This window comes from Candidatus Kapaibacterium thiocyanatum, from assembly GCA_001899175.1.
Taxonomy (GTDB): domain Bacteria; phylum Bacteroidota; class Ignavibacteria; order Kapaibacteriales; family Kapaibacteriaceae; genus Kapaibacterium; species Kapaibacterium thiocyanatum.
This window is the reverse complement of record MKVH01000003.1, coordinates 250,990-308,660: the sequence shown is the minus strand read 5'-3', so window position 1 is coordinate 308,660 and position 57,671 is coordinate 250,990. Positions and strand designations below refer to the sequence as shown.

The window sequence follows — 57,671 nt, the reverse complement described above, 5'->3', positions numbered from 1 at the left end:
TTCAGCTCTTCGTGGTCGAACCGCGAATGCCGGATGTAGAGACGGTCCAGTTGTTCCCATAGCTCGCGGAAATCGGCATGGCCGGTGGCGAAACGGGGATTTGACGACCTGATGGCACGCTCCTCGTGTACCCACCAGTCCACTTCGGCCCGGAAGAACATGCGATATGCCGGATGTACCTGCTCGTTGGCAAGGATCGTTTCCAGCGAGACGTAGGGATGCGGCGTAGCAAGCAGTTGCTTCAACTGCTTGCGTACGCGGTCGAGTTCCTTTTCGAACATGAGGCTCGTAGGTGTTGCTGGGCTCGAAGATACGACGATTGCCGCAGTCTTACTTGCTGTACCCAGCCACTCCGTACGGCTTGCTCCGTTTCTTGCCGGATTCCCTGGCCCGGATCTCCTTCATCGCCCGATTGGCCGCGAGATCTTCCTGGACGGCGACGGGCTGGAGGTCGTAGAGATCGGGTTCCGACAGGCCGATGACGGGAACATGACGAACGGTCACGACATCAGGTTGGGACGTATAGAATACCACCCCACCCGTGATCAGGAGCAGACCGATGATACCGGCGATGATGCCGACGATCGATGTCGTTCCCGATACAGGACTGGTGACCGAACCGCCCTTGCCGTGGACTTCCCTGAGCACGTTCTGCTCGAAGGAAGAAGACGCTTCAACGGCGGAAAGAGACGACAATGCCGCGCGCAGGAAAACCTGCTGCTCGAAGTCGTCGGGTGCCGAAATGGAAGGAAGCTTGTTCACGGTGCTTCGTCGAAATTTTGGGGGAAGAGTTCCTTGTAGAGATCCTTGAGCATCGCCTGCAGTTGCACACGCCCACGGTTAATGCGGGACTTCACCGTACCGAGTTCTGTTCCGGTGATGACCGATATCTCTTCATACGTCAATTGCTGAATGTCTCTCAGGACGACCATTTCACGATAGGATGGCGAGACGCTCATGAGAGCCTTCTGCACTTCCTGGGCGATCCGCGTACGGTCGATACGCTCGTCGGGCATATACGACATGTCGGGAACGTCCCAGGTCTGGTCCTCATCGTGTTTCGAGAACGCATCCTTCAGGCTCATGCCGTTACGACGCCTGTACCGCTTGAGTTCGGACTTGGCGAGATTCCCTGCAATGGTATACAGCCAGGTCGAGAACTTGACTTCACCCATGAAGGTGTTGCCGAAGCGATAGAGCCGTACGAAGGTCTCCTGAGCGATGTCGACCGCGTCGTCGTAGTTACCTACGAAACGGAATGTGAAGTTGGTGATGGGATCCTTGTAGCGCCGCATGAGTGCGACGAATGCGGATTCGTCTCCAGCGATGAACAGCTGCAGCAATTCTTCGTCCGAAAGCGATGTTCTGTTACCCTGCATTGTTGCTGCCGAAGTTTGACGTTCGAGATTCACTTTGGTTCCCATGATAATAACCTTCCTGACGATGTCAGATCAGTTCAATATGGACAGGGCCTGGGCGATACGTTCGATGGGCACGAGCGCCTCGCCGAGATTCTGGTCGAGCGTGTCCGCAGCGGCCCGGGGAAGATATACCGTACGGAGACCGAGACGCAATGCCTCCTGCACACGCTGGTCCGCATATGATACATGCCGCACTTCGCCCGTCAGTCCGAGCTCACCCATGAATACGGTTCCCGATGGCAGGGATACGTCGGTGGCCGAACTGGCCAGCGCCACGGCCACTCCCAGATCGATGGCTGGATCCTGGATGGCGATGCCTCCGGCGATGTTGACGAAAACGTCGTTCTGCCGCAGAACGATACCACCCCGTTTCTCGAGGATGGCGAGAATCATCTGCAGCCTGCGCGCGTCGTATCCCGTACTCACGCGCTGAGGCATGCTGTAGCCCGTAGGAGATACCAGAGCCTGCACTTCGACGAGTAGCGGACGCGTTCCCTCCATGACGGCCACGATGGCCGTTCCGGGCTCTCCTGCCCGGCGTTGCGAGAGCAGTACTTCCGATGGATTCGGTACCTCCCGCAGTCCGACGCCCGACATGTCGAAGACACCGATCTCGTTCGTCGATCCGTACCGGTTCTTGAGGGCACGAAGTACCCTGTACGAATACATCCCGTCTCCCTCGAACTGCAGTACGGTGTCGACCATGTGTTCCAGCACCTTCGGTCCGGCGATCATTCCGTCCTTCGTCACGTGGCCGATCAGGATGATCGGAATACCGGCCTTCTTCGCCACCTTCGTAAGGAGCGCAGTGCACTCGCGCACCTGCGCTACGCTTCCTGCCGTGGACTCCAGCATATCCGTCATCATCGTCTGTACCGAGTCCACGATCACGACGGCCGGACGCACCGATTCAATCAACGCAGCGACGACTTCAATATTGGTTTCGGCGGCGACCCTGATGTCGGCACCGGCGACGCCGAGGCGCTCCGCACGATGCTTGATCTGGTGCAGGGACTCTTCACCGGAAATGTAGAGCGCCGTTCCGGGAACGGTCGCCGAGAGCTGGAGCATGAGCGTACTCTTGCCCATTCCGGGGTCACCACCCACCAGGACGATGCTGCCTACCGTGAGCCCGCCACCGAGAACACGGTCGAGTTCACCCATACCGGTGTGCAGCCGCGGCGATTCCGACGTATCGACGTCCTGCAGGGCCAGAGCCTCCCGCCCCAGAGCCGCGGATACATCCCTGCGGCCACCCTTGCGCGATGCCGTTTCCTTGCGTTCGATTTCCTCGATCATCGTATTCCACTGCCCACAACCGGGACACTTCCCTGCCCATCGCGGCGAGGTCGTCCCGCACATCGAACAGCGATAGATACTTCTTGTCTTCATGGCGTTTTCAGTGTCGGAACGTCAAATGTACAGTTTTCCGTCACGGCGGTATGCGGGGGGACCGCTATCCGTGAACTCGATGCGATCGGGCTTTCGGAGAATCAGGCCATGATCCGGTGACGGCAGCCGTGGCTCCTGCTACAGGTACTGCACTGACGAATCCGCGATCTCACTCGTAGAAATAGATGACGTCCGTGATCCTGAACTGACCGTAGGTGAAGTCGCCACTATCCATGTTCCACACGAAGTCCACTTCGGTGGGAATCATCACGCCCTCGACTTCCTGGTAGTTCCGGCAGTGCAACGTGAACTCTTCCTGTTCGAAGCCGCTCTTGTGGTCGCGGTACTTGTCCGACGTCACGATGCGCTCGACTTCACCGATATCGTTGATGTGGAACAGCGCTTCCACGCGCGTCTCGCCGTCGGTGATCACGGCACGGGCACAATGGTTGTCCACGCTCTCCCATCGCAGCGTACGCGTGGGAAGCAATCCCGTCGGAAGCCAGACCAGTTCCGAAAGGAACCGGAAGAGCATGGAAGTATCGGTTTCGGGACCTTCTACGTCCTGCAGGCCCAGTGCCCCGAACAGCTTGATGTGGCCGCTGCCCTTCGATGCGAAGTATCCCAGCTTGGCCGTACGCCACCACAGCGGATGATGCCGCAGCACGGCATCCCAGACGAAGCCCGGCTCCATGCCCGAAATGTATTCCTTGGCCTTGACGGTGAACCAGGGACTGCCTTCGCGATGACGGAATCTCGCCTGCTGGCGGAGAATGGCATAGCGGATGTTGGGCTGCCCTTCCTTCAGTGCATAGTGCAGATAGCGCTGCACGGGCGGAGGAAGCGAACCGACGAGCGATGCGGAGAAGTTGGGAAGCTTCTCCTTGCCGATGCTGTGCAGCAGGCGCCGTATGGACCGCATGACGAAGATACGCGACACCGTCGCGCTGACGGCGACGAGCACGATCAGCGTCAGCAGCACTGCGCCGGGAATGACGACGATCTTTGGTAGCGTTCCGATCATGAGGAAGCCCGTCGGGTCTCCCACCGCGTGATCCGCTCCGACAGCATGCGGAGAACGGGGGCGGTGGTCAGGTAGAAGAACATGAACGGGAACAATTTAAACAAGCCACGACGAATGGTCTGGCTTACGATGGCCGACTGGAACATGGTGCCCACGAAGAGCAGCGCCACGACCGTCACCACCATCCATATCACGGGGAGAACGTCGCCGAAGGACGTCTTCTTCGCTGCCCTGCCGATGGCCTGGCCCGCTATCACGGCACCTCCGATGATCCAGATGAGTCCCCAGAGTCCGATGTCGCCGAAGACGTCCGATATCGTCTCCGACGTCACTGCCAGGAACCGCGCCCCGTCGAAGCCCGTGATCTCTGCCGCCGTCTGCGGATGGACGGGCAGAAAGAGCCGGAAATAGAGCACATGCCACAGGGCGAAGGACAGGAGCGAGAGGCCGATCACGACGGCGATCCCCCTGAAGGCCACCTTCCTGTCGAACGACCTCGTCAGCCACGGCGTCATGGAGAGCACAGCGGCGATGACGATGAAGACGGTCTCCGTCCTCGACCAGCATGCACCCGCCAGCATGAGCGCAGCGAGCCACAACGACGGCTGCGAGCTGCGACGTATCGCGTCGATCATCATCAATCCGCCTATGCCGAAGAAGACGGCATTCAGGTAGTCCGTCTGCACGAGGAACGAATATCCGTACAGTTCGGGTATGCTGACGAGCAGGATGAAGAGCAGGCCTGCGATCACGCCGTGCAGACGCTGACGCAGCATGTCGAACATGAAGGCGAGGAAGGCGATACTGAGGACGGGCAGCCACATCTGTCCGAACGGGAAACCGATCAACCGGTAGACGACCTGCATGATCATCGCGAACGGTGCGTAGAAGGGCTGGTTCGAGAGTTTACCTGCCAGCAACGGCTCCGTGTAGATGCTGTTGTTGAGATGGCCTTCCATCACGGCCGTGCGCGCCACGAGGTCGATACCCGCCATCGCGTCGAACGGCGTCACCGGCCAGTAGTAGGCAGCCCAAACCGAGATGAACATCAGGTAGCAGCCTACGGCGATCGTCACGACGTCGTAGAGCCTGGGCGACCATGCGCCGGGCTCGACCATCGATCGGTAGGCCGCGCCGAGTCCCTTCGCAGGGAACTGCAGGGCCACCGCCGCAAGAGCGGCCACGCCGAGCACGCTACCCCTGGTAAGATAGATTCCCGCCAGCTCGATCAGGAAGACCAGCACGGTGTGCAGGAACATTCCGAGTAACAGCGACACGGAGAGAAGCTGGACGACGGGGAGGCGGACCCGCAGACGCATGGACGTCGCGAGACCCAGGGCGAGCTGCAGGAGGATCGTCACGACCATCATCAGGAAGGCTGTCGTCATCGTACCACCCTCTCCTTCCAGATGTGCCGTATAGAATCGGCATTCGCTCCGAACCGGAGCCGACGGATCTCGATACCGTTGTTGTCGCCGAGCAGGACGAAGGCGTTCCCCGCATGGCCGCGTACCGTATCGTCCCACGTTACCGCAGGATAGCTCGGGCCGGTCAGATAGTAGAAGACCCGCGGATCGGTCCAGTAGTAGGAGTCTTCGTAGTAATGCCTGACGTAGTCCGCGGGAGGCAGGACGAGCGTATCTCCCGGCACCATATGCGTGCGCAGCCACTCCGTGGCGAGATACATGTGCTTGTAGCGCTCCGTCTTGCGCTGCTCCACGCCCATGCGCGAGCTCAGCTTGCCGAGCACCGCATAGTAGTTGCCGATGCGCTGGTCATGCCAGTAGGCATAGACGTTCTTGTCAGGGAAGGCGTTGAAGAGCGCCAGAAAGCAGGCGCCCAGACACAAGGCCAGGATGAGTCCCTTAACGGAGAACATGGCGCGGCATCCGCATTACTGGCTGGAGAGAGCTTCCGCACCACCGACGATTTCGAGCATTTCCTTGGTGATCGCGGCCTGACGTTCGCGGTTGTAGACGAGCTGCAGCGAGTTGATGAGATCGCGCGCATTCGTCGTGGCATTCTCCATGGCCATCATCCGTGCGGCCTGCTCGGCGGCGTTGGAGTCGAGCAGCGTACGCCATACCTGGATGTTCAGATACATCGGCAGCAGGGTATCCAGGATGTCGGCACGCGTCGGTTCGAAGATGTAGTCGGTTGACGTCCGCTTCTGCTCCTGGGCCTTCGTATCGGCCGGCACGATGGGCAGAAGCTGCATCGTCTTCACTTCCTGACGGATGATGGAGACGAACTGGTTATAGATCACTTCCACGTGATCGAAACGCCCCGTAAGGAAGCCGTTACTTACGAGGTCGGCGATATCCTGTGCCGTCGTGAATTCGAGACGGAAGAAGACTTCCGGATACTCGCGGACGATCTCTTCCTCACGCTTCTTCGCGGCACCGACGGAGCGGCGGCCGACGGGAATGACGGTGACGTTGGCGTCGGGATGTGCCTTGTGCAGTTCTTCGAGGCGTGCGGAGGCCGCACGCAGAAGGTTCGTGTTGAAGGCGCCGCACAGACCACGGTCCGACGACACGATGATCACGGCGATGGAACGCAGTTCCTTGCGGGCTTCGAAGAAGGGATGGACGAAGTCCGACTCCGCCGCCGAGAGATTGCCCAAGATGTACTGGAGCTTGTCGGCGAAGGGACGGGCGGACGTGATCGCCTCCTGTGCGCGGCGCAGCTTGGCAGCTGCCACCATACGCATGGCCTGCGTGATCTTCGACGTGTTCCGCACCGCAGTGATGCGGCTCTTTATTTCGCGTAGTGTTGCCATTCCTGAAGCCGGTTCGTGCTATGAGCGATGGTGCAAATACGGCCACTCCGCAAGGAGGTGACCGCGGACATAGTCAGCGACGGAATCTTCCAATTCCTCGAACACCACGGGAAACATCTGTCGTTCGTACGAACTCATGTCCGCTTCCGTGAAGTTCTGATACTGTCCCGCGAGATGTACCGGCATGTCGACGTAGTCGATGACGGGCTCGCGGTCCATGGCGGCGAAGACGGCATTCATGAGATCGTTCCACGATCGTGCGCGCCCTGTGCCGAGATTGAGAATACCGTTGACGTCGGTTCGTTCCAGCAGCAGATCGCGCATGATCCTGCAGCAGTCCTTCACGTAGACGAAGTCCCGCATCTGGCCACCGTCGCCGAAGCGCGCCTCGTTCGATCTGAACAGCCGCACGCGGCCCGTGGCCTGGATCTGTTGCACGGCCTTGTAGACCATGCTGGCCATGTCGCCCTTGTGGTATTCGTTCGGACCGAAGACGTTGAAGAACTTCAGTCCGACGGCCCTGGCATCGAAGCCATGGCGCCGCATCCACATATCGAAGAGATGCTTCGAATATCCGTACATGTTCAGCGGACGCAGGTCTACGGTGGTATCGGCATAGCCGTCCGCACCGCTACCGTACGTCGCAGCCGAGCTCGCATAGATGAAGCGTGCGTTCCGCTTCAGGGCGAGGTTGGCCACGGCCATGCTGTAGTGATGGTTGTTCTCCAGCAGGTAGTCGGCATCGCGTTCCGTCGTCGCCGAGCAGGCGCCGAGATGGATGATGCCGTCGATATCCGACGGAGCCCTGCCGTGTTCGATATCCTCGAGGAATTGTTCCTTGCTGACGATGTCAATGAACGAGTGATCGACGAGATTCTTCCACTTGTCGCCGGTACGCAGGTTGTCGACCACCAGGATGTCGTCACGGCCTGCGGCATTCAGCGTTGCGACCATGCAACTGCCGATGAAGCCCGCTCCTCCGGTGACGATGATCATGATGGCATTCCGTGTTACTTGATCGTGGCCAGGAATCGCTCGGTAAAGCTATCCAGAGCGTTGTCGAGACCATGACGTACTTCGTCGTTGAGTTCCTTCACGCGGCCGATGAGTTCCAGGACTCCGCCATGCGCCGTACGCATGTAGTCCAGCAGCTCCGATTCGTAACGGCGGACCTGGTCGATCGGCAGCTCGTCCATACGGCCCGTCGTAGCGGCATAGATCACGACGATCTGCTCCTCGATCTTCACGGGCGAGTACTGCTGCTGCTTCATGATTTCCATGAGGCGGGCACCACGGCGCAACTGCTGCTGCGTGGCCTTGTCGAGGTCGGAACCGAACTTCGCGAAGGCTTCGAGAGCACGATACTGGGCCAGCTCGAGCTTGAGCGGACCGGACACCTTGCGGATGGCCTTGATCTGTGCGTTACCGCCTACACGCGATACGGAGATACCGACGTTGAGAGCAGGGCGGACACCGGCGTTGAAGAGGTTGGGTTCGAGGTAGATCTGACCGTCCGTGATGGAGATCACGTTCGTGGGGATGTAGGCGGACACGTCGCCGGCCTGCGTCTCGATGACGGGCAGAGCCGTGAGGGAGCCTCCACCCAGACGGTCGCTGAGCTTGGCTGCACGTTCCAGCAGACGGCTGTGGAGGTAGAAGACGTCGCCAGGATAGGCTTCACGTCCCGGCGGGCGACGCAGGAGCAGCGACACCTGACGATAGGCCGCGGCCTGCTTCGACAAGTCGTCGTAGATCACGAGGGCGTGGCGGCCGCTGTCGCGGAAGTATTCACCCATCGATGCGCCGCTGTACGGTGCGATGAACTGGAGCGGGGCGGGATCGGAGGCCGAAGCCATCACGATCGTCGTGTATTCCATGGCGCCGTGCTGTTCGAGCGTCGAAACGACGTTCGCTACCGTTGAGCCCTTCTGGCCGATGGCCACGTAGATACAGTAGACGGGATTGATACCGAGAGCCTTGGCTTCGGCCGTATGCGTGTACTTCTGATTGATGATCGTGTCGAGCGCTATGACCGTCTTGCCGGTCTGGCGGTCGCCGATGATGAGCTCACGCTGACCACGACCGATGGGGATCAGGGCGTCGACGGCCTTGATACCGGTCTGCAGCGGCTCCGTCACGGGCTGACGGTCGATGACGCCGAGAGCCTTGCGCTCGATGGGGAACAGTGCGGATTCCTTCACAGGACCCTTGCCGTCGACCGGAATACCGAGCGGGTTCACGACGCGGCCCAGCAGACCTTCACCCACGGGTACGGAGGCGATACGGCCTGTACGGCGCACTTCGTCGCCTTCCTTCACCAGCGAGTCGTCGCCGAAGAGGATCACACCGACGTTGTCCTCTTCGAGGTTGAGCACCATGCCCACCACGCCGTTCGGGAACTCGACGAGTTCGGATGACATGACCTTGCTGAGACCGTACACGCGGGCCACACCGTCGCCCACCTGGAGCACGGTACCGACTTCGTATACATCCGTCTCCTTTTCGAAGCCCGTTAGCTGTCGACGAAGTATCGCGGATATTTCGTCGGGACGAACGTCTGCCATTTCTGATCCTATGTGATGCTGAGTTTTGTGTTGCGAGGGTTGGGGATCGATGCCCCCCGCCCATCGGTCGGCGTCAGTTCAACGACGGCGATGGCGCGGAGCCTGTCATGAGTTGTTCGCGCAGGTCTTCAAGCTGATGACGGAGCGTACCGTCGAGCACGGTATCACCGATACGCACGGACACACCGCCGAGAACGGCGGGGTCGACGTGATAGGTCGGGATCACCGTCTTGCCCGTACGCTTCGCCACGGCGGCCTTCACCTTGTCGCGCGCGGCATCGTCCAGTGCGACGGCCGACGTGACATCCACGCGGATCATGTTGCGGTGCTTGTCGTAGAGATCCTGGAATGCGGCGATGATGTCGCGGTAGTATCCCATCCGTCCCTTCATCACCGCCAGCTCGAAAAAGCCCAGCGTCAGGTCGGAGACACGTCCCTTGAGGATTTCATCGAGAATGTTCTTCTTGCGCCAGCCTTCGATCACGGGACTGCGCAGGAGCGCACGCAGGTCCGCAGATCCATGAGCGATCTCAAGGAAGGTAACCAGGTCGCGCTCGACCGTTTCGTCCTGATTGGATTCGATGGCGGTATTCAGCAGTGCCGTTGCGTAGCGGCGGGCGATGCGTTGGACGGACATGGGCTTCTCAGTTCTTCGAGAGTTCGTTCACATAACCATCGACGAGACGGGCGTGGTCGTCACCATCCATCTTGCGGGCGAGGAGCTTCTCGGTGGCGCCCACGACGAGCGTGGCGACTTCGGCGCGAAGTTCCTTGATGGCTTCTTCCTTCTGGCGCTCGATCTCGCGCGAGGCCTCCGTGATCTTGGTGTTCTTCACGTGTTCGGCTTCTTCGGAAGCCTTGCGGATCAGGGCTTCGGCCTGCGTCTTGCCGTCACGCACGATGTTCATCATTTCCTGCTGGGCGCCGGCGATCTTCTCCTTGCTCTCGCGCAGGATGGCCTGAGCCTCCATATTCGCCTTTTCGGCGCTCGTGATCGCATCGTTGATCGAATGTTCACGTGCAGCAAGCCCCTGCATCATGGGCTTCCACGCGAACTTCGCCACGATGAAGGCGAAGATGCCAAAATTGATGAGCGTCCAGATGATCAGACCAGGGTTGACCTGGAGAAACCCGGGCAGCGAATTCATGTCCATCGGTAGATCCTCGGTTCAAATGGGTATCGAAAGGACGCGCCCGCATCGTGCGGGCGCGTCACATGTTGCGATCAGCTCTTGACGGCGAGCAGAATACAGATAACGCCGGCGAGCAGGGCGACACCTTCGATAAGGGCCGCGCCGATGATCATCGTCGTACGGATGTCGCCGGCATTCTCGGGTTGACGGCTGCTGGCTTCGAGAGCTGCGGCGGCAAGGCGGCCGATGCCCGTACCTACACCGAATACCGTTACACCTACGCCGAGACCAGCCGACAGCCATGCGAATGCTACTGCTTCCATGTTACGATCCTCCAGAGTTGAAATGATAATGATGTGATTGAACGGTTGTCAACGATTGCGATGCGTGATCAATGCGCTCCGGCATGATCGTGATGGTCGTGCGTGGCATGATCGCCCAGCGCCAGACCGACGAACACGGCCGAAAGCATCGTGAAGATGTACGCCTGCAGGAAGGCTACGAGGAGCTCCAGCAGGTAGATGAACACCGAGAAACTGACACTGACGGGAATGACCAGATAGTTCTGGAAAAAGAAAATCAACCCCACCAACGACAGCAGCACGACGTGTCCGGCCGTCATGTTGGCGAACAGACGGATCGTGAGTGCGAACGGCTTGGTGAACAACGACACGATTTCGATCGGAACCATGATCGGCGCCATGTACCACGGCGCACCCCCGAGAAGGTGATGCAGCCATGCCTTGATACCGGCATCCTTGATCGCAACGAAGTTGACGACGAGGAACGACGTCAACGCCAGCGCCGCCGTGACGGCCAGCGAACCGGTGGCGACATGCGCTCCCGGCAACAGACCCACGAGGTTGAGCGTGACGATGAAGAAGAAGAGTGACATGAAGTAGGGCATCCACGCCGTAGCACGGCGTACCGTGCCCACGTTCGGAACCACCATCTCGTCGCGAACGTAGACGACGACCGCTTCGATGACGTTGGCGAGACCCTTCGGCGCCTTGACCGATCCCTTCCTGTACTGACCGCGAATGGCAGCGAAGACGAGCGTCATGACGACGATGGCGATCCACTGGTAGGCGACGAAGTTCGTGACCGACAGGTCCAGCGAGGGCGAAGCGGGCTTGCCCTTTGCATCCTTCTTCGTCGTGCTCACGATGCGATGCGGCGCGTCCGGATGGTGCATGGTGAACATACCGGCTTCTTCCATCGCATGCGGATTCGCGTAGAAATGCAGACCGTCGTCCATCAGGATGACGGGAAGGATCTCGTAACTGTTGAAGAAGATGTTCAACTCGTGATGGTCGCCCAACTGGTTCAACAGGTGCGTGAAGACTTCTCCCCCCACCGGATTCGCATGCTCTCCATGCGCCGCTGCGGCCTCGCCATGGCCATGCTGGGCCGTGGACGAGTCCGTGACATGTTCCTCCATGCGGGTCGTATGCGTCGAGTCCTGATTCATGTCTCTTTCAGTTGGATGCGTAGGCCGGTACCGGTCGAACGAACGACAACGTCATTCTCCCGTCACCGAACTTTTTTTTTAACAAATCCGTCACCGGGCGTCGTGTCCGACGCTTGGCTTCTTCGTACGAGCGATGAAAAAAAAGGATCTCTCCCATCAGAAGCACGAAACATACGATCGCGAACGTCAATGCGAACGCTACCTGATGCATACGGACGACACTCAGACAATACCATGCCGCCACGATGACGACGATGGCACGGACGCCAAGACTGCCGAACACCATGGCCAGGAAGGTGTTGAGGTCCTTTCCGAATGCGGAACGGGCCACGACGTATCCTGCCAGCGTGTTGATGGCGCACAACCCGACTGCCGAACAAACGGCAACAAGGGGTTCCTTGACGTCCAATCCGTGCTCCTTAGCGAGATTGATCGTCCCTGTCCTTCGTGAGCAACCGCCGCACGGAGCGCAGGAACTGTATGAAACCGACGACCGCACCGAGACCGAGCCCTACCAGCAGCCATAACGGCGATGTATCCCATCGGCCGTCAAGATACCAGCCGAGACCGCCCGGCAGACACACCGATACCGCCAACTGGAATCCCAGATTCAGGTAAGGTGCCACCTGCCGCATGGGAGAGTTGTCCACGATGCGACCTAGAAAAACGCGGGCAAAATTAGGACGGGTAGGCTTAAAAACCCAATTCTTGAAGGTAAGACATGACGGCGTCCGTGTAAATGTTCGTCGTCTCGCCATACCAGAGGCCGTCCGGGATGAATCGAACCGCCCCGTACGTCGAGGGGTTCAGGGGCAGAATCGCACTCGTCGAGAGCTTCGTGGTCTCCTCCGGACGGAATTCGTTGTCTACATCGTAGAGGGCCAACGTGCAACCGAGCTCCGTCAGGACCTTGTCATCGATCGGAGCCTTGTCGTAGCCCAAGAGCACAAAAGGGATGCGCACCTTGATGACGTAGCCGTCGCTCCGCTGCGCCGTTACCACGCGTACCTGCTGCACTGCCGCCTCCTGCTCAGGAGCCAGTTCGTCCGTCGTCCTGACCTTGATACTGGGCCTGATGTCGCCGAAGTCACCGATCTTGACCGACAGGGCGAAGAGTCCGGAATCGCTCACGGTACGGACCTTGAGACCGCTCCGGTCCATCCCCGCCACGTAGCGTGATCCCCCGACCTCGTCTGCAGGGGTGACGTCCAGCCAGATATCGAACCTGTCGGCCGGACAGGTATCACACCAGCCGGTGACGATGGTGCTGTCCATCACGTTGATCCGCACGTACAGATAGTCGTCGTCGTAGACCAGCCGTGCCGAGAACGAGGCGTCCGTTGCCCCCTGCCACCAGAAGGCGCCTTCGTCGACGTTGCGGACGGCATCGACGTGGACTTCGTTCACGTAGCCGGCATAGATCTGGCGGCCGCGTGCATAGGTGGGAATCGTCAGATAGTCCACCTGGAATTCCGTCTCGCCCTTCGGAGTAAGGTAACGTTCGCGGGTTTCGAGCGACTGGAAGTTACGATATGCTTCGTGGCCGAAGGCGCCAATCTTGTCGCTGACGAATTCGTCGAGCAGGACGACGGCGCCATCGCGGTACTGATAGCCCTTGATGGTCCAGTAGTCGGCCTTGCGCTTCTGCGTGACGTAGCAGGCCGTATTCCGGATCACGACGCCGATTTCGAGGGGGAGGTCGACGTAGGCAAGGGGGAATCTGGCGATGTTGACCAGGAATCCCTCGTTGTCGATGAAGAGATAGACGATGCACTCGCGCTTGCGGGTACCCAGGACGTTGACCGTGAAGGCGACGTCGTAGATGCCGTCACCCGAGAAATCACCGACGTCCCATCCCCAGATGCGATACTGGGCACCCTGGGGCATGGCGGCACGCAGATCGTCGATGAGTTCGTCGGCGAAATACGGCTCGATCTTACGCTGGAATTCGGAGAACTCCATGCCGCTCTGGGCGGACATGCCCGCCGTTCCGATCAGGAACAGGACGGTACAGAGAAGGATGGGAAACAGATGCTTCATGGTCACGGATGCGTTGCCGCGGACAAAAGGACCGAATCGCGGATGTCGATATGGCTGGCCTTCAGACGGGCGCCGTACTGGCCCACGACCTGGGCCGCGGCGTAGGAGGCCAGCCGTCCTGCATGGTCGGGATGATGGCGATGCAACGCACCGTAGAGGAAGGCCCCCGCATACATGTCGCCGGCACCGGTAGCGTCGACCGGCGTCACGGCATATGCCGGAATCACGCTGTCATGTCCGTTCCAGTGGATACGGGATCCCTGCTCTCCCATCGTGAAGACGACGTTGCCGTACCGCGAACGGAGAGCCTTGTAGGCGGCGTCCGCCGAATCCTCTCCAGCCAGTGCCATGCCTTCGCGTTCGTTGCAGAACACGAGCGATGCGGACTTGAGCAGCGTCCTCAGCCGGTCGCCGAAGACGTCCACGATAAAACCGTCGGAGCAGCTCACGGCTACATGTGTTCCATGCTTGGCAGCATGGAAGGCAGCCATGTCGGCAGCTTCGGCACCGTTTTCGTCGGTGAGCTTGTATCCCTCGACGTAGATCCACTCCGACCGTTTGATCAGTTCCTCGTCGATGTTCCGCCGGGAGAATTCCGTATTCACGGCCAGCGTCGTGTTCATCGTACGCTCGCTGTCCGGCGTGATGAACACGAGGCACGTTCCCGTACTGGCGCCGGAGACCTGCTCCGCGTCCAGCACGATTCCGAGATCCTCGAATTCACCTGCATAGAACGAGCCGAGGGCATCCTTTCCGAGCAGCGAGACGTAGGCGCCGCTTCCCCCGAACTGTGCGAAGGCGATGACGGTGTTGGCCGCCGATCCTCCGCTGCTGCGATGGGCCTCGCGTTCGCCGAGACTCGCGATCATGTCGTTCTGGCGCGATGTTTCCGTCAGCGTCATCGATCCCTTCGTCACGCCGAAGGCCGCCAGTTCTTCCTCCGTTATCCGGTATTCGATATCGACGAGGGCATTGCCGATGCCCGTAAGCAGGATGTTCTTCACGATGTTCCGTTGATGGATGTCAGGGCGCAAGTTACGGCTCCGGCTCAGAACCGGTAGCGGAGAACGCATTCGAGACGGTAGAAGGACGATTTGTAGGGGATGTCTCCCTCGATCCTGTTGACGAGTCCGATATCGGCGACGAGGGACGGCACGACGTCGATGGCCGACGTGACGTGGATGGGAAGGCCCGCACCGAGCACGAGACCGACACGCCCCTTCGACTTGTAGGTCGTCACCGTGCCGTTCTGCGGCTGTTCGGCATAGGCATATGTTTCGTCCACACGGTCGCTGGTCTGCAGGGAGGCGGTCACACCGGCCTCGACCTGTACCGGCACGTCGTCGTGCTTCCATGCGATGACGGCCTGGATGTCCCACCGGCTCGTGGCATGCACCACGCCGTGGTTCGTCGTCACCGTATCAGGGAAGAGACCGCCCGGAATGATGTCCTTGTGGACGTGGACGACCTCCCTGCCCTCGCCGGCCCACGTCCCCATGATGCGGGTACGCAGATCGAAGGCCATGGAAGGCAGCTTCAACGCGGTCCAGCCGAGTTCCAGCCCACCGCCGCCACCGAAGGTATTCGTCCTGCGCTCGTGAGAACCTTCCGGACTGTCCGGACCGACGACGTCGGACATCACACTCGACATACCGACGAAGCCGACTGCACCGACGGATACGGTCCGATGCCGTGCAGATTGCCCGTATCCCTGCTGGGCATCGGCGACGGCACCCGCCACGCAGAGCGCCGCAGCCAGCGCCAGGAGGAACCTGATCATCGGCTGAGCTCGATGAGCTGTTCGCACAGGGCGCCGAAGTCCATGCCCACTTCGCGGGCGGCCATCGGTACGAGACTCGTTTCCGTGAAGCCGGGCAGCGTATTCACCTCGAGGCAGTACGGCATGTTGTCCGGCGTCAACCGGAAGTCGACGCGGCTGTAGGCCCTGCAACCGAGGATTCCATGGGCTGCGAGGGCGAGATTCATCACGTGATGCTGCACCTCTTCCGTCAGTTCGGCTGGACACTGGTAATCCGTACGGCCCTTGGTGTACTTGTTGGCGTAGTCGTAGAACCCTTCCTTCGGTGCGATCTCGATCACCGGCAGGGCTTCCTGTCCAAGCACGGCTACCGTGAGCTCGCGCCCGGGGATGTACTGTTCGATCAGGATCTGCCGCGAGAACTGTCCGGCCAGCCGGATCGCGGCCGCGATGTCCTCGGTGGTGCCGCTTTCGACGATCGTCATCCCCACCGTAGATCCCTGGTCGTTGGGCTTCACTACGAGCGTTCCGGGCAGCTCCTTCCGCACTTCGTCGAGCAGGAATTCTTCGTCCGCCTGTTCCGGCGTGACGGTGACCCAGTGCGGCGTGGGGATACCGGCGACGCCGAAGAGCATCTTCGACGTGGTCTTGTCCATGGCCATCGCGCTCGCCAGCATGCCGCTGCCCGTGTAGGGGATGTTCCGCATGTCGAGGAGCGACTGCACGTAGCCATCCTCGCCGTAACGTCCGTGCAGGGCCAGGAAGACCGCATCGACGCTATCGAAGACGGGCGACTGGATGCATTCGATCAGGTTCTTCGCATCGAAGGAGGCCAGTTCCTCGGCGGTGACTTCACGCGGCTGTGCGGCGCGAAGCTCGTCATCGCTCACGATGCAGTCGGCGCCACGCATCGGATCGACGGCAGTGACGGTATGGCCACGCTCGCGGAGAGCGAAGGTCGCGGCACGTCCACTCAGGAGTGAGATATTCCGTTCGGGAGAGATTCCGCCGAGAAGGACGATGATGTTCATGGGTTCAGGGGATTGGATATACGGTTGGATGATCGTTGTAGGAGTGGGTCCCGATGTTCCGTCACGCGGCGGACATGAGGCTCTTGAGCAGCTTGACGTCCTCCCACGTGAGCTTCTTCCATTCCGGATTGCGCAGCAGTGCGGCAGGATGGTACGTCACGAGCATGTTGATGCCGTGGTAGTCGTGCACCTTCCCACGCAACGACCCCATACTGTCCTTGTTCTTCAGCAGTGTGTTCGCCGCCGTGAGCCCGAGCGCGAGAATGAACTTCGGCTTGACGACGCGGATCTGCTCGAGCAGGTAGGGTTCGCATTCGTCGGTCTCCGTGACCAGGGGCTTGCGGTTGTTGGGCGGGCGGCACTTGAGGATGTTGCAGATGTAGACGTCGTCCTGCCTCGACAGACCGATGGATTCCAGGATCTTCGTCAGCAGTTGTCCTGCACGTCCCACGAACGGAAATCCCTGCGCATCCTCGTCGGCGCCCGGCGCCTCGCCGATCACCATGAGATCGGCCGTCGGACTGCCACTGCCGAAGACGAACTTGTTGCGCGTGAATCCGAGCGGACATTTCGTACATGTGTGGATGGCATCGTACAACTCGTCCAGCGTCGCAGGAAGCGGCGCGGACGATACGGAGCGTACTGACGGCTTGGGCTGTACGGGCATGGTCTGGTCGATCGTTGTTTCCTGTTCCGTGACCACCGGCGACGGCTCCGCTGCCGGAACTTCTTCGGCATGTACTTCCATCTCCATACCCGGCTCGAAGTACAGAACGTTGCCGTACATCTGCTGCTGCTGGCGGAGATAGCGGAGGATATCGTCGGTAGGTGTCATACTGCCCCGCAAAATACCGCCACGCCGACAAATCCCGTCGGTGTAACCTGCCGACCATGCCATGGCTCCGAAGGCTTGTCATCACTTACCGTAGTACAGGCATGCGTTCCCTCCTCCTCGGCATCCTCGCCATCCTCATTCTCGCCGCGCCCGCAGGCGCAGCCCCGACGGCGGCACGTGTCCAGATCGCCCTCCTGCTCGATACCAGCAGCAGCATGGACGGACTGATCAATCAGGCCCGTTCCCGGCTATGGAAGATCGTCACCGCGATGTCGACGGCACGACGCGACAAGACGGCGGCGACGCTCGAGCTCGCCCTGTACGAATACGGCAACTCCGGGCTGAGTGCGAAGAGCGGCTATCTCCGCAAGGTCTCCGATTTCACGACGGACCTCGATCACGTGAGCGAGCAGCTTCACACCCTGACCACCAACGGAGGCGAAGAATACTGCCCGACCGTCATCGTCACCTCCGTCGACAACCTGGGCTGGAGCCAGGATCCAGGCGACCTGCGTATGATCGTCATCGCCGGGAACGAACCGTTCGGCCAGGGGGCCATAACACCGCAGGAGGCATGCAAGGCGGCCAACCGCAAGGGCATCACGGTCACCACACTGTTCTGCGGAAACGACCAGGAAGGTCGCCGCACGGGATGGTACGACGGTGCCACGTGCAGTGGCGGAGCCTATCACGCCATCGACACGGACGAGGCCATGGCCTACGTCACGACGCCCTACGACAAGGAACTGCAGACTCTCAACGACAGGCTGAACCGCACCTATCTCCACTATGGCGCACAGGGACGGAAGTTCAAGGCGCGACAGAGCGAACAGGATGCCAATGCCGTACAGCTCAGCTCCGCCGTCATGGCGGATCGCATCGCAGCCAAGGCCTCGGGTGCCTATGCCAACTCCACGTGGGACATCGTCGACCTCGCACGCACGAATCCCGTCGCGGCCGCCGAGCTGAAGGAGGACGATCTTCCCGCGGAACTGAAGGGCAAGACGGCACCGGAACGCAGGCAGCGGATCGACCAGCTCGCCACCGAACGCGAGCGCATCAACAAGGACATCCGCGCCCTCGACGCGAAGCGTGCGGACTTCATCGGACAGGCGCAGAAGGCCCAGGCATCCAGACCGTCCACGATCGACGAAGTCATCCTGAAGAGCATCCGCGCACTCGCCGAAAAGAAGGGCTTCGCGATGAAGTGAGCATGGTAGACCGGTAGTCACCCCTTCCATCTGATATCCCCTTCCAGACACATACCGCCCGACCCGGTTTTCCGGAGATCGGGCGTCTTGTTATCAGGGGATACGCCACCGTTCCCCGATGCCATAGAAACGGCACATGCAACCATCACAATCCCGGGGGATGAGCGATGACGACGAGATGTACGATGAAGAATCGGTTCCTGCCCGATGCGAGGGCGTTCGAGTATATCGACGCTTCGCTGCGCGAAGCGGAGAAGATCCGGGGAGTACCCGACGGGACGTTCGGCATTGCGGCAACCAGAGATGCATTCTCCATCACCGCCGAATGCACCTGCGAGTTGTACAGGACGGACAGCGGGTTCATGATGGCAGTCACACCCGGCCTGCTGTGTACGATAGCCTCGGATATCATGAAACACGATCGGTATGGCGAGTATTTCCATCGCCAGTTGGTGTCCCATCAGATAGCCCGGACCATCGGACGTATCTCCGTGATGAGGAATCGACGTGTCGGAGAGAAATGGGCACAATTGCACGGTATTACACCGAACCATGCTCCAGCCGTTCCGGCAACATGAGATACGCTCTCACGATAAACGAAAAGGGCCGATCGCGATGATCGGCCCTTCGTTGCATTCGTACGCTTGTACGCTTGTACGCTTGTACGCGAACTTATTCTTCGTGCGCTTCGAGCTCTTCGTGTTCTTCCTGCGAGTCGCCACCCTTGGACTTGCCGAGCGTGAAGACCAGTTGATTGGTCTTCTTGTCCAGCTTGCCCTTGATGAGCGCTCCGTCCGTGAAAGTACCCTTGAGCATTTCCTCGGCCACCGGATCCTCGACGAAGCGCTGGAGCGTGCGGCGCAGCGGCCGTGCCCCATACTTTTCGTCGAAGCCCTTGTCCGCGATGAAGTCCTTCGCCGACTTCGCCAGCTCGAGCGAGATGTTGCGTGCGCTGAGGCGCTTGAGCAGACGCTTGAGCTGAAGGTCGATGATCTTGTACATGTGTTCCTTCTTCAGGGTGCGGAACACCACGTACTCATCGATACGATTGATGAATTCCGGATTGAAGAGACGCTTCAGCGTTTCCTCGACCGTGGACTTCATGTTCTCGTAGTCGTCCGCGACGGCGTCGGCAGTGAATCCGATCCGGCCACCGGCCTTCACGTCACGCATACCGACGTTGGACGTCATGATGATGATCGTGTTCTTGAAGTCGACACGACGGCCAAGGCCGTCCGTCAGGACACCATCGTCGAAGACCTGCAACAGGATGTTGAAGACGTCGGGGTGGGCCTTCTCGATTTCATCGAGCAGGATGATGGAATAGGGCTTGCGGCGCACCTTCTCGGTGAGCTGTCCACCTTCTTCGTATCCGACGTAGCCCGGAGGAGCTCCGACGAGGCGGGACACGGAGAACTTCTCCATGTATTCGCTCATGTCGATGCGGATCAGGGCATCTTCACTGTCGAAGATATAGCGTGCCAGCGCCTTCGCCAGTTCCGTCTTCCCTACACCCGTAGGCCCGAGGAACATGAAGGAACCGATCGGCCTCGACGGGTCCTTCAGACCGGCACGTGCGCGGCGAATGGCCTTCGCGAGGTGTTCCACCGCTTCGTCCTGGCCGATGACCTGACCCTTGAGCTCTTCGGCCATCTTGAGCAGCTTGGCCGTTTCGCTCTCGGCGATGCGGTTGACGGGAATACCCGTCATCATGGCGATGACGTCGGCGACATCGTCTTCCGTCACGTCGTAGACCATGTCTCCCGCACGCTGTTCCCAGTCTTCCTTGACCTGTTCGAGTTCGGACTGATACTTCTTCTCGAGATCGCGCAGGCGGGCCGCTTCCTCGAAGTTCTGCGACTTGACGACCTGGTTCTTCTCGAGTCGCACGGATTCGATCTTTTCCTCGAATTCCAGGACTTCCTTCGGCACGGTGATATGGGCCAGATGCACGCGGGCACCTGCTTCATCCATCACATCGAGGGCCTTGTCCGGCAGGAAACGGTCCGTGATGTAGCGGTCCGCCATGGCCACGCAGGCCTTGACGGCAGCATCGTCGTACCGTACGCCGTGATGCTTTTCGTAGCGATCCTTGACGTTGTTCAGGATCTGTACCGCTTCGTCGGCAGAAGGTGGTTCGACGAGGATCTTCTGGAAGCGACGATCGAGAGCGCCGTCCTTTTCGATGAACTGACGATACTCGTCGAGCGTCGTCGCACCGATGCATTGGATGTCGCCCCGCGCGAGTGCCGGCTTGAACATGTTCGAGGCATCGAGCGAGCCCGATGCACCGCCTGCACCGACGATCGTATGGAGCTCGTCGATGAACAGGATGACGTCCTTCGCCTTTTCCAGCTCGTTCATCACGGCCTTCATACGTTCTTCGAACTGACCGCGATACTTCGTTCCGGCCACGAGAGCTGCCAGGTCGAGCGTCACGATGCGCTTGTCGAAGAGAACGCGCGACACCTTGCGTTCGATGATGCGGATGGCCAGGCCTTCGACGATGGCCGTCTTGCCCACGCCCGGTTCTCCGATCAGGACGGGGTTGTTCTTCTTGCGGCGGGACAGGACCTGCGCCACACGCTCGATTTCCTTCTCCCGTCCGATGACCGGGTCGAGTTTTTCCTCGAGGGCGAGCTTCGTCAGGTCGCGACCGAAATTGTCGAGCACCGGCGTCTTCACACGCTCGGGTGCAGCCTTGCCGCGCGCCGCTCCCTTGTCGGACTTCGACGAGGAGGACGACGAACTCGGCTTGCCGCTCAGATAGGCGTCCAGTTCCTTGCGTACCGCATCGTAGTTCACGGAGAACTGCGCCAGGATCTGTGCAGCGATATTGTCTTCGTCACGGAGCAGGGACAACAGCAGATGTTCCGTACCGATGACGTCGGATTTATAGAGCTTGGCTTCGAGATAGGTGATCTTGAGAACCTTCTCGGCCTGCTTCGTGAGAGGAATGTTCCCGATGGTCAGCGGTCCACTCATCGAGCGCACGGTATCTTCCACGGCACGCTTCAGCTTGCCGAGATCGACACCGAGATTGCGCAGGATCTTGATGCCGATCCCTTCGCCTTCGCGGATGATGCCGAGCAGGAGATGTTCGGTACCGATGTAATCATGCCCCAGCCGCAATGCTTCCTCGCGGCTGAGTCTGATCACATCCTGTACTCTGTTTGAGAAGTTGCCTTCCATGATGAACTCTCTTCGGAGAGGTGGGTATTGTAGTCGGAAGACGAATACGTGTGCATTCTGTTACCTGACGCGAGAAAATATACCCGATTTTTCTCCTCGGCTCCCGCCCAAGATATTCACAGCCATGTTCTTACGTCCGAAAACGTACGTACGTTCCCATGGCACGATAGAGCGAATTCAGTCGAACAACTGCTTGACCTTGCCGACACTGGCGACGAGCGTCGCATGCGACGACGCGGCAGCTTGCGTCTGCGCCGGTGTCTCGGCCGACTTGCCCTTTCCCTTGCCCTTCTTTGGCGCCACGGGTGCGGCGGCGGTCGGCTGTTGTGTGGACGGAAGTACCATTTCGGCGTACTTGACCCGCACATCGACGTTCTTGACGGCAGAGAGAGCGTTCTTGACGGCGTTGATGCGATCCTTCAGCAACTGGACGTTCGGATCGACGGGATCGGCCGGAGCTACCGGTTCATCCGGTGGCGTGGCACCCTTCTTCGTCTTCTTCACGGCCTTCTTCCACGCGTCCATGGCCTTGGCATGTTCGGCGGCCGCCTGGGCACGAACGGGACCGAGTTGATCCTCGTCGGCCACGACGGAAATCAGCACGTTCATTTCCTGGTTGACGCGGAGCTGTTCGGCGACACCTTCGAGTTCCTTCCTGCCCTGCGCGGTGAGGTTGGCGCTGTTCCGGTCGAACCCGCGTACGGAGAAGATCGGAGTCCCTTCCTTGAGCGCACGGACCTTGAAGTCCTTCTTGATGTCCTTGAACTGCGTGTTCGGTGGCACGTTCAACGTCTCTTCCTTGCGGTAGACGTTGTAGCCGGCGAAGACGAACTTGCAGTCTCCGGCCTCATTGATGAGGACGAGGTACGTACCGTCCGTACCGCTCTTCTGCGACGTCTTCTTGCCCGAAGGCGTGTAGACGTACATCTTGCATTCCACAGGGGCACCGGTCACTTCATCCGTTACCTTGCCTTCGATGCGGGTCACGGCCTGCTGGGCAGCCGCCGTGCCGAACACGGCGAATGTCGCTGCGATCAGTGCAGCCGGCCGTACGATGCGTGCGATAATCATCTGTCGGATCATCCTCTGGATTGTGATTGTTGAAGGAATCGTTCTATACCCTGCCGGCAGTCGTCCGTCTGCCGGGCCAATGCATTCATCGACGTGGCATAACGAAGTCCGGCATCGAGTGACATCCCGTGCAGTGCCGTGAGCATGTCCTTGCTGAGCTTCAGTGCCGATGCGCTGTTCTTCGCCACCGTTCGTGCCAGATCCATCGTCGCCGTTTCCAGATCGGCATCGTCGACGACATGGGAAATGAGTCCGAGCCGATGCGCCTCCGTCGCGGAAACGTTCTCTGCAGTGAGAATCAAACGCCGTGCCTGCGTATCCCCAATCTTGCGAAGGAGATAGACCATGACGATAGCGGGGATGAAGCCGATCCGGACTTCGGAATATCCGAACTGTGCGCCTTCGCGACCGGCCACGACGAGGTCGCAGACGGTGGCCAGTCCACAGCCTCCGGCGATCGCAGGGCCGTGGACCATGGCGATGACAGGCTTGGGGAGCTCGACGATGGACTGCATCATGCGCATGAGCGCCGTACTGTCCGCAAGATTGTCGAGTACCGAATTGTCCGATATCTGCCGGAGATAGGCGAGGTCGGCGCCGGCGCAGAAGGCCGGGCCTTCTCCTCGCAGAACGACGACACGTACGCTATCGTCGGCACCCATCGCGGCGATGGCATCCGACATTGCGGCCACCATCTCGGCGCTGAGACTGTTGCGTTTTTCAGGGCGCGCCATCGTGACGATGCCGATCTGCCCTTCGACGGATGTGCGGATGATATTCATGCTGACAAAGTTAACGAACCACGACCAGCGGTACCGTGGCCGAATGCCGCCCTGCCGTCGTCCGTACGACGTAGGCGCCCGTACCGATTCCCGTCGTCGGTACGGGAACGTCGAACGAACCCGTACCGAGGAACGTGCTCTGCTCATGGACGAGCCGACCGTCGATTCCGTACATCCGTATCGTGACCATCGCCGGTTCCACCATGTCCACGGGCAGCAGGAAGTCCGTTCCGGCAGGCTGCGGATACGGGAGACCTACATGGAATTCCTGTGCCGGGGGCACGGCCGAATACCGTTCGGCGAGGCTTCGCGCCGAATCGGGATGATCGCCGAAGGCGATCACGAGACGGAAACGACGCTTCTGCCCGGCCTTCAATGATGCGGGAAAACGCATTCCCGTTACAACCGCGATGTCGTTCTCACCGGAGTATTGCACGGCCGTGCCGTTGCGCAGAAGAGAATCCTTCAGCATCACCGACATCCCGTTGTACGTCACCGTGTTGTCGATGCCCGCACAGACGGGCGTCGATCCCACCTCGGAACTGGAGACGGCACAGGCCACGGCGACATCCGACACGGAGCTCGTCGCGATCTGCATCGACAGCGGAACGCCCGACGGCATGGCGTTGACGAAATACGTCCTGTTCCTGGCCGGCTGCACGCCGAGATCCCAGTCCATGAACCAACCCGCTGCCACGTCGTCGAGCGTGCTGTCCGAGATGTTTTCGATGACGATGTCGGATATGTAGACGGCCGTATCGCCTCCGGCGAGACGGACGGTCTGATCGACGCGGACTCCGAGCCGCAGCGAGTCGGGAGCTCCTGCATCGACGGCGCTGCCCTGCAGTTCGTCGGGAACGATGAACCGCTTCACGGGAACGAAGTGATCGTCGATGCCGCGTCGCGCGCGTACGCTGCTCACGAGACGTCCCCTGCTCGATATCATGAGGCCGCCTTCGTAGAGCTGACCACAGAAGCCCTTGTAGGCGAGGCCCTCGCCCTGGCCCTTGTTGAGGTCCGTATTACCCATGCGCACCTTGTCGCCCACGCTGAGTGCGACGATGTCGTTACGCAGCGTAAGGAAGGCCGGTGTAGGCGTGACCGGAAGGAGATAGCGTTGACGATGTTCGTCGCCCGCCGTCGTCGTGGCGGAATGGCGCAGCCGTACGAAGAGGTCGGCATCACGTTCCGAAATCACGACGCAGCGTATCGGTTCGAGGGTCGCCACCGCACCCGTCGCGATAGACGGTATGGCAATCGTGCCGGTGAGCATGCGGATGGCGGCAGCGCCATCTCCGACGACGTCGATCGTCGCAGTGCCCGCAGTGACGGGAGCCAGATGGTTCCTCAGACGTACTGTCATGACGACGGTATCGCCTACGCCCCATCGCGACCTGCCCGACATGGCGGCGACGAGAAGCGTATCAACGGAGAGCGACGGGATGGAATCGGGTCGCAGCGTCACTGCCTTCAGCGCGTCGATACGTCCACCGATGAGATCGGCCCGCCCCGGATTCAACGCTCCGATATCGGTGACCGCACGCTCTGCGAGAGCACAGGCCTGCAGCGGCGTCAATGAGGGATGATGCGACCGTACGAGACCGACGATGGCGCTGACGATGGGTGCGGATCCCGACGTACAGCAGAAGGTGCCGTAGGTGCCGTCGTTCGACGTCGTGACCGTTTCCTGTCCGGGCGCCATGACGTCGACGGCCGGACCGAGTGCGCTCATACCGACGACCGTATCGCGGGGATCGGTGACGCCGACGCCGAGCACACCGGGGTATGCCGCGGGATAGAAGGAAGCGGTCGTACCGTGATTGCCCGCTGCCGCCACGACGGCCGTACCGCGGCCGATGGCATAGGCGATGATGCTCTCGTCGATGCACGACTTCGAGAAGCTTCCCCACGAGCAGTTCACGACATCGATGCCGTTCAACGCACAGTACATGATGCTTTCGTAGCCGAAGACGATCCCGCTCCCGCCATTGGGAGTGGTCTTGAGCGGTACGATCCTGCACCGGTTGGCGATACCGACGATGCCGATGTTGTTGTTGACCGTCGCACCGCATATCCCCGCCACACCGGTGCCGTGTCCATCGGTGGGATTGTAGGTATCACCCGGCCTGGTGCCATCGTCTTCCGTCGTGAAACTGTATCCACGGTAGTCGTCCACATAGCCGTTCGCATCGTCATCGATACCGTTGTCCGGAATCTCGCCCCTGTTGACGGCGATGGCATCCTTGAGGTCTTCATGATCCTGGCGTATACCGGTGTCACCGATGCCGATACGCACCGTATCGGAACCTGCCTCCACCATCCATGCGTCGAGAAGACGGATGGTCTGGATGAGATGCTGACGCCCGGACTCGGGATCGTTGACGGTATCGGCGCAGAGACGGTATCGTATGGCCGGCTCCGCGATCTCGATGTCGCCGCACGCCGACTGGATCTTCCTGCAGTAGAGGTCGGGCGACAGCCCTTGCTCGTCGACGTCGACGACGAAGGAACGCAGAAGCGGTTCTTCCAGCGCCACGATCGTCGTCGTGTTCGCATCGAGAAGGCCGTCGTTCTTGGAGTGCTGCATACGCCACGTGACGGACCGCTCGAACGGCAGCAACGCATATCGTATGCGCATGCCGTTCCGTGCCGCGATCCGTTCCGCGGTGGTCGTACGCATGGCTTCGGCGGAGAACCGGACCTTCGCACGCCCTGCGATGTAGTCGTCGGCGGCATTCTGCCGTGCATGAACGAACGATGTGACGATCCCCATCATCATCATGGCGACGATGAGCGATCGACCATGATGGGAGCGTGATGTCATCGGACGATCACGAATGGCAACGACACGATGCCGCGCTGCGAACGAAGGATGCAGCGATAGACTCCACTTCCGCACGATGCCAGGTTCAGCATGCTGCGCTCGGCCGATGGATCCGCCATCTGGTGCAGTACGGTGCGGCCCGCCACGTCGACCAGGTCGATGGCTTCGATGCCCGCCCCATGATCGATGGTACATACTGTCGATGCCGGCTGGGGATAGACGATGGTGGCGGTATGGCCGGCAGCGTCGTTCACGGACATCGGATCGAGCAGCACCGCCCGCACCGTGGCAGCAGCGTCTCCGATGGTTTGTCCGATCCCGATCACCGTGATGAACGTGCGCACGGCGCCGCGCTCGAGCTGGCCCGGAAACTTCATGCCGACGACCGTGCACATGTCGCCCGATTCGGCTGTCTGTATGCCGGTGCCGCTGTTCAGAAGCGTCACGACGTCGGCATCGGTAAGCCCGTCGTTATCGTTCACGTATGTGCGATAGCGCATACCCACCGCCTGGGGTTCGGCCGTGGGATCCGCGACGGACGAGGCGATGACGACGGCGACGGGAACGCCCTGGCGTTCGAAAGCTTCGGCTGCGGCGCTATGCGTCGAGAAGTTGTCGGGAATGGCTTCCGGAGCCAATCGTATCAGGTTCTCCGAGCCGCCCTGGCCGATGTCGAAATCGAGGAAGTGGCCCGCACTGATATCGGTGAGGATGCGATCCGACGTATTCTCCACGGTCGTCGTGATGACGGCTGCGGACAAGTTGGCCGAGGGGAAGGTATGACGTTGCGTGATCCGCACCCCTACGTACCGATCCGTGGAAACGGCGCGGTCCGACATTACGGCACGATTGGAGTCGGCGCCCGTGAACGGTTTCTCGATCGTGAAATCCGACTGGTTCGTGAGGTTGTCGTATGCCTTCAGTGCATGCGCGCCGCCTTCGGTGAAGAGCAGACCGGACGGAGAGAGCAGCGATTCCTGTCCCTTCCATATCAGACCTATACCCTGGCGTGTCTGATCGGGGTATCCGTCGAAGCCAAGCCATCCGTCGTCGCTTGCCGTGTAGGCCAGCACATTGTTCCGGAACGTCGTGATGGGCGCGGGCTTCGGCAGGTAGTACAGTCCTTTGTCCGAGTAGTTGTCCGCTTCCATTTCCAGACTGAAGATCAGCGGCAGATTGTTCACACCGTTGATGACGACCCGGAACGTGCCCACGGCCACATCGGCTCCAGTGCCGATGGTACCGACGTCGATGTCGTGATCGAGAATCGTCACGTTCCACCCGTTCGGTACGGCAGCCTGCAACGTCGTCGTGAGTCCGGTAACCGGACCGAGTTCGTTCCTGAGATTGAAGGTGAGATGGAGCGTGTCACCGATGCGGAAGCGTTCGACCGGCGTGCCTGCCGCATCCCGCTGATCGACCGATACGATACGCACGGACGGAATCGAGAAGGGGTCCGTGGTGACGGCCTTCATGAAGTTGATGCGGCCCGGAAGCAAGGCACCGTACTGGATGTTGTTCTCCGAGATATCATCCGTGCAGCGTCGTGCGAAGGCGATGGTCTGGACGGCGTTCAGTTGCGGATATCGGCTCCGTATGAGTCCGCACATTCCCGCGGCAAGCGGCGAGGCGAACGACGTACCCATGATACCGCTCGTCGTATAGCCGTTGCCCGACGTCGTCGTCAGGGCCAGATAACCCGGCGCCATGACGTCGGCGTTGACTCCCACGCCCGAGCTCGACAGGACGAAGTCGTCTTCGTTCGTCTCACCCACTCCGAGCACGTTATCGTAGGCAGAGGGATAGTTCGGAACGAAGGAACCGTGATTGCCTGCCGAGGCGACGATGACGACGTCATTGGCCGCCGCGTAGTCGATCACGGACTGATCGATCGGCGAGAAGGGCTTCACGCGTCCCCAGCTGCAGTTCAGCACCTTGAACCGCATGAGGCCGGCATAGACGATGGACTGATAGCTGTAGACGAGATCGCCGCCCCTGGCACTGCCGGTCTTGATCGGGAAGAACCGGCACCTGTTGCCGGAACCGGCGATTCCTATTCCGTTGTTCGTGGTGGCACCAGCCAGACCGGCCACTTCCGTGCCATGCGACTGCGACGGATTCAGCGTCACCCCCGGCTTCGTGCCATCGAGCGAGAAAGCCAGATTGCACCCGATATAGTCGTCGACGTAGCCGTTGCCATCGTCGTCGATATCGTTGTCCGGAATCTCGCCTCCGTTCTTCCAGATGTTGTCGCGCAGGTCCTCGTGGGTCTGGTCCACGCCGTTGTCGCTGACGCCGATGACGACGTTGGTGTCGCCCTGCAGCGAGTCCCATGCCTCGAAGGCCTTGATGCGGGTCAGATAGCCTTGCGATCCCGTGCGTGGGTCGTTGGGAACGGCGTGCATCTCATCCGTATACCATGGCTCGGCATATTCCACCACGCCCTGCTTCGACATCAGCGCGGCGGCCATGCGTTCGGGCAGGATCGGTCCACCGAAGGCCACGGCGAACGTGCGGCACAGTTTCTCTTCGGCGCGTTCGAGTGCGGACGGAACACGGGGACGCGTAGCGAGCGCATTCATCGGACGGAAGGCACGGGCCTGCTCGGGCGCGAGAAGTTGCGATCGAACGTCCATACCCTCCGGCAGCATCCTGGCGGCGGCTTCAGCGGTATAGGCGACACCCGGACGGAAGCGGACCCACACGACGTTGGGTCTGGTCTGGGCCGACATATCGATGAAAAACAGACAACAAGCCGCTCCGAGCGCAGCGATGCGATTGCCCAGCCGTAAAAGTTTTCGCAGTTTCATTGGTATCCTCTGAAAGCACTGACCATGACCGAACAACAAAGTTTCATCGTCACGGCACGCAAGTGGCGCCCGCTCCGCTTTGCCGATGTCGTTGGCCAGGAACACATTACGACGACGCTCAAGAATGCCATCCGTTCGGAACGCATCCATCATGCCTACCTGTTCACAGGTCCGCGAGGCGTGGGCAAGACGACATGTGCGCGTATTCTGGCGCGTGCCCTGAACTGCCCGAATGCCATCGACTGCGAACCCTGCAATACCTGCGCTGCATGTACGGACGTCCTCGAGGGGCGATCCGTCGACGTCATCGAGATCGACGGCGCTTCGAACAACTCCGTCGACGACGTGCGTAAACTACGCGAGAATGCGAAATATTCCCCGATGAACGGCCGGTACAAGATGTACATCATCGATGAAGTGCACATGCTCTCGACGGCCGCCTTCAACGCCCTGCTGAAAACGCTCGAAGAACCGCCAGCACATCTCATCTTCGTGTTCGCGACGACGGAAATCCACAAGGTTCCCGCCACGATCCTCAGCCGTTGCCAGCGCTTCGACTTCCGGCGGATGGAGATCGATACGATCACGGCACAACTGCGCCATATCGCCGCCAACGAAGGATACACGATCGACGACGAATCGCTCGTCGCCATCGCCAAGAAGGCCGACGGCTCGATGCGCGACTCGCAGTCGATCTTCGACCAGGTCGTGGCCTTCTGCGGTAAGGACATCCACTACAGCGAGGTGAGCAATGCCCTGCACCTCATCGATCTCGACTTCTTCTTCTCGCTCAGCGAGGCCGTCCACACGCACGACGTGACGTCGATGTTCACGCTCTCGCGCCAGGTCATCAACCGTGGCTACGATCTGCAGGAGTGCCTCGTAGGCCTGCTCGAGCATTTCCGCAACATCCTCACCGTCCTCACCACGGGCAGTACATCGCTCATCGAAGCATCGGAGACCTTCCTCAAACGCTATGCGGAAGAGGCCGCGCAGTTCACCCGCGCCGACGTACTGCGCATCATGACGATGATCTCCCAGGGCGAAGCCGTCCTGCGCAGCAACCCGCCGCAACCGCGCATCCGTTTCGAATTCACCCTGGTCCAGCTCGCCGCGATGGATTCGACGGTCGATCTGACGACCCTTCTGAACAGTATTGGCAAGGGTGGTTCCGCACCTGTACGGCCGAAGCCAGTGCCGGTGCCAACGCCGGCACAACCGGGAGCTTCGGCTACCGCATCGACTCCGGCAGCTCCGACGGCAACACCCGTACCGGCGAAGACCATTCCCCTGACCACGAAAGCCGCCGTCACGCCCGCGACTCCGGCACCCCAACCGTCGCTGCAGAGCATCGCATCGCGCTGGAGCGCCTTCCTCGATACGCTTCCGGAATCGCTGCTGTTCGTCAAGACGGCCATCGATCCGGCCGACCTGCTCGGAGTGGACATCACCGATACGGGGATCACCTTCCGGCCCCGTGCCGAGATCATCCACAACCGCCTGGAAGACAAGCTTCCGCAGCTGCGCGAGAACCTCGCCGCCTTCTACGGCATGGCCGTCACGGTGCATCTCCTTCCCTATCAGCGTCAGGCAGGGGCTGCCGTAGCCGACTCCGAATCGGGAGAGACTCCGGCGGGCGGAGCGTCGTCCATCGACGATTCCGACGAACTGCTGCCCGTGGAAAAAGCCATCATGGAACTCTTCAAGGCACGCCGGGCATCGTAGTTTTGTGGTTCGACGTTCTTGTCACCTGTATGGAATACAACGATGGCACTGGCTGAAGGCACGAAGGCGCCGGCACTGAAGGGACCTACCGACGGCGGAGGATTGTTCGATCTGAAGGATGCGCGAGGTTCGTGGGTCGTCCTCTTCTTCTATCCGAAGGACGATACGACGGTATGCACCAAGGAAGCGTGCAATTTCCGCGACAACATGAATCCCATCACCGCCACGGGAACCGTGCTGGTCGGCATCAGTCCGGACAGTGTGGCCTCGCACGACAAGTTCAAGGCGAAGTACGACCTGAACTATCCCCTGCTCTCCGACGAAGGACATGCCTACTGCGAGACCTACGATGTGTGGAAGGAGAAATCCCTGTACGGACACAAGTACATGGGCGTCGAACGCACGACCTATATCGTGAACCCCGACGGCATCATCGTGAAGACCTTTCCAAAGGTCCGCACGCCGAAACATGCCGAAACCGTACTCAAGGCCCTGAAGGCCCTCGGTGCCGGAGCATGATCGACACGCATGCCCATATCGACACCGAAGCGTTCGACGAGGATCGTCCGGCCCTGCTTCAGCGGGCATGGGATGCGGGGCTCACGGGCATCATCATTCCTGCGATCGAACCACGTACCTGGCATCGCGTCCTGGAGACGGCGGCTCTCGACGACCGCATCCGTGCGGGTATCGGCGTCCATCCGCACAATGCCGGCGACGTGACGATGGCCGACATGGAGCGCGTGGAGGAACTCTCCCATCGTGCGGACGTCGTCGCCATCGGCGAGATCGGCCTCGACTATCACTACGACTTCTGCAGTCCCGACATCCAGAAGTCGTACTTTCGCGAACAGTTGCGTATCGCCAAACGGCGTGGCCTGCCCGTCATCGTCCATAACCGGGAATCCGACGACGACCTGCTCCGCATCATCGAGGAGGAGCAGGACGGCACGCTCCGCGGCGTGCTCCACTGCTTTTCCGGAGACGTATCCATATTACGCCGTGCCCTCGATCTCGGCATGCATGTGTCGTTCACGGGCAATATCACATTCAAGAAATCGACATTGAACGAAACGGTGCAGTCGGTACCTGCGGACAGATACATGATCGAGACCGATTCCCCCTACATCACCCCGGTACCCTTCCGGGGGCACAGAAACGAACCATCGCACGTCCGCCTCGTCGCGGAAAAAATAGCGGAGATCCGAACCATGACGTTGCAAGAAGTCATCGCCGAGACCACATCCACGGCCCGTCGCCTGTTCGCGCTGGCTTCCATCCTGGTGCTGTTCGCTTCGGCGGCCTATGCACAACCTACGAAGCCCCGTGACGAGGACTACGAACTCGACGAACAGTACGAACTCGCGATGCAGGCCTACGAGATGGATTCCATCTCGTGGTCGAAGTGGCTGAAGGACAAGAAGTTCGGTATCGGCATCACGGTCGGCTCCAACACGATCGTCGAACACCAGACGTATACGCAGCGTTTCTTCCGCAGCACGCAGGCAACGATTCCGAACCGCTGGGAGAACTATCCCAAGCCGGGCGTGAACCAACCCTCGCGGTCGTTCTCCTACGAAGGCCTCATCACGTTCGGCGGTACGCTGAACTACAGCCTGACGGACCGCTTCACGCTCGAAGGCACCTTCCTCACGGCGAAGAACACGAAGCCGCAGGAACTCTTCGGCCTCAACCCGATCAGCATCTCCATCGTCGAGCTCGCCGGTACGTATATCCTGAATCCGTACAACAAGGTCAACTTCGGTCTGTCGGGCGGTGGTACGCTCGCGATGGTCAGCGACGGCACCGTATCGTCGTCCACCTACGGCGTCCACGTCGGTCCGGCCTTCGGCATCAACATTCCCACACCGATCGGCCTCTTCTATCCCCAGGTCGTCGTGCGTTTCAACTTCATGCTCGGTACGGACAAGGATCGTGTGATCGCACGCTATCCGGATCTGGAAACCGGACTGCCCATCGTCAATCCGAACAATCCGAACCAGGTATCGGAAGACCGTGCGGACGTCACGACGATCTACTCCATTCCACGCATCACCATCAGCTGGTATCCCAGGTTCTGATGACAACGATCCTCGAAGGCACGGCGCTCGCGCAGGACATCTCCTGCGTACGGAACGGAACGACACCGACACCGTCGTTCCGTGCGGCGGTGCGGCGCATCGGTCTCCACCTGGCGGCCGAAATATCCCGCCATCTGCCGGCACGTACCATCGACGTCTCCACACCCCTCGAAACGACGTCGGGCACGGTCATCGACGGAACCGTCGTACTGGTTCCCGTCCTGCGCGCAGGTCTGGGTCTGCTCGATCCCTTCCTCGACATCCTGCCCGATGCGGCGGTGGGTTACGTCGGTCTGAAGCGGAACGAGGAAACGCTGGAAGCGCATCGGTACTACTGCAACCTCCCGCCCCTCGACGACAGCATCGTCATCGTCCTCGACCCCATGCTCGCCACGGGCGGTACGATGTGCGCCACGCTCGATCTCCTGAAAGACATCCCGCACAAGGCCACCTACACCGCGAGTATCATCGCGGCTCCGGAAGGTATCGCAGCCGTGACGACACAGCATCCCGACGTGCACGTCGTCGTGGCTCAGCTCGATCGCTGCCTGAACGCCAGCGGCTTCATCATGCCAGGCCTCGGTGATGCCGGGGACCGCCTCTTCGGTACGTGACGGGACGCATGACGTCCGTCATGCCGACGTATCGCAAATCAATGTATGTTTGGTCAGCACTTCATCCCGTCGAAACTACTGGAGGACACCATCATGACGATCTTCAACTTCGGCCGTCATAACGTGCCGTTCGCCGATATCCAGAACATCAAGGTGGACTACAAGTATCCGGACTCGGAGATATACGTCGACCTCGAGTTGAGCGGCGGCGCGCAGCTCAGCCTGAACCTTCCGGACTCGCTCACGTTCATGGAGCAGTTCCTGCAGAAGATCAGGGAAGAGAAAAAGATCTGATGCTTTCGACGCCGGCTCAGCCCGGCGTTTTTTTTATGTCTTATGCGACGTATCTGCGGACGGCCGCCGCGAGTGCCTCGATATCGGAGGCGGACGTATGCGCGTGAACCGAGAATCGCAGGATGGGTACACCGAGCCAGTAGTGGATCACGACTTCGATACGGTCGTGATCGTAGAGATGGATCTGCATGGCGACGGGATCGACGTGATCGGGCAGGATGACGGCGCCCATCAGTAGTACGTCGTCGTCCGCATCCGTCAGCATGGGACGGATTCCGGGTATGGCGCACAGCAATCGCATTCCTTCTTCGCGCAGCGATCGGCTGATCGCCAGGACCGTGGGCCATTGCTGTGACTGCATCCATCGTATGGCGGCCGGCACGGTAAGGAAGGCCGTGAGGTCGCGCGTTCCGAGATACTCGTGCTCGTCGATGAAGCGGCTGATGCCCGGACGTTCGGCCTGCCATCCCCAGCTCACCACGAGAGGTCCGATACGATCCTGCACGTCACGGCGTATCCAGAGGAAGGCCGAGCCGATGGGCGTGCACATCCACTTGTGGCAGTTCGCCGTGTAGATATCGGCGCCGATATCCTCGAGATCCAGCGGCATATGTCCTGGAATGTGGGAACCGTCGACGATCGTCAGTATCCCGCGTTCGCGCGCACGACGGCACAGCTCCTTCACGGGAAGAAGGATTGCACTCGGCGCCGTGATATGACTGATGAAGAGGACCTTCGTGCGTTCCGTCACGCCGGCCCAGATGATGTCGGCAAGATCACCATACGGCGGAACGGGCATGGGGATCGAGGCCCGGACGATGTTCACACCCGTATCACGGTGGTAGTATCTCCATGCACGATCGCATGCACCGTATTCATGATCGGTCATGAGGATCTCGTCGCCCTCCTTCAGCATGCCACGCGTCGCCTGTGCGACGACGTTGACACCGAAAGTCGAATTGACGACGTAGACGAGATCGTCGGCATCCGCACCGAGGTAGTCACCGAGCGCGATACGAGCCTGACGCAACAGCTCGGGGGCGTCGCGGAAGAACAGGACGGGCTGCCTGTCCATACGTTCCAGCCAGCGCTGCTGCTCTTCGAACAGGGCACGCGGCAATGCCCCGAAGGAACCGTGGTTCAGGAAGATGGTGGATGGATCGAGGAGAAAGTCTTCCTTCGACAGCATGCGGCTACCTCACATCAGGGCAGAATGGATACACGCACCGAGCGACGCGCCATGCGGCCCATCGGAGTCGATGTCACGGACGGATCGGTCGTCGTCAGATGGATGTCTGCATCGCGTTCCTTCGCACCGACGAGCTGGGTCGCCGCACGTGCGCGTGCACGCTGGAGCTGCTGGTTGTACTGCTCGGTACCGAGGTTATCCGTACCGGGATACAACCGTATACGCTTGCCGTTGCGCAGCGCTTCGCGGACCATGGCGATGGCGTCGTCGTTGACGGACGTGAATGCCGTACCGTCGAAATCGAAATAGCCGAGTGTGTGGATGTCGCCTGCCGATGCATCGTCGTCGCTCGACAGCACGCTACGCGTCGTCGTCCGTTCCACTACGTCGGGCATGATGATGGCCTGGACCTGCGATGCGACGTTCCTGCCCGTCGTGTCCTGCACACGTGCGGAAACGTTCAGCAACATGCCCTCACGGGCGCTCTCGAGTCGTGCGGCAGGAATGGTCATACTGCGGAATTCACCGCCACCGGCAAGGGCGACGTCCGTTCCCTGCACGCTCGCATTCCATTGCGACGTACACGGACCGGCTTCGCAGACGAGCATCTGGGCGACGCGGATCTCCGCATCGGCAGCCGTACGCGTCGTCGCGTTGCGCTCGACGTCGAGTACCTTGCCCGCACCGTTGAAGGCGAAGCGTACCATACGCTGTTCGTCCGCGAGTTCGGGATAGCGGGCCGGCTGGTTGACGACGGGCTGGACCGACAGGCGTCCGGGATCGAGTCCGAGCTGATCCACCGCCCACGTGATGCGGCCCTTGGCGAGCGAGGCATCCTCATCCGCCGCCGTGCTGCCGATGACGATCAGACGTACATCGGGATGCGCTTCCATGTAGGCACGTACCGATGCCACGACGTCCTGCTGCATGCTGCCGGCGGGTGACGTCGTCGCGAGCGGCCGTGTGGAATTGGCTTCGAAGAAGACGACCGGGGCCGCATGATAGACCGTCGCGGCGGTGTGCTCCTTCACGACGGGAAGGTGCAGCGTGTCGTTCACGGGGGCCTTTCCGTCGGGACCGGTGACGTTCAGCGTGCTCTCGAGCCGCGCGATGACGGGCGGAGGAGGTGGTGGCGGGGGGGCGACCGGAGGAGGTGGTGGCGCCTCGACATGCCGTTCGAGTCTGTACTGGAACAGTACACCGAAGCGGATCGAACTGATGCTCCACGTGAGATCCTTCACGATGTTCGTCAATCCGATGTTGTACTGGACTTCGGGTGCGACGACGAGCTGGCGCGACGTCTGCAGTTCGTAGCGCAGGCCTACGACGGCCGCGGCGTACAATGCCGACGTCTGCGGAATGCTTCCTTCCGTATGGGCGCGCGTACGGCTTCCGTTCTCGAACGTATAGGCGGGGTCGGACGGTGTGAGCAGCATCTGGCTCTGTTCGTACGTCGCCATGATGGGAATACCGGCCTGCACGCCCAGCTTCAGACGCAGACCCTGGATTCCGGGCAGTCCGAGAGCGATGTACGGTTCGATGGAAAGCGGCGCATAGGAGGCGGCAAGACGATGTTCCACCGTTCCGGAGGACACGTCGTTACCACGGATGATGTTTCCTACCACTTCGGGTTCGCGCAATGCGGCCGTCAGCAGCGTATACGATACGTTGGCTCCCGCCCTGAGGGGCAGACCGAACAGCGTCGTCTCGGGAACGTATTCGACACCGGCCACGAGCGCTCCGCCGAAGCCGAGGTCGCCCGTGAACGTCACGCAGCAATTGGGAATGCCCGGAAGCTGCCGGAACGAACTGCTGTGCATGTTCGCACTGCCGTAGATACCACCCTGAACGATCCAGCGCCCGAGCGCCGTATCGGCCTTCTGTGCCGTGGCATGGGTACACACTGCGGCAAGGCCGAACGCGATGAAGAACCGACGTAGTACTGTCACTGTATGCGGCGATTAATGGAGGACGACAAAGGGATAGGAAGTGGTATGGCCGTCGTGCATCACTACCACGTGATAGACGCCGGGTGCGACGGCACCGACGTCCAGACCGTGCTTCGACGTACCGGCCGGCGCGTCGAACGTCCGTGCCTCCACGACGTCGTTACCGTACCGGTCGATACAGCGCATGGTCACCGTCCCGGCTGCCGGCATGGAAAGGTCCACGCTGGCCGTACTCCCCACGGGATTCGGGGCGATGCCCGTGATCGCGGCAACGGACCTGTCGATGATACGTCGCGTCGGATCCGGATTGAGGATGCGCAGCAGACCATCGACGTAGTTCACCGTGACGGCCGAACCGAAGTCGACCTGCGTCGTATCGAAGACGAGGAACGAGCTGTCGACTTCCGCCAGCCCCGCCCAGCCCTTCAGGCGGGCGATCTCTCCATTGGCCGAGAAGTCGCTCGTGATACGGAAGCGTACGAGACGCCTGCCGTCGATGATATCCTGCGATAGTATCTCCGCGGAACCGTTCGGGACGGTGATCTCCCGTGCGAGGAAGAGACGCGGATTGACCGTGAAGGCACCTTCCAGGAACCGTTCACCCTTATAGCTCCAGTTCTCGACGAAGGTTGCCTCGATGGGTATTTCGGCGTCGCCACGCGGGTCGGCCGAAACGATGGGCATGCGCAACGACGTGGTGGACGAATACAGGGCGAGCTTGCATTCCGAGATGGATGCACACGGATCGAACGACAGCCCGACGGCCGCTTGCTTGCTCACCGCGCCGCCGTCGTACCTGATACGCAGACGCACGGAATCGTGCGACGGTATGGTCAGGGGCAGATTCGTGAGCACCGTGAACGGCTCACCGGTCATGACCGATGCCGACGTGATGACGACCGGATTGTCCGACCTGTTGGTGAGGACGATTTCACGCTCGGTGATTTCGGGAATGAAGGGCAGCACGGTGTGCGATATCTGGATGTCCGCACCCGAGCCACGGCCCGTCACGCGGGAGAGGGCCTGGACGTTCTTCTGTCCGGCATACTGGATGACGATGTTGCTCGTATCGTAACCGCTGCGGCGCGGACGGAATTCCACTTCCACTTCGAGCGTGCCTCCCGCCGGAATCACACTGTCCTGGATGGCCTGCACGATGCGGAACTGCGACTGCAGTCCCTGCTCCATGAAGATCGTGTTGATCGTGACCGGTTCCGGGTCGTTGTTGCGGATCATCGCCAGCGTGCGCGTCTTGCCCTGGCCTACGCATACGTCACCGAAGTCTGCCATGTCGGCAAGGATGGACAGATCGCGATTCAGCGACTGCAGCTCGATCGGTATCGCCGCCGTGGTACCGCACCACGTGATACGTAGCGTATCGACGAGCAGTCCGGTGTCGAGGGGCGCGGAGCGCAGCTTCAGACGGAAGCACTCGCCGGGCTGGATCGTATCGCCATCGATCGCATCGACCAGCGAAACCCAGACCTTCCTGTCCATTTGCGCCCATTCCACGACGAGGGGCACGCCACTGACGTTGCAGACGTTGGCGGTCACGACCGTGTCACGCGACGTACCGATGAGTTGCCGGCGGATCACGATGGGCTTGATGTCGAGGCGGATGGGAACGATACTGAAGGTCGTATCGGAGACGTCGTCTTCGGGAGTGATGAAGGATCGGCGCAGCAGGTTCCTGGTACGGTCCATGGAGCTCGTGACGAGGGTCTTGCCGTCCGGACTGAATTCCATGTCCGTGACCTGCTCCGAATGTCCATCGCTGATCTGATCGACGGTCGTATCGGCCGCGTTGTCGTAGACGAGGAACTTCGGAGAGAGGCCGAAGCCCATGGCCAGATATCCGTCGTTGGCGCTGAAGGACAGACCGGAAATGCTCGATCCCACTTCACGGTAGAACATCCGTGCGATGGCCGGCCTCGTCATGTCGTAGACGTAGGTCATCTGGTCACGCGGTACGGATCCGGGTGCCGCCGTCTCTCCTCCGAGGCCGGCGAAGCGTCCCGACTGCGACACGCTGAGCTTGGTGATGATGGAGAAGCGATCGTCGGCGAAGCCCGTGTTGATGCGTGATTGTTGGGTACCGCCGGGGATGGTGAGCCGTACGAGGTCACCGTTCATCAGCATGAGGTCGAGATAGCCTCCGCGTACGCCGCCTGCCGTGATCGGAGCGTTGAGATTCAGCGGGGGCAGCTCACCGAGCGTAGCTGCGTCGTAGACGAGGATACGGGCCGCCAGCACGGGGATGACGTAGATGCCCGTTCCGGAAGGATCGCAGCCGATGTCGCGTGCACGGGCGCCGCCCGGCAGATCCACCGAGAGCACGGGCGCTTCCTGCCCCGCATCGAAGCGGAGCAACTGATCCGTCGAGGTCGGCCTGTTCAGCGACGCGACGAAGGAACGCGTCGTACCGACGTAGGCGAGTCCCGTGATGCTCTGCTGCGCACCCGTCATCGAAGCCTTGTAGGTCCCGATGCGCTGGCCGGTCTGGACATTCCATTCGTAGATCGTTCCGTTGACGTGCGCACTCAGCAGTCTGCTGCCATCGTGATTGAAGGCGATGTTCGATACGGCCACGGTGTCGCCGTAGAGCCACATCTCGTCATTGGACTGGAACTTCTGCAGCACGCGGATACGGGCCTTGTCGCTGAGAACGGTAGGCACCTTCCATACGAGCGTGGAGTCGAGCGTGGAGTCGATGGCATTCCATGTCCTGCCGTCATCCGTCGTGTACTCCACCGTGGAGAGGAAACCCTTCATGGCGCCCTTCCACGTGATGTCGACGAGCTGACACGGCGTGAACTGTTCACCACCGTTCGGATGGGTCACGGTGAGGAGCTTGGTGCGTTCGTATGGCGGACGGTTGGCGGTCAGGAGGATGCTCTTCATCTGACCACCGTTGTAGTAGATGGTCAGCAGATCGACGACCGGGTCGCTGGTCTTCGGAGCGAAGATGAGATCGTAGCGATAGTCCCACGGGGACATGATCATCCGCGGCGGCGGTTCCGTACCGGCTACGGGATGGCCTCTCCATACGATCCGGAAATTGTCCGTGCGCGTCTTTATCGAATCGAGCTTCACGGGGATTTCGTTGCCCTTCGCATCCTTGGGTACGAACAGGGCCACGAGCTTCAGCTTGAGCAGTACTTCGTTGCCGGGCTCGACATGACCGAAGATGATCTGGTTGGGAAGATTCCGTCCCGCACTGTCCCGCAGGAACAGCCCGTACGATGTCGCCGCCACGGTCGGAGAGACACTGCCCATCTCGCCGTCCTTCGTCACGTAGATGATGGGACGGAACGTCGAATTCCACAGCCACTCCACACGATGCACTCCGCCACCCTCGTCGGCAACCGTCGTGGGCATCACGGCATCGCGGCCCTCACGGATGACGACGTCACGGGTCTTCAGTGACAGCGGCGTGCTGCCCTGGCGGACGCGGATCTTGGCGATGACCGTGGGGAATGCGGAGATGGCATCGACCGTGGAGCCATCGGGAAAAGGGACGAGTGTAACGTTCACCTGGGCTGCAGCGGTGGCAACCCCAATCAGGGCAAGGACTAACGATACTATGACGCCACGGCACGACGACCGGATGCGGTCAATGAATTGGGACATGGTCTTGGATCTGGAAGTCGGAAGTACCTGCAAGGAGGCGAACATGGACGCTATAGTTACACATATCGTGCAAGGAAGTCGACCACGACGGGGTCGCGGGACGCCTTCAGACCGTCCACCGTTCCTTCATATTGCACCTTGCCGCCTTCGAGCATCACCACGTGATCGGCGATGTTGAACACGGAGAACATATCGTGGGTGATAACCACGGATGTCACATGCAGTTTGCCTGCGAGATCGCCGACGAGATCGTCGATCTGCTGCGACGTGATGGGATCGAGTCCCGTCGTGGGTTCGTCGTAGAAGATATAGGCCGGACTTCCCACCAGGGCCCGTGCCACGCCGACGCGCTTCCTCATACCGCCGGACAGATCGCTCGGCTTCTTGTCGCGCAGGATGCCGTATTCCTTCTCGTAGCCCTGTGAACCGGACTCGGAGAGATCCGGCAGGAGACCGACGGCCGACAGGACGCGCCGGGCCTCGCTGTCGAGCAGGGACGTATCCCGTTCACCATGCTCGACGAGGCTGATGACGACGTTGTCGAAGACCGACAGGGAGTCGAAGAGCGCCGCGCCCTGGAAGACGTAGCCGATGCGGCGGCGCATGTCGAAGATCTGTTCCGGACTAAGGTCGCGGATGTCCGTACCGTCGAGTACGACGGTACCGGCATCGGGACGAAGCAGGCCCACGATGTGTTTGAGCAGGACGCTCTTGCCGCAACCCGACCTGCCGATGATGCACGTCGTCTTGCCGGACGGAATCGTGAGATCGACACCCCGGAGTACGGCCTTGGGACCGAAGGATTTCGTAAGACCTTGTATCTGGATCATGGGATCGCCCGTCAGGCCGCGGATCGGTCGGCCATACGACGCTTGATCACGTCGACGGTACCGAGCGGAATGGCGGAGATGAGCCGTCGCGTATAATCCTGCTCCGGTGCGGCATAGATGCTCTGCGCCGTGCCCGTTTCCACGATCTTGCCCGCATTCATCACGGCGATACGGTCGGAGATGAACTTCACGACGCTGAGGTCGTGGGAGATGAAGATATAGGTGAGCTTGAACTCGTCGCGCAACTGGACCAGCAGGTTGAGCACCTGGGCCTGGACCGATACGTCGAGGGCGCTCACGGATTCGTCGCAGATCAGGAGCTTGGGCTTCAGCGCCAGGGCGCGGGCGATACAGATACGCTGACGCTGGCCGCCGGAGAATTCGTGCGGATAGTTGTTGAAGTGCCGAGGCAACAGGTTGACCTTGTCGAGGAGGTACTGGACCTGTTCCTTGCGCTCCCTGTCGTTGGCGCCGATGCCGTGGACGGACAACACTTCCATGATGGCGCTGCCGACGCTCAGACGCGGATTCAGCGACGAATAGGGATCCTGGAAGATGATCTGGAAGTCCCTGCGCATGGTCTTCAGGTCGGAGCCGGACAGAGCGCGGACGTTGTGTCCGTCGAACATCACGTCTCCACCGGTCGGCTCGACGAGGCGCAGGACGGCACGTCCCGTCGTCGTCTTGCCGCAACCCGACTCGCCTACCAGACCGAGCGTTTCACCGGGCTTGACGTCGAACGTGATGCCGTCGACGGCCTTGACGTAGCCCGTCGTCTTGCCGAAGAGGCCGGACTTGATCGGGAAGTGCACTTCGAGGTTCTTGACGTCGAGCAGCGGCCGCGTCGCGGCCAGCGATGCATTGCGCGCGTCGATTTCGGCACGTGAGAATTCGAGGTCGTGTACACGGGCGTCGACCGTTTCGTGCGACCGCTCGGTGATGATGCCATCGGCCGTTTCGTCCATGAAATCGCGGACGGTCGGAAGGATCTTGAGCTTCTTGTCGAGTCGTGGACGGCAGGCCAGCAGACCCTTCGTATACGGATGCTGCGGATCCTCGAAGATCTGCTGCACGGATCCCGTTTCGACGATGCGGCCCTTGTACATCACGATGACGTCGTCGGCGATTTCGGCGATGACGCCGAGATCGTGCGTGATGAACATCATGGACATGTCGTGGCGCTTCTGAAGGTCGCGCATGAGGTCGAGGATCGTGGCCTGGACCGTGACGTCGAGTGCCGTCGTGGGTTCGTCGGCGATCAGCAGGGACGGATTGCAGGACATGGCCATGGCGATCATCACACGCTGCTTCTGTCCGCCCGACAGTTGATGAGGGTAACTCTTCATCATCGATTCTGGTCGGGGCAACTGCACTTCCTTGAGGAGCTGAAGGGTACGTGCGGCGGCTTCGTCCTTGCTCACGTGCTGATGCAGGCGGATGGCCTCGATGATCTGGTCGCCACAGGTGAAGACGGGGTTGAGCGACGTCATCGGCTCCTGGAAGATCATGGCGATGCGGTTGCCGCGATAGCCGCGCATCTCGTCTTCCGGAATCTTCAGCAGGTCCTTCACTCCATGCTGTTCATGGAACAGCACCTGGCCTCCCGTGATCCGTCCCGGAGGATCCGGAACGAGACGCATCACCGAAAGGCTGGTGACGGACTTTCCGGACCCCGACTCACCGACGATGCCGAGGGTGCGTCCCTTGTGGACCGTGAAGCTGACGTCGTTCACGGCCTTGACGTTGTAGATATCGGACCGGAATTCGGTCACCAGGTTCTTGACTTCCAGCAACGGCGTCATGGACTCTCGGGGAGCAAATGGAAGAAGTCTGTCGAGTCCGGAAAATACGAATCCGGTGACGGACAGCGCATCACCGCGGCGTCATTTTGAGCGCCTTGCTCACTTCACGCCGGAGATAGATGTTGGCGATCACACGCCCCACCACCATGGCCAGGGCCGCGGCCATGGCACCGGGCAGATCGAACAGCCACAACGTGAGGATCATGGTGGCCGCGATGCAGCTCACCTCCGTGATGGTACTCCAGGTGACGGCGACGTTACGCCGCGCGGTGATGAGGACGGCCCGCTGCAGGGAATACAGCACGGACAGCATGGGCAGGAGGATGAGAATCATCGTCGGCTCCACCGCGAAGTCGGCCAGCTCCGGCTTGAGGCCGTAGACGCCCGCATAGATGACCTCGCTCAGGGGCGTGAACGCCACGAGCCCGAGGGCCACCGTCGTCCCCACGATGATCATCACGCCCACCTTGCGGATGGCCGTATAGTGCCTGTTCCCCTCGCCGAGGAGGGCGATGCCCACTTCCTGATAGGAGAAGCCGAAGGAACGGAAGAGGAAGACGAAGGAGTCGACGACGGGCAGAACGGCCAGGGATTCCACGGGAAGGCGTGCCCGGCCCATGAAGAAGGCGAGCATCGGTGTCACGACGAAGCCCACGATGGACGTAAGGGCCAGGGGCATGTAGAAGCGCAGGATGTCCCGCGTCGTGGGTGGCGGAGCGCATGCCGCCGGGTCCTGCCTGCGCAGCGCCCTCAGCGTACTGCGCGCCATCCAGCGTGTGGCCCAGGCTTCGAGGATCACACCGCTCGTGAGGCTGACCGTACCGATGACGACGCCATCGAAAGGAGAGAACAGCACGAGGACCGACGCCGAGAAGGCCATCGTGAACAGTCGTACGACGGTTCCGTAGGCCACCCGTCGCGTGAAGCCGTTGCGTATCAGCAGACCCTGATAGAACCGGCGATAGCCGATGGCGGCCGGCCACGGAATCATGCAGACGAGACCCCGGTACATCAGCCTGCTGACTTCGTCGGGAATCCGGATGACCTGATGGACGATCAGATCGTAGACCGGAGGAATGCAGACGACGATCATGCCCACGGTGACGATGATGTTGATACGGCGCGTGAATGCACGCAACGCCTCGACGGCCAGACGGTCCTTCGCGAGAGCGACGGACGTACTCAGCAGCATGATGACCGGCGCCTCGATGAACATGGCCAGGGCGACGGCCACGCCATAGGCAGCGAGATTGTACATCGGAACGTCCAGGCGTGCGATGACGGACGTAAGGATGGGGCTCTCGACGGCCATCATGAGCCACGTCGCGCATAGTGGTATCCAGAAACGGAGAATCGTCGACGTGGTCAGGGAAGGTTCCGACGTTGTGCTGCTCATGATGCAAACTTATCTTGGGGAATGTTCTATACCGATACGCAGCGTGCCCCGAAGAGCATGAAGGTCCTCTTCTACGTCGTGATGGCCGTGGTGGTCCTGGTGCCAACCGCCATCCACGTCATGCTCCTGGTCTCGGGTGAAGATTCCGGTGGGCCGTTGTGGCCGGTCCTGCTCGTGACCGTCAGCGTGCCGCTGCTCCTGTCGCTCCTCTTCGGTCGCTCCACGCTCACGGTGGGAATCGACGACGACGGCGTGAGCGTTCGCTTCCGTCCCTTCCATCGCCGCCCCCGAAGGTTCGCATGGGACGAAATAGAACGCATCGCAGTGCGGAAGGTGAGTCCGCTGGGCGAGTTCGGCGGCTGGGGGATCCGCTACGGCTGGGGCCGCAAGACGGGTTACGTATGGAACGGCGTGGAAGGTGTCGCGCTGTCGCTGCGCAACGGCAGGACCATCGTCATCACGGTGAAGAACGGCGAAGCGGTACGTGCGGCCTTCCGTGAGGCCGGACATCCGGCAGCATGATGACGACATCTCGGTCCGTCCACCTTTCATATACACAGCACCTGCCGAAGGCATATGTCTCGCGGACCAGCAAGGTTCTTCTTGCATGCGCGTTCCTGCCGATATCCATCTCCATCGTCCGGTTCCTTACACTGGACGGGGATCCGATAGGGCTCCTGCTCCCGTCTGTCATGTTCGGCGGCTTCGCCTGGATAGCTATCGCCCGGCTTCGCAGCTACACCATGATGGCTCATCATCAATGATGTCGGCATCGACGTACGTTTCACGGACGGCACGGGCGGACCGGCCCAACTGTTCCGGTGGGACGAGATCGGATCCATCGTCGTACGACCGATCGATATCAAACGAGAGTTCGGCAGGCCGGGCCCGCACCTCGACTACAGGGTCAACCTCTTCAAGGGTCCCCGCCTTCGCGGCCGCAAATTCAGCTACGTATGCGACGGCACCGAACTCCGTACGCGTGACGGACGGATCGCCATCATCACCGTTGCCGACGGCAAGGCCGTGCGGAACGTACTGGAGGCCCTGGGACACCCGGCGAGCTGAGGGGTGCCCTGGCGTTATCCGGATGTAATCCACGTAGTAACACAACGGTAACCGAACCATTACGGCATCGCCAAACTGTCGTAACGGGCCATGGATAGTTTCGCGGCGCTGCACGCAAACACCATCCATTTTCAAGGCCCTTTCAAATGAAACGTTCGCTTCTCGCGATCGGTGCCCTCGCCGCCATCACCACGGCCACGCAGGCACAAGACTTCCCGGTCAGCATCCAGCCGGTAACCATGATTCCCTACCTTCAGGGCCGCGTCGTCGTTCCGCCGTCGCCCCTGAAGTACCAGAACATCTTCGTCGGCGGTGTCGATACCGTCCAGACCTCCGCCATCAACGACAAGCCGGCCGGCAAGGCCGTCGCCAAGCAGTGGCACGACTACATCGGCTATGCTCCGGCCGACGACGCCCTGGGCTACGTCGTCGTCAACCACGAAATGGTCGCCAAGGACGATGCCATCGGTGACGGTGGCGGGATGACGATGTTCAAGCTCGGCAAGAAGGCAGACGGTACGCTCGAAGTGCTCAACCAGACGCTCTCGGATGGCCGTACGGGCAAGTTCTTCAACGTCGACTTCGTGAACACGGTCGGCGAAACGGGTATGAACTGCGGTGGCGTCTCCTGGAACGGTCGCATCTGGACGGCTGAGGAATGGTATCAGACGAGCAATGCCGGCATCAACTCCAAGGGCGAAGGTATCCGCGACACGACGGATTTCACCATCGGTGCCAAGCAACCGTCCGGCTTCCCCGCCCTCGACGGAACGAAGATCAAGAAGTACCAGAACATGAACTGGATGGTCGAGATCAATCCGAAGGAAGCCAAGGCCGTCCGCAAGCAATACAACTGGGGACGCCAGGGCTTCGAAGGTGGCGTGGTGATGTCCGACCAGAAGACGGTCTATCTCTCCGAAGACGGTGCCGCCGGCCAGTCCCTCTTCACGAAGTTCGTCGCCGACGAACCCGGTGACTTCACGAAGGGCAAGCTCTACTTCTACAAGCAGAACCCCGGTCAGTTCACGGGCACGTGGGTGCAGGTCCCCAATGACCTCCCCGCCAACTGGAACATCATGGTGGCTCCGCACCAATGGGCCAAGACGCAAGGCATCACGGGCTTCACGCGCCTGGAGTGGACGGCGCTGAACAAGACGACGGGCAAGATCTACATCACGGAAACGGGTGTCGACAAGCCGGGCTCCAACTACAAGAAGGCCCTGGCCGATGGCTGGACGCTTCCGAAGCACACGACGGACCGCGCAGCCGCACAAGGCGTGAGCGTCGACAGCTCCGCATACTGGGACTACTACGGCCGCGTCCTCGAATTCGATCCGTCCGATAACTCCGTACGCTCCTACATCGAAGGCGGTCCGTTCGTCGAAACCAAGGATGCCACGCCGGACAAGTATCCCGCGAAGCACCTCTCCAACCCCGACGGTCTCGGCTTCCTCTACGTCAACGGCAAGACCTACATGGTCATCGAAGAAGACCTCAACGGCCTCACGATGGGTCGTATGCCCAACACGGCAATGGGTGGAACGAACTGCGAAGCATGGCTGCTCGACATGTCGAAAACGCCGTCGGTCGACAACCTCTATCGCCTCGCCATCTCTCCCTACGGTTCGGAAATCACCGGCTTCGCGAGCCTCGATGACGGCAACACGGTACTGATCAACGCCCAGCACCCGGACAACGTGGCCATCACGGATGCCGCTTCGAAGAACTCGCTCACGTTCTCCATCTCGGGCCTGAAGCAACTCGTGTCCGGTATCGAGCACGAAGGCAACGGCAGCGAACAAGGTCCGGCCGAAATCCGCATCTATCCGAACCCGACGTCGCGTGAGATTCGCTTCAGCACGGCCATCGACGCAGCTCTCTACAACGCCCAGGGCGAACGTGTACGCGTCGTACGCGACAGCGAATCGATCGACATCCGCGACCTCGCCTCCGGTACCTACTACGTGATGACGACCGACGGCAAGACCCATCAGGTCGTCGTCCAGAAGTAATCGGACGTCGTCGGTCCATAGACATCAGGGCGACAAGGACCGGTGGAATCCCCACCGGTCCTTTCGCGTTTTCGACACCAGCACCATCGACTTCCATGAAGACGTTCCTCACCCTCCTCGCCACCTTCGTATGCACTGCCCTCCTGACGGCATGGCTGTCGCCGGACTATCAGAAACTGCGGCGCGAACGCCTCAATGCATGGATCGCCGCCTCATGCGACAGTGTGACCTCCGCCATGACGACATTCCGGACGGCCTGCGACGGCATCAGGTCCGATGCGGATCTCGTCGACGCCCGTTCGGCCTACGAAGCGGCGCGCCGGTCGTACAAGCGTCTCGAGCCACTGGCGGAATATCTCGACAACGGCTTCGTGGCACAGTTCGTCAACGGTGCTCCCCTGCCACGCCTCGATCAGAAGTCACAATACGTCGACATCCTCGGACCGCAGGGATTCCAGATCATCGATGAACTACTGCATGCCGACGACAGTACGGCGATGCGCACACTCACGGAACTGCGCGACAAGGTCCATACGCTCTGCGGCAACATGCCCGACCTTCTGCTCGAACTGCGTGGCACGCGGTGGACGGACCGCATGATGATCGAAGCATGCCGCTCCGCCGTGGTCCGTATCTCGTCGATGGGAATCGTGGCCTTCGACCGCCCGGCATCCGAACCGTCGATGGAAGACGACATCGTGCCGCTCACGACGATCATGACGATCTCCGACGGCTTCCGCGCACAGCTCGAATCCCGCACACTCGCGGAACGTCATCGGAAGATCGCCGCCCTCGTCGACAAGGGCATCGCCGATCTGCGCCATGCCGCATTCGACGATTTCGACCGCATCGCCTTCCTGCGCGACGTGATGGATCCGCTCTACGGTGCATTGCTCGACGTACAGACAGATCTCGGCATCGAGTTCATCACGGAAGTGAGTCCCTTCCCGCCCGCGGTGAATCCGCGCGGACGTTCGATGTTCGCTACCGACTTCTTCAACCCGCTCAAGAGTACGGGCCTGCAGAGGGATCACGTTTCGGCGGACCTCGTCGAGCTCGGGCGCACACTCTTCTTCGATCCCATTCTGTCTTCCACCAACGAACGCGCCTGCGCCTCATGCCATCAACCCGAGCGCGGGTTCACGGACGGTCATGCGAAGAGCGTGGCCCTCGGCCACGATGGAACCATCGACCGCAACGCACCCACGATGATCAACGCCGTCTTCGCACGGAGATTCTTCTACGACCTACGCGCCAACCGCATCAACGACGTGATCTCACATGTGGTGACCAACGAACGTGAATTCGGAAGCACGCTGATCGACATGATAGGCCGCCTCCGCGAGAGCTCCGAATACGAAGCGATGTTCGGGAAGGCCTTCCCCAACGAACGGAACGGCGCCATCGACGTGGCCAACGTCGGCATGGCCATCGCCGCCTATCTCTCGTCCCTCGTATCCTTCGACTCACCCGTCGACCGCTACGTGCGTGGCGAGGCCATCGACCTCGATCCCGCCGTGAAACGTGGCTTCAATCTCTTCATGGGCCGTGCGGCCTGCGGAACGTGTCACTTCGCTCCGTCGTTCGCGGGCTACGTCCCGCCGTCCTTCACCGACAGCGAATCGGAGATTCTCGGCGTTCCTTCCAGACCCGACACCATGAATGCGATCCTCGATGCGGACAAGGGACGTGCGGCAGGTATCCTGCGCGAGCAGAGCGTCATCTACGCCAACTCGTTCAAGACGCCGACGATCCGCAACATCGCACTCACCGCTCCCTACATGCACAACGGCGCCTACACCACGCTCGACCAGATCGTCCAGTTCTACGATCTCGGCGGTGGCCGGGGTATCGGCATCGATCATCCGTATCAGACGCTTGCGCCGGACCGCATCAATCTCACGAACAAGGACTATCAGGATATGATCGCCTTCATGAGGGCGATCACGGATACGACCGGTCTGACGCGACGTCCGGCACGCCTGCCCCGCGTGGATCGCAACCGTGCCCTCGATCAGCGGCGGGTGGGCGGCGATTACTGACATGATCCGTTCGCTTGCCCTGCTCCCGCTCTTCCTGTCGTTCCTGCTCCCCCTGACCGCCGGCGAGGTACCGACGTTCACACAGCACGTGGCGCCGATCCTCATGCGCAACTGTGTGCCGTGTCATCGGCAGGATGGCGCCGGGCCGTTTCCACTGACGTCGTTCGAGGACGTGCGGAAGCGCGCGTCGATGGTAGCCTACGTGACGGAGGACCGTTATATGCCTCCCCAGCGCAACGATCCGTCGTATCGCTCCTTCGCTCACGAACGACGCCTCACCGATGCCGAGATCAGGACGATCGGTGCATGGGTGGAAGGTGGTATGGTCGAAGGCCCGGCGCGCGCGATGCCGCCGGTACCGCCGTTCCCCGATGGTTCGATGCTGCTCGGACGTCCGACCGTCACGCTGTCCATGCGCTCCGACGTTCCTATTCCCGGTACGAACAGACAGACGTACATCTGCTATGCGATACCGTTCGAGTTCGATCGCGAACAGTACATGCGAGGTATCGACTACCTCCCGGGCAACCGCAAGCTGTCCCACCATGCGAGCTATCAGATCCTCGAAGTGGCACCGGACGTTTCGCTGCACGATATACCCGAGTACTTCATGTACCGCGATTCTCAATTCGTAGACGATATACACGATTATCGTTTCTTCGGCCTCGTGTCGCCGACGTACGGTCCTCCGCGCGAAGTCTTCCACGCAGGATGGCTTCCCGGGATGTCGCCGCTCATCTTTCCCGACGGCATAGGGTTCCGTCTTCCACGACGCGGAGTGCTGCTCATCCGCAATCTTCACTATGCCCCCACGCCCGTCGCCGCATCGGACCGTGCCCGCATCAACATGTATGCCGGCAGGAAGGAGCCCCGCACGATCGTCTTCGCCGCATTCAAACCTGCGTTGAAGTCCGAGGCCGACGACGTGATCAGGGCCGGCAGCACGGTGACGCACCACATCTTCGCACGTATCCATGACGACGTCAGTGCCCTGACGATCAATCCGCACATGCACCTGCTCGGACGCTCCTTCCGGGTATGGGTCGAAACGCCGAAGGGAGATACGATTCCTCTCGTCGACGTTCCCGACTGGGACTTCAACTGGCAGGAGTTCTACCGCTTCAAACGCCCCATCCGCATTCCGGCCGGAAGCGTTCTCAATGCCGTGGCAACCTTCGACAACACTGCAGGCAATCCGCACAATCCCTTCCATCCTCCACGCGACATTCCGTTCGAAGGAAGTATGGACGACAGCAACGAAATGATGCGCCTCGTCCTGCTCCTGCTGCCCTATCGCAAGGGAGATGAGAACATCGACCTTGAACGTCCGCTTCGTTAACTTGCCGCCTTCATCGAACGACCATCAGAAGGTATCCGGGGGAACGTCATGCGCTCACTACTGCTCTGCATCCTCGCCGTCATCGGCCTGCGCCTCCAGGCAGCCGACACCGTCCGTATCTGTTCCTACAACACACTGAAGTATTCGGCAGCCAACGAGGATGGCCGGATTCCGAAGTTCGCGCGTATCATGGACAGCATCAGGCCGGACATTCTCATCTGTGAAGAGGTGGAGGATGCGTCGCTCGGACCGCGATTCATCACGGACGTGCTGACCTACGCCCCGTTCGCGTCGTCGCAGTTCACGGATGGCCCGGATTCCGACTGCATGCTGCTCTACGACCAGCAGAAGTTCTCGTTGATCGATACGCGCTACATCGCGACGGAGCTGCGGAACATCGCCGAGTATACGCTGGAGACCATTCCGTCGAACGGCCTGCGTCCGGATACGCTCGTCATCTACGGCATGCACCTCAAGGCATCGGACGACGCACAGAGCATCGCCCAGCGTCAGCGTGAAGTGCGTACGCTGATGCAGAACATCACCACGCATTCGTACGTCGTTCTGTGCGGAGACTTCAACATCTACGGTCCGACCGAAGCGTCCTACGTTGATCTCACCGGAACGTCCGCGACGCGCCGGTTCGTCGATCCCCTCGGATCCGCGTGGAAGCGCAATTCCACGGAATGGCTGCGATACTACACACAGGCCACACGGTCGACCGGCGATGGCGCCTGCGGCGGTGGGGTGGGAGGTGGGCTGGATGATCGCTTCGACTACATCCTGCTGAGCGAAGCACTGGCACCGCGCCACGTGAACGGCAGCTACAGGGCCTTCGGGAACGACGGACTCGACAGGAGGAACGGCACGATCGTCGATCCTCCCAATACGGCCGTACCACGGGAGATGGCAGAAGACCTCCGTTGTGCATCCGATCATCTCCCGATCGTATGCAGACTCGTTCTCGGCGACGTCGGTGCGTCCGTCGACGAAGAGAGGGTGGCGGCGCCGTCGATCTCCGTCGACAGCAACCGCCTCACGCTACGCGGCCTCACGGCAGGCCGTACCTACAGTATCCTCGACGTACGTGGCCGTACCCTCATCGCCCGCTACGTGAAAACCAGTGTCGAGACGTGGGATATCTCGCGTCTGTCGAACGGCTCCTACGTGCTCCATGACGGTCACGCAGGAACGGTGTTCACAGTGGTGCGGTAACTTCCACACCCATACGGAACCAGCGCGACGGCATGGGCACGAAGCCCGTTTCGATCCACGTCGTGTTCCAGAGATTGCTCGCTTCCGCGACGACGCGCACGATGTCGAACTGCTTCCATATCCGTGCGTCTCCGATGACGTTGGCCTTCGGATCCACCACCCGCTCCTGGGCGCGAAGGAGGAAGGAGGCCTGGACGCCGATGCCGGGAATCGTCCACTGCGTTTCGAGGATGAACTGCCACCGAAGGTTGTCGGCGACGTATCGCGTTCGGGCATCGTTCAACGACGAGACGTCCTGGGCGTTGCCGCTCACGCGCAACAGCGTCAGCGGACTTTCACGAAGTGTCTTCGTGACGAGCCAGCGCACGCCGAGTTCACCGCCCGTGACGCGGACGGACGTGAAGTTCTGGGCCTGCCACGGCAGTGAATCGCCGCGGAAGACGTAGTCGATGAGATCGTTCGACGAGCGATTGTATGCCGCGCCGGAGAGAATGACGTCGCCGATCATCAGCGAGGTACCGAGTTCGGCCGTCACGGACGTTTCCGGCTTCAGCGCAGGATTACCGACGGTGACCGGATCCTTGTAATAGAGGTCCGTATAGGTCGGAATACGCATGTTCCTGTTGACCGTGGCATAGACGCGCGATCCCGGCGCGATGAGATAGGACACGTCGACGCCGCCGACAATGCCCGGCACGCGGTCGCTGTAGAAGACCGTCCCCACACCTGCACCTGCATAGAGTCTGTCCGTGATGGACACGGCATGTTCGAGGGACAGACTACCGCGCACACGATCGAAGTTGCCGAGGTTCGTACTCTCGATCCTGTCCGATCCTCCCTCGAGAGCGAGCGTCGTGCGCCCGACTCCCGTCGACAGCGTCGTCTGGACATTGGCCGTCAACTGATCGGTCCTGTGGAGGTTGCGATAGAAGGCGGGATCGCTGCGCTTCAGCAGGAATTCGTCGCTGTTGATACGGTAGAGGGCCTGAGCGTTGACGGACAGGACGTCGGAGAGGTCCGTACGCGCCGTGGCACCGGCGAACCACGTCACCGTATGTTCCCACTGATCGGGGAAACGGTTGGAATAGTAGCCGTTCGCACCGAAGGCCTTGTTCACGACGCCACCGGTGAGGGAGGCCTGCGTCGATCCTTCGGAGATCGAGCCCGTATAGAGTACGGACTGCATGTCGACGTCCGTCGAAGGCATGTAGCCGTTGGTCTTCAGGTACTGTGCGCTGACGCGATGATCGACGATGCCCGTGGATGCACTCGCGCCCAGCCGTCCATCGGCCAGACCGAAGTCGCCACCCGTCGCCGAGGCGAACAGGCGGGACGGACCGCCGCGCTTCGTGATGATGTTCACCGCGCCGTCCATCGCACCCGTACCGAACAATCGCGAGCCGCCACCCTTGATCACCTCGATACGGTCGACTTCGTCGGCCAGTACGGGCAGGTTCAGCGAGTGGTGTCCCGTCTGGATGTCGTTCACGCGCAACCCGTTGAAGAGTACGGCGCTCTGTTCGAACGTACCTCCGCGCATGGAGAGATCGGCCTGGACGCCGAGGGGTCCGCGTTGACGGAGATCTATTCCCGGAAGGTAGGCCAGCGCTTCCTGCACGCTGCGTACGGGAAGGCGGGCGAGATCGGCGGACGTAAGCACTTCCACCGTACGCGGTACACGGTCCATGTCGATCGTCGTGCGTGCGGCACTGACGACAACGGACGGAGTGGTATAGGCAAGCGTATCGTTCTGTTGTTCGACGTTGTTGTCCTGGCGTCGCGGCTGCTGTTGCGCTGCGACGATCACCGGAAGGCAGAGCAGACCGGCGGACATGGAGAGGAGTGTTTTAGTATCCAAGGAGCCACGCAAATACTAGTGGTGCAACAATCGTAGCGTCGGACTCGATGATGAACTTCGGCGTATCGATTCCGAGCTTACCCCATGTGATCTTTTCATTAGGAACGGCGCCCGAATAGGAGCCGTACGACGTCGTGCTGTCCGAGATCTGGCAGAAGTAGGACCAGAACGGAATGTCTTCCATCTCCATGTCCTGGTACAGCATCGGCACGACGCAGATCGGGAAGTCGCCGGCGATGCCGCCACCGATCTGGAAGAAGCCGATGCCCTTGCCACCGGAATTCTCGATGTACCACCTGGCGAGCCACGTCATGTATTCGATACCACTCTTCATCACGCTCGGCTGGAGCTCACCCTTGATGCAGTAGGAAGCGAAGATGTTGCCCATCGTGGAATCTTCCCATCCGGGCACGATGATGGGCAGGTTCTTCTCGGCAGCCGCGATCATCCACGAATTCTTCGGATCGATTTCGTAGTACTGCTCCATCTCGCCGCTCAGGAGCATCTTGTACATGTACTCGTGCGGGAAGAACCGCTCGCCTGCATCCTGGGCCTGCTTCCACTGTTTGTGGATGTGCTTCTGGATACGGCGGAACGCTTCTTCTTCGGGAATGCAGGTATCGGTGACGCGGTTGAAGCCATGCTCGAGCAGATCCCATTCGTCCTGCGGGCTCAGGTCGCGGTAGTGCGGCACGCGCTTGTAGTGGGAATGGGCCACGAGGTTCATGATGTCCTCTTCGAGGTTCGCTCCCGTACAGGAGATGATCTGGACCTTGTCCTGGCGGATCATCTCTGCGAGCGTCTTCCCGAGCTCTGCTGTACTCATGGCACCGGCGAGCGTGATCATCATCTTGCCGCCTTCTGCGAGATGACGTTCGTATCCCTTGGCCGCGTCGACCAGGGCCGCTGCATTGAAGTGCAGGTACTGTTCTTCCATGAATCGTGAAATCGGACCACGTTGCATCGGTTTCTCCTCCTGTCGGTATGATTGGCGGAGCGCAAAACTACATGAAACCCCTTACTTTGCGGTATGAATCCAGTACTGCGTCCGGCGGCCATCGCCGCCATCGTTCTCGCCGTGATCGCCGCCGCGGCAGCGCTCTACGTCCTGCACAGCATCCTGATTCCATTCGTCCTCGCAGGACTCCTTTCCATCCTCTTCCGCCCCCTGGTCAGCAAGTTGCGTTCATGGAAGTTTCCCATGGCCGTCTGCCTCGTGGTGGTGATGCTCATCGCTTCGGGGGCGCTGTGGGGTATCTATACGATCTCCGCTGCGGGCGTCAGCTCGGCCATCGAGAAGGCCCCGGTCTACCAGCAGCGCCTCGCCGACCTGAACGTGCAGATGAACGGTATGCTGCAACGGATGTCGTTCCAGATGACGGGGCGCTCGTCGGCCCTGCGCTGGGATACCATGCTCGACATGCAGACGATCACGTCGGCGGCCACCAGCACGGTGGGTAGCGTCGTCTCGTTCCTCGGTGACGGTTTCCTCGTGCTGCTCTATCTCGTCTTCATGATCTCGTCAAGCGAACTGTTCTCGAAGAAACTGCAGGCGGCCGCAGGATCGATGGGGTCCATGGACCTCGTCCAGATCTACGATACGGTGAACAGGAAGGTGTTGCAGTATCTGCGCGTCAAGACGCTCTTCAACCTGGTGAACGGTCTTATCGTATGGGCCGTGATGGCCATCTTCGATGTCGACTTCGCCCCCCTCGTCGGCCTGCTGGCATTTCTATTCCATTACATCCCGAACATCGGTTCGTTCATCACGACGGCACTGCCGGGAGCCATCGCCCTGGTGCAGACGGGATCGTTCGGCCATGCCGCCCTCGTCGTGGCCATCCTCATCGTCATCCAGAACGTCATCGGCAACGTCATCGAACCCAAGGTCATGGGCCAGAGCCTGGATCTCAGCCCGGTCGTCGTCCTCATCTCCCTCATCTTCTGGGGCTGGATGTGGGGCATCGTCGGCATGATCCTGTCCGTCCCCATCATGGCCGTGATCCAGACCATCCTGGATGCGATTCCGGGCACACGCCCCCTGGCCATTCTCATGGGCGGATCCGCACCCCGCACCGAGCCCGTCCCGAACGAATAGGATATTACTTACTTCTTGTTTTTGCCTTGATCTCGAACCCTGCTTGCTGAAGACGGCGTAATAGCAGCGAAGCAAGAGCAAGGTAGTCAAGGCATTCACCAGGTGAATCATGTATATCATACTCATGACCACGAGGATTTCGAATGGCAATAATAGAGCCTGCAAACAAGAACTTATATCCCTCCTGCTCGTCTCTTTCTGAGGTAGACGAGCATGCATTTAGCCTTATCGACGGTGATATTTCACTAAATGCCGTCATCATCAATTTCTTACCGCTCTCGCTCGAAGTGGACAGTTTCGCTACCTGTTTATCAATGAATTTGAAGGCTTCAAACGTGGCCTGTGTATAATGCCCGTTGTCGAATAGTTGACGCACATTCATCGGGAAACAAGGATGTATGTCCCTTGAATCAAATGGATGTATAATCGGAGTTAGTGAGCTATCCCCGTAACTCCAGCGTGCTACAGACCTAGCAATACTCTCAAATCGGATCAACATTTCAACTACTCAGGAGATTGTCACGGATACTTCTAAAGATCTTGTCGTACACGTCCTGGTCACCCGTAGTTGGGAGGTTAATCTCTACCCGGACTGCAAGACTAATATTCCCGTTGGTCGTACTGCCACCAGCTGGAAGAACTAGTGCGGGTGGAGTACTTCCCTCCATCTTAGATCCTACTTGCTTAGCCTTTGTTGCATAAGTACTTTTTTTTGCAGCAGTCTTTCGGGCTGGCAATTGCTTAGCATGTCCGGCATATGTAGCCAAAGCCTTGAAGGTACCCGCTTGGCGCTTGCCGACAAGTTCTGATGATTGATCTGTTTGACGAAAGAAGGTGATCAACTTGGAATCCTCAAGGTTCCATGCATCGTCTCCATGTAGTGAGAACAAACCTTCGTACGCTGACTTAATCATATCAGAGAATTGTCGTTCAAACTCACCGCTATCATGCAATGTGAATGTTCTCTGAGCTGCCTCTGTCCTTGCACCCTCATTATCAATCAACCTCAAATAACGTATTACGTTAAGAACGTAGCTTTCATTCTGGGGAGCGAATCCCAACTGCTTTAGCACTTCGGCTTTAAGGGTCTGCGGGAACGACTTCTTTAGATGATCAAATACCTGGATCAGCACTCCTGTTCCGCTTACGTATGGGTGTTTGTCTGCCATCTTCATCCTCACAAATAG

General features: G+C 60.4%; 50 protein-coding genes (1 of these 50 running past the window's edge). 13 read left to right on the top strand and 37 right to left on the bottom strand.

The window, feature by feature from the left end; translation table 11 throughout:
- The 21 genes from BGO89_04965 to BGO89_04865 all read right to left on the bottom strand — a co-directional run.
- On the bottom strand, window positions 1-281 hold the beginning of the coding sequence (locus tag BGO89_04965) for a hypothetical protein (protein ID OJX60917.1). The gene continues 979 nt to the left of window position 1, outside the view; 281 of the gene's 1,260 nt are visible here — the first part of the coding sequence; it begins with the start codon at window positions 279-281; its stop codon lies off the left edge, out of view.
- Between the two features lie 49 nt (window positions 282-330).
- Entirely contained in the window at window positions 331-762 is a 432-nt protein-coding gene (locus BGO89_04960; protein ID OJX60916.1) for a hypothetical protein, read from the bottom strand.
- Entirely contained in the window at window positions 759-1,424 is a 666-nt protein-coding gene (locus tag BGO89_04955; GenBank protein OJX60915.1) for a hypothetical protein, read from the bottom strand. The genes BGO89_04960 and BGO89_04955 overlap by 4 nt, the downstream gene beginning before the upstream one ends.
- Window positions 1,425-1,451: 27 nt before the next feature.
- On the bottom strand, window positions 1,452-2,813 hold the full coding sequence (locus tag BGO89_04950; protein OJX60914.1) for a DNA repair protein RadA: 1,362 nt from the start codon (window positions 2,811-2,813) through the stop codon (window positions 1,452-1,454).
- Between the two features lie 169 nt (window positions 2,814-2,982).
- The gene (locus tag BGO89_04945) at window positions 2,983-3,837 is read right to left on the bottom strand and encodes a hypothetical protein (protein OJX60913.1); all 855 of its coding nucleotides are present in this window, start codon (window positions 3,835-3,837) and stop codon (window positions 2,983-2,985) included.
- Window positions 3,834-5,225, bottom strand: a complete 1,392-nt coding sequence (locus tag BGO89_04940) for a hypothetical protein (protein ID OJX60912.1) — start codon at window positions 5,223-5,225, stop codon at window positions 3,834-3,836. Before BGO89_04940 ends, BGO89_04945 begins: the two co-directional genes overlap by 4 nt.
- A complete protein-coding gene (locus tag BGO89_04935; GenBank protein OJX60911.1) occupies window positions 5,222-5,716 on the bottom strand; it encodes a hypothetical protein in 495 nt (164 codons plus the stop codon). Before BGO89_04935 ends, BGO89_04940 begins: the two co-directional genes overlap by 4 nt.
- A 15-nt stretch (window positions 5,717-5,731) precedes the next feature.
- On the bottom strand, window positions 5,732-6,619 hold the full coding sequence (locus tag BGO89_04930; protein OJX60910.1) for an ATP synthase F1 subunit gamma: 888 nt from the start codon (window positions 6,617-6,619) through the stop codon (window positions 5,732-5,734).
- 18 nt (window positions 6,620-6,637) lie between these two features.
- Window positions 6,638-7,615 carry an ADP-glyceromanno-heptose 6-epimerase gene (locus BGO89_04925; GenBank protein OJX60909.1) on the bottom strand — a complete coding sequence of 326 codons (978 nt, stop codon included), beginning with the start codon at window positions 7,613-7,615 and terminating at the stop codon, window positions 6,638-6,640.
- Between the two features lie 14 nt (window positions 7,616-7,629).
- Window positions 7,630-9,183, bottom strand: coding sequence for a F0F1 ATP synthase subunit alpha (locus tag BGO89_04920; GenBank protein ID OJX60908.1), 1,554 nt, complete (start codon window positions 9,181-9,183; stop codon window positions 7,630-7,632).
- Window positions 9,184-9,256: 73 nt separating this feature from the next.
- Window positions 9,257-9,820, bottom strand: a complete 564-nt coding sequence (locus tag BGO89_04915) for an ATP synthase F1 subunit delta (GenBank protein ID OJX60907.1) — start codon at window positions 9,818-9,820, stop codon at window positions 9,257-9,259.
- A 7-nt stretch (window positions 9,821-9,827) separates the two neighbouring features.
- Window positions 9,828-10,337 carry an ATP synthase F0 subunit B gene (locus BGO89_04910; protein OJX60906.1) on the bottom strand — a complete coding sequence of 170 codons (510 nt, stop codon included), beginning with the start codon at window positions 10,335-10,337 and terminating at the stop codon, window positions 9,828-9,830.
- A 71-nt stretch (window positions 10,338-10,408) separates the two neighbouring features.
- Window positions 10,409-10,639, bottom strand: coding sequence for an ATP synthase F0 subunit C (locus BGO89_04905; GenBank protein OJX60905.1), 231 nt, complete (start codon window positions 10,637-10,639; stop codon window positions 10,409-10,411).
- A gap of 68 nt (window positions 10,640-10,707) precedes the next feature.
- Entirely contained in the window at window positions 10,708-11,787 is a 1,080-nt protein-coding gene (locus BGO89_04900) for an ATP synthase F0 subunit A (GenBank protein OJX60904.1), read from the bottom strand.
- A gap of 7 nt (window positions 11,788-11,794) precedes the next feature.
- The gene (locus BGO89_04895; protein OJX60903.1) at window positions 11,795-12,196 is read right to left on the bottom strand and encodes a hypothetical protein; all 402 of its coding nucleotides are present in this window, start codon (window positions 12,194-12,196) and stop codon (window positions 11,795-11,797) included.
- 10 nt (window positions 12,197-12,206) lie between these two features.
- Window positions 12,207-12,422 (bottom strand): hypothetical protein, encoded by a 216-nt coding sequence (locus BGO89_04890; GenBank protein ID OJX60902.1) that lies wholly within the window; start codon window positions 12,420-12,422, stop codon window positions 12,207-12,209.
- A 58-nt stretch (window positions 12,423-12,480) separates the two neighbouring features.
- A complete protein-coding gene (locus BGO89_04885) occupies window positions 12,481-13,827 on the bottom strand; it encodes a hypothetical protein (protein OJX60901.1) in 1,347 nt (448 codons plus the stop codon).
- A 2-nt stretch (window positions 13,828-13,829) separates the two neighbouring features.
- Complete coding sequence (locus BGO89_04880; GenBank protein OJX60979.1) at window positions 13,830-14,831, bottom strand: hypothetical protein; 1,002 nt, start codon at window positions 14,829-14,831, stop codon at window positions 13,830-13,832.
- A 44-nt stretch (window positions 14,832-14,875) separates the two neighbouring features.
- Window positions 14,876-15,607, bottom strand: coding sequence for a hypothetical protein (locus BGO89_04875; GenBank protein OJX60900.1), 732 nt, complete (start codon window positions 15,605-15,607; stop codon window positions 14,876-14,878).
- A complete protein-coding gene (locus BGO89_04870; protein OJX60899.1) occupies window positions 15,604-16,617 on the bottom strand; it encodes a hypothetical protein in 1,014 nt (337 codons plus the stop codon). The genes BGO89_04875 and BGO89_04870 overlap by 4 nt, the downstream gene beginning before the upstream one ends.
- 61 nt (window positions 16,618-16,678) lie before the next feature.
- Complete coding sequence (locus tag BGO89_04865; GenBank protein ID OJX60978.1) at window positions 16,679-17,284, bottom strand: uracil-DNA glycosylase; 606 nt, start codon at window positions 17,282-17,284, stop codon at window positions 16,679-16,681.
- A gap of 269 nt (window positions 17,285-17,553) precedes the next feature.
- Here BGO89_04865 and BGO89_04860 point away from each other — a divergent pair, with 269 nt between their 5' ends.
- Both BGO89_04860 and BGO89_04855 read left to right on the top strand, forming a co-directional pair.
- Window positions 17,554-18,663: a hypothetical protein gene (locus BGO89_04860; GenBank protein OJX60898.1), complete on the top strand. Its 1,110-nt coding sequence runs from the start codon at window positions 17,554-17,556 to the stop codon at window positions 18,661-18,663.
- A gap of 167 nt (window positions 18,664-18,830) precedes the next feature.
- Window positions 18,831-19,241 (top strand): hypothetical protein, encoded by a 411-nt coding sequence (locus BGO89_04855; protein ID OJX60897.1) that lies wholly within the window; start codon window positions 18,831-18,833, stop codon window positions 19,239-19,241.
- A gap of 94 nt (window positions 19,242-19,335) precedes the next feature.
- Here BGO89_04855 and BGO89_04850 read toward each other — a convergent pair whose 3' ends face one another.
- The 5 genes from BGO89_04850 to BGO89_04830 form a co-directional block, all read right to left on the bottom strand.
- Complete coding sequence (locus tag BGO89_04850) at window positions 19,336-21,855, bottom strand: Clp protease ClpC (GenBank protein OJX60896.1); 2,520 nt, start codon at window positions 21,853-21,855, stop codon at window positions 19,336-19,338.
- A gap of 177 nt (window positions 21,856-22,032) precedes the next feature.
- Window positions 22,033-22,938, bottom strand: a complete 906-nt coding sequence (locus tag BGO89_04845) for a hypothetical protein (GenBank protein OJX60895.1) — start codon at window positions 22,936-22,938, stop codon at window positions 22,033-22,035.
- A complete protein-coding gene (locus tag BGO89_04840; protein ID OJX60894.1) occupies window positions 22,935-23,708 on the bottom strand; it encodes a hypothetical protein in 774 nt (257 codons plus the stop codon). The genes BGO89_04845 and BGO89_04840 overlap by 4 nt, the downstream gene beginning before the upstream one ends.
- Before the next feature lie 10 nt (window positions 23,709-23,718).
- The gene (locus BGO89_04835; protein OJX60893.1) at window positions 23,719-26,532 is read right to left on the bottom strand and encodes a hypothetical protein; all 2,814 of its coding nucleotides are present in this window, start codon (window positions 26,530-26,532) and stop codon (window positions 23,719-23,721) included.
- On the bottom strand, window positions 26,529-29,264 hold the full coding sequence (locus BGO89_04830; GenBank protein OJX60892.1) for a hypothetical protein: 2,736 nt from the start codon (window positions 29,262-29,264) through the stop codon (window positions 26,529-26,531). The genes BGO89_04835 and BGO89_04830 overlap by 4 nt, the downstream gene beginning before the upstream one ends.
- Before the next feature lie 102 nt (window positions 29,265-29,366).
- Between BGO89_04830 and BGO89_04825 the strand changes: the two genes are divergently transcribed.
- Genes BGO89_04825 through BGO89_04805 form a run of 5 tightly spaced genes read left to right on the top strand, consistent with a single transcriptional unit; the run spans window position 29,367 to window position 34,056 of the window.
- Window positions 29,367-31,067, top strand: a complete 1,701-nt coding sequence (locus BGO89_04825) for a DNA polymerase III, subunit gamma and tau (GenBank protein OJX60891.1) — start codon at window positions 29,367-29,369, stop codon at window positions 31,065-31,067.
- Between the two features lie 42 nt (window positions 31,068-31,109).
- Window positions 31,110-31,586, top strand: a complete 477-nt coding sequence (locus tag BGO89_04820; protein OJX60890.1) for a peroxiredoxin — start codon at window positions 31,110-31,112, stop codon at window positions 31,584-31,586.
- On the top strand, window positions 31,583-33,148 hold the full coding sequence (locus BGO89_04815) for a hypothetical protein (GenBank protein OJX60889.1): 1,566 nt from the start codon (window positions 31,583-31,585) through the stop codon (window positions 33,146-33,148). The genes BGO89_04820 and BGO89_04815 overlap by 4 nt, the downstream gene beginning before the upstream one ends.
- A complete protein-coding gene (locus BGO89_04810) occupies window positions 33,148-33,762 on the top strand; it encodes a uracil phosphoribosyltransferase (protein OJX60888.1) in 615 nt (204 codons plus the stop codon). The genes BGO89_04815 and BGO89_04810 overlap by 1 nt, the downstream gene beginning before the upstream one ends.
- A 45-nt stretch (window positions 33,763-33,807) precedes the next feature.
- Entirely contained in the window at window positions 33,808-34,056 is a 249-nt protein-coding gene (locus BGO89_04805) for a hypothetical protein (protein ID OJX60887.1), read from the top strand.
- A 40-nt stretch (window positions 34,057-34,096) separates the two neighbouring features.
- Here the strand turns inward: BGO89_04805 and BGO89_04800 are convergent, their stop codons facing one another.
- The 6 genes from BGO89_04800 to BGO89_04775 form a co-directional block, all read right to left on the bottom strand.
- Complete coding sequence (locus tag BGO89_04800) at window positions 34,097-35,245, bottom strand: hypothetical protein (protein OJX60886.1); 1,149 nt, start codon at window positions 35,243-35,245, stop codon at window positions 34,097-34,099.
- Window positions 35,246-35,259: 14 nt separating this feature from the next.
- Window positions 35,260-37,149 (bottom strand): hypothetical protein, encoded by a 1,890-nt coding sequence (locus BGO89_04795; protein OJX60885.1) that lies wholly within the window; start codon window positions 37,147-37,149, stop codon window positions 35,260-35,262.
- Window positions 37,150-37,206: 57 nt separating this feature from the next.
- Window positions 37,207-40,728 (bottom strand): hypothetical protein, encoded by a 3,522-nt coding sequence (locus tag BGO89_04790; protein OJX60884.1) that lies wholly within the window; start codon window positions 40,726-40,728, stop codon window positions 37,207-37,209.
- Window positions 40,729-40,880: 152 nt separating this feature from the next.
- Entirely contained in the window at window positions 40,881-41,654 is a 774-nt protein-coding gene (locus tag BGO89_04785; GenBank protein OJX60883.1) for a hypothetical protein, read from the bottom strand.
- A gap of 11 nt (window positions 41,655-41,665) precedes the next feature.
- The gene (locus BGO89_04780) at window positions 41,666-43,456 is read right to left on the bottom strand and encodes an ABC transporter ATP-binding protein (protein OJX60882.1); all 1,791 of its coding nucleotides are present in this window, start codon (window positions 43,454-43,456) and stop codon (window positions 41,666-41,668) included.
- A gap of 70 nt (window positions 43,457-43,526) precedes the next feature.
- Complete coding sequence (locus tag BGO89_04775) at window positions 43,527-44,852, bottom strand: hypothetical protein (protein ID OJX60881.1); 1,326 nt, start codon at window positions 44,850-44,852, stop codon at window positions 43,527-43,529.
- A gap of 21 nt (window positions 44,853-44,873) precedes the next feature.
- Between BGO89_04775 and BGO89_04770 the strand changes: the two genes are divergently transcribed.
- A complete protein-coding gene (locus BGO89_04770; protein ID OJX60880.1) occupies window positions 44,874-45,374 on the top strand; it encodes a hypothetical protein in 501 nt (166 codons plus the stop codon).
- Window positions 45,375-45,569: 195 nt separating this feature from the next.
- On the opposite strand, the gene BGO89_04765 is transcribed toward BGO89_04770, so the two are convergent.
- Window positions 45,570-46,049: a hypothetical protein gene (locus BGO89_04765; protein OJX60879.1), complete on the bottom strand. Its 480-nt coding sequence runs from the start codon at window positions 46,047-46,049 to the stop codon at window positions 45,570-45,572.
- Window positions 46,050-46,066: 17 nt separating this feature from the next.
- Here BGO89_04765 and BGO89_04760 point away from each other — a divergent pair, with 17 nt between their 5' ends.
- The 4 genes from BGO89_04760 to BGO89_04745 all read left to right on the top strand — a co-directional run bounded on the left by BGO89_04760 (window position 46,067) and on the right by BGO89_04745 (window position 52,528).
- Window positions 46,067-47,932, top strand: a complete 1,866-nt coding sequence (locus BGO89_04760; protein OJX60878.1) for a hypothetical protein — start codon at window positions 46,067-46,069, stop codon at window positions 47,930-47,932.
- A gap of 95 nt (window positions 47,933-48,027) precedes the next feature.
- Window positions 48,028-49,974, top strand: a complete 1,947-nt coding sequence (locus BGO89_04755) for a hypothetical protein (GenBank protein ID OJX60877.1) — start codon at window positions 48,028-48,030, stop codon at window positions 49,972-49,974.
- A gap of 1 nt (window position 49,975) precedes the next feature.
- A complete protein-coding gene (locus tag BGO89_04750; protein OJX60876.1) occupies window positions 49,976-51,313 on the top strand; it encodes a hypothetical protein in 1,338 nt (445 codons plus the stop codon).
- 48 nt (window positions 51,314-51,361) lie between these two features.
- The gene (locus BGO89_04745) at window positions 51,362-52,528 is read left to right on the top strand and encodes a hypothetical protein (GenBank protein ID OJX60875.1); all 1,167 of its coding nucleotides are present in this window, start codon (window positions 51,362-51,364) and stop codon (window positions 52,526-52,528) included.
- Here the strand turns inward: BGO89_04745 and BGO89_04740 are convergent.
- Both BGO89_04740 and BGO89_04735 read right to left on the bottom strand, forming a co-directional pair.
- Window positions 52,512-54,362, bottom strand: coding sequence for a hypothetical protein (locus BGO89_04740; GenBank protein ID OJX60874.1), 1,851 nt, complete (start codon window positions 54,360-54,362; stop codon window positions 52,512-52,514). The genes BGO89_04745 and BGO89_04740 overlap by 17 nt on opposite strands.
- A 13-nt stretch (window positions 54,363-54,375) precedes the next feature.
- Window positions 54,376-55,350, bottom strand: a complete 975-nt coding sequence (locus BGO89_04735) for a deoxyhypusine synthase (GenBank protein ID OJX60873.1) — start codon at window positions 55,348-55,350, stop codon at window positions 54,376-54,378.
- Window positions 55,351-55,416: 66 nt separating this feature from the next.
- Here BGO89_04735 and BGO89_04730 point away from each other — a divergent pair, with 66 nt between their 5' ends.
- Entirely contained in the window at window positions 55,417-56,484 is a 1,068-nt protein-coding gene (locus BGO89_04730) for a hypothetical protein (GenBank protein ID OJX60872.1), read from the top strand.
- Window positions 56,485-56,488: 4 nt separating this feature from the next.
- Here BGO89_04730 and BGO89_04725 read toward each other — a convergent pair whose 3' ends face one another.
- Entirely contained in the window at window positions 56,489-56,983 is a 495-nt protein-coding gene (locus tag BGO89_04725) for a TIGR02391 family protein (protein OJX60871.1), read from the bottom strand.
- A 1-nt stretch (window position 56,984) separates the two neighbouring features.
- The gene (locus BGO89_04720) at window positions 56,985-57,653 is read right to left on the bottom strand and encodes a hypothetical protein (GenBank protein ID OJX60977.1); all 669 of its coding nucleotides are present in this window, start codon (window positions 57,651-57,653) and stop codon (window positions 56,985-56,987) included.
- Window positions 57,654-57,671 lie beyond the last annotated feature (18 nt).

Excerpts from the sequence above, each read along its gene's own strand:
- BGO89_04765 (OJX60879.1), bottom strand. The coding sequence starts at position 46,049 with ATGGATGGTGTTTGCGTGCAGCGCCGCGAAACTATCCATGGCCCGTTA.
- BGO89_04775 (OJX60881.1), bottom strand. The coding sequence starts at position 44,852 with ATGAGCAGCACAACGTCGGAACCTTCCCTGACCACGTCGACGATTCTC.
- BGO89_04820 (OJX60890.1), top strand. The coding sequence starts at position 31,110 with ATGGCACTGGCTGAAGGCACGAAGGCGCCGGCACTGAAGGGACCTACC.
- BGO89_04900 (OJX60904.1), bottom strand. The coding sequence starts at position 11,787 with ATGAATCAGGACTCGACGCATACGACCCGCATGGAGGAACATGTCACG.
- BGO89_04750 (OJX60876.1), top strand. The coding sequence starts at position 49,976 with ATGATCCGTTCGCTTGCCCTGCTCCCGCTCTTCCTGTCGTTCCTGCTC.
- BGO89_04940 (OJX60912.1), bottom strand. The coding sequence starts at position 5,225 with ATGACGACAGCCTTCCTGATGATGGTCGTGACGATCCTCCTGCAGCTC.
- BGO89_04830 (OJX60892.1), bottom strand. The coding sequence starts at position 29,264 with ATGTCGGCCCAGACCAGACCCAACGTCGTGTGGGTCCGCTTCCGTCCG.
- BGO89_04935 (OJX60911.1), bottom strand. The coding sequence starts at position 5,716 with ATGTTCTCCGTTAAGGGACTCATCCTGGCCTTGTGTCTGGGCGCCTGC.
- BGO89_04915 (OJX60907.1), bottom strand. The coding sequence starts at position 9,820 with ATGTCCGTCCAACGCATCGCCCGCCGCTACGCAACGGCACTGCTGAAT.
- BGO89_04730 (OJX60872.1), top strand. The coding sequence starts at position 55,417 with ATGAATCCAGTACTGCGTCCGGCGGCCATCGCCGCCATCGTTCTCGCC.
- BGO89_04890 (OJX60902.1), bottom strand. The coding sequence starts at position 12,422 with ATGCGGCAGGTGGCACCTTACCTGAATCTGGGATTCCAGTTGGCGGTA.
- BGO89_04805 (OJX60887.1), top strand. The coding sequence starts at position 33,808 with ATGTTTGGTCAGCACTTCATCCCGTCGAAACTACTGGAGGACACCATC.
- BGO89_04835 (OJX60893.1), bottom strand. The coding sequence starts at position 26,532 with ATGACATCACGCTCCCATCATGGTCGATCGCTCATCGTCGCCATGATG.
- BGO89_04945 (OJX60913.1), bottom strand. The coding sequence starts at position 3,837 with ATGATCGGAACGCTACCAAAGATCGTCGTCATTCCCGGCGCAGTGCTG.
- BGO89_04760 (OJX60878.1), top strand. The coding sequence starts at position 46,067 with ATGAAACGTTCGCTTCTCGCGATCGGTGCCCTCGCCGCCATCACCACG.
- BGO89_04850 (OJX60896.1), bottom strand. The coding sequence starts at position 21,855 with ATGGAAGGCAACTTCTCAAACAGAGTACAGGATGTGATCAGACTCAGC.
- BGO89_04810 (OJX60888.1), top strand. The coding sequence starts at position 33,148 with ATGACAACGATCCTCGAAGGCACGGCGCTCGCGCAGGACATCTCCTGC.
- BGO89_04725 (OJX60871.1), bottom strand. The coding sequence starts at position 56,983 with ATGTTGATCCGATTTGAGAGTATTGCTAGGTCTGTAGCACGCTGGAGT.
- BGO89_04920 (OJX60908.1), bottom strand. The coding sequence starts at position 9,183 with ATGGCAGACGTTCGTCCCGACGAAATATCCGCGATACTTCGTCGACAG.
- BGO89_04785 (OJX60883.1), bottom strand. The coding sequence starts at position 41,654 with ATGATCCAGATACAAGGTCTTACGAAATCCTTCGGTCCCAAGGCCGTA.
- BGO89_04815 (OJX60889.1), top strand. The coding sequence starts at position 31,583 with ATGATCGACACGCATGCCCATATCGACACCGAAGCGTTCGACGAGGAT.
- BGO89_04930 (OJX60910.1), bottom strand. The coding sequence starts at position 6,619 with ATGGCAACACTACGCGAAATAAAGAGCCGCATCACTGCGGTGCGGAAC.
- BGO89_04755 (OJX60877.1), top strand. The coding sequence starts at position 48,028 with ATGAAGACGTTCCTCACCCTCCTCGCCACCTTCGTATGCACTGCCCTC.
- BGO89_04735 (OJX60873.1), bottom strand. The coding sequence starts at position 55,350 with ATGCAACGTGGTCCGATTTCACGATTCATGGAAGAACAGTACCTGCAC.
- BGO89_04865 (OJX60978.1), bottom strand. The coding sequence starts at position 17,284 with ATGCCCGTACAGCCCAAGCCGTCAGTACGCTCCGTATCGTCCGCGCCG.
- BGO89_04955 (OJX60915.1), bottom strand. The coding sequence starts at position 1,424 with ATGGGAACCAAAGTGAATCTCGAACGTCAAACTTCGGCAGCAACAATG.
- BGO89_04800 (OJX60886.1), bottom strand. The coding sequence starts at position 35,245 with ATGCTGTCGAAGGAAGACTTTCTCCTCGATCCATCCACCATCTTCCTG.
- BGO89_04855 (OJX60897.1), top strand. The coding sequence starts at position 18,831 with ATGACGACGAGATGTACGATGAAGAATCGGTTCCTGCCCGATGCGAGG.
- BGO89_04870 (OJX60899.1), bottom strand. The coding sequence starts at position 16,617 with ATGAACATCATCGTCCTTCTCGGCGGAATCTCTCCCGAACGGAATATC.
- BGO89_04720 (OJX60977.1), bottom strand. The coding sequence starts at position 57,653 with ATGGCAGACAAACACCCATACGTAAGCGGAACAGGAGTGCTGATCCAG.
- BGO89_04770 (OJX60880.1), top strand. The coding sequence starts at position 44,874 with ATGTTCTATACCGATACGCAGCGTGCCCCGAAGAGCATGAAGGTCCTC.
- BGO89_04860 (OJX60898.1), top strand. The coding sequence starts at position 17,554 with ATGCGTTCCCTCCTCCTCGGCATCCTCGCCATCCTCATTCTCGCCGCG.
- BGO89_04885 (OJX60901.1), bottom strand. The coding sequence starts at position 13,827 with ATGAAGCATCTGTTTCCCATCCTTCTCTGTACCGTCCTGTTCCTGATC.
- BGO89_04825 (OJX60891.1), top strand. The coding sequence starts at position 29,367 with ATGACCGAACAACAAAGTTTCATCGTCACGGCACGCAAGTGGCGCCCG.
- BGO89_04910 (OJX60906.1), bottom strand. The coding sequence starts at position 10,337 with ATGGACATGAATTCGCTGCCCGGGTTTCTCCAGGTCAACCCTGGTCTG.
- BGO89_04840 (OJX60894.1), bottom strand. The coding sequence starts at position 23,708 with ATGAATATCATCCGCACATCCGTCGAAGGGCAGATCGGCATCGTCACG.
- BGO89_04745 (OJX60875.1), top strand. The coding sequence starts at position 51,362 with ATGCGCTCACTACTGCTCTGCATCCTCGCCGTCATCGGCCTGCGCCTC.
- BGO89_04740 (OJX60874.1), bottom strand. The coding sequence starts at position 54,362 with ATGTCCGCCGGTCTGCTCTGCCTTCCGGTGATCGTCGCAGCGCAACAG.
- BGO89_04905 (OJX60905.1), bottom strand. The coding sequence starts at position 10,639 with ATGGAAGCAGTAGCATTCGCATGGCTGTCGGCTGGTCTCGGCGTAGGT.
- BGO89_04950 (OJX60914.1), bottom strand. The coding sequence starts at position 2,813 with ATGAAGACAAGAAGTATCTATCGCTGTTCGATGTGCGGGACGACCTCG.
- BGO89_04845 (OJX60895.1), bottom strand. The coding sequence starts at position 22,938 with ATGATCCGACAGATGATTATCGCACGCATCGTACGGCCGGCTGCACTG.
- BGO89_04925 (OJX60909.1), bottom strand. The coding sequence starts at position 7,615 with ATGATCATCGTCACCGGAGGAGCGGGCTTCATCGGCAGTTGCATGGTC.
- BGO89_04780 (OJX60882.1), bottom strand. The coding sequence starts at position 43,456 with ATGACGCCGTTGCTGGAAGTCAAGAACCTGGTGACCGAATTCCGGTCC.
- BGO89_04875 (OJX60900.1), bottom strand. The coding sequence starts at position 15,607 with ATGATCAGGTTCCTCCTGGCGCTGGCTGCGGCGCTCTGCGTGGCGGGT.